52 protein-coding genes (2 of these 52 cut by a window edge) are annotated in these 57,671 nt (G+C 71.2%); 42 read left to right on the top strand and 10 right to left on the bottom strand.

Annotation, left to right across the window (positions count from 1 at the left end; all coding sequences use genetic code 11):
- The 8 genes from LV79_RS18775 to LV79_RS18740 all read left to right on the top strand — a co-directional run.
- A protein-coding gene (locus LV79_RS18775; protein WP_253838464.1) for a biliverdin-producing heme oxygenase crosses the window boundary here: on the top strand, positions 1–45 show its end. 600 nt of this gene lie to the left of the window's left edge; 45 of the gene's 645 nt are visible here — the last part of the coding sequence; its start codon lies off the left edge, out of view; the stop codon is at positions 43–45.
- Between the two features lie 258 nt (positions 46–303).
- Positions 304–1,623 carry an HtaA domain-containing protein gene (locus LV79_RS18770; protein ID WP_253838462.1) on the top strand — a complete coding sequence of 440 codons (1,320 nt, stop codon included), beginning with the start codon at positions 304–306 and terminating at the stop codon, positions 1,621–1,623.
- 84 nt (positions 1,624–1,707) lie between these two features.
- On the top strand, positions 1,708–2,697 hold the full coding sequence (locus LV79_RS18765; RefSeq protein ID WP_253838460.1) for an Fn3-like domain-containing protein: 990 nt from the start codon (positions 1,708–1,710) through the stop codon (positions 2,695–2,697).
- Positions 2,697–3,758: a heme/hemin ABC transporter substrate-binding protein gene (locus LV79_RS18760; protein WP_253838458.1), complete on the top strand. Its 1,062-nt coding sequence runs from the start codon at positions 2,697–2,699 to the stop codon at positions 3,756–3,758. The genes LV79_RS18765 and LV79_RS18760 overlap by 1 nt, the downstream gene beginning before the upstream one ends.
- Before the next feature lie 11 nt (positions 3,759–3,769).
- Positions 3,770–4,789 carry a FecCD family ABC transporter permease gene (locus LV79_RS18755; RefSeq protein ID WP_253838456.1) on the top strand — a complete coding sequence of 340 codons (1,020 nt, stop codon included), beginning with the start codon at positions 3,770–3,772 and terminating at the stop codon, positions 4,787–4,789.
- Positions 4,790–4,850: 61 nt separating this feature from the next.
- On the top strand, positions 4,851–5,639 hold the full coding sequence (locus tag LV79_RS18750; protein WP_285469953.1) for a heme ABC transporter ATP-binding protein: 789 nt from the start codon (positions 4,851–4,853) through the stop codon (positions 5,637–5,639).
- Positions 5,627–6,667, top strand: a complete 1,041-nt coding sequence (locus tag LV79_RS18745) for a hypothetical protein (RefSeq protein ID WP_253838454.1) — start codon at positions 5,627–5,629, stop codon at positions 6,665–6,667. Before LV79_RS18750 ends, LV79_RS18745 begins: the two co-directional genes overlap by 13 nt.
- Positions 6,664–7,620, top strand: coding sequence for an HtaA domain-containing protein (locus LV79_RS18740; protein ID WP_253838453.1), 957 nt, complete (start codon positions 6,664–6,666; stop codon positions 7,618–7,620). Before LV79_RS18745 ends, LV79_RS18740 begins: the two co-directional genes overlap by 4 nt.
- Before the next feature lie 536 nt (positions 7,621–8,156).
- Here LV79_RS18740 and LV79_RS18735 read toward each other — a convergent pair.
- From LV79_RS18735 to LV79_RS18720, 4 genes are all read right to left on the bottom strand, one after another.
- On the bottom strand, positions 8,157–8,900 hold the full coding sequence (locus LV79_RS18735; RefSeq protein ID WP_253838452.1) for a hypothetical protein: 744 nt from the start codon (positions 8,898–8,900) through the stop codon (positions 8,157–8,159).
- Positions 8,901–8,988: 88 nt separating this feature from the next.
- Positions 8,989–9,753: a hypothetical protein gene (locus LV79_RS18730; protein WP_253838451.1), complete on the bottom strand. Its 765-nt coding sequence runs from the start codon at positions 9,751–9,753 to the stop codon at positions 8,989–8,991.
- 188 nt (positions 9,754–9,941) lie between these two features.
- Positions 9,942–12,971 (bottom strand): AfsR/SARP family transcriptional regulator, encoded by a 3,030-nt coding sequence (locus LV79_RS18725; RefSeq protein ID WP_253838448.1) that lies wholly within the window; start codon positions 12,969–12,971, stop codon positions 9,942–9,944.
- A 100-nt stretch (positions 12,972–13,071) separates the two neighbouring features.
- Positions 13,072–13,908 (bottom strand): SDR family NAD(P)-dependent oxidoreductase, encoded by an 837-nt coding sequence (locus tag LV79_RS18720; RefSeq protein WP_253838447.1) that lies wholly within the window; start codon positions 13,906–13,908, stop codon positions 13,072–13,074.
- A gap of 76 nt (positions 13,909–13,984) precedes the next feature.
- Between LV79_RS18720 and LV79_RS18715 the strand changes: the two genes are divergently transcribed.
- A complete protein-coding gene (locus tag LV79_RS18715; protein ID WP_253838446.1) occupies positions 13,985–14,404 on the top strand; it encodes a winged helix-turn-helix transcriptional regulator in 420 nt (139 codons plus the stop codon).
- A 117-nt stretch (positions 14,405–14,521) separates the two neighbouring features.
- Complete coding sequence (locus LV79_RS18710) at positions 14,522–15,052, top strand: hypothetical protein (RefSeq protein ID WP_253838445.1); 531 nt, start codon at positions 14,522–14,524, stop codon at positions 15,050–15,052.
- Between the two features lie 35 nt (positions 15,053–15,087).
- Here the strand turns inward: LV79_RS18710 and LV79_RS34565 are convergent, their stop codons facing one another.
- The 3 genes from LV79_RS34565 to mmuM form a co-directional block, all read right to left on the bottom strand.
- Positions 15,088–15,612 (bottom strand): RICIN domain-containing protein, encoded by a 525-nt coding sequence (locus LV79_RS34565; RefSeq protein WP_253838443.1) that lies wholly within the window; start codon positions 15,610–15,612, stop codon positions 15,088–15,090.
- 7 nt (positions 15,613–15,619) lie between these two features.
- Entirely contained in the window at positions 15,620–16,402 is a 783-nt protein-coding gene (locus LV79_RS18700) for an endonuclease/exonuclease/phosphatase family protein (protein WP_285470238.1), read from the bottom strand.
- Between the two features lie 412 nt (positions 16,403–16,814).
- On the bottom strand, positions 16,815–17,738 hold the full coding sequence (gene mmuM / locus LV79_RS18695; protein WP_285469954.1) for a homocysteine S-methyltransferase: 924 nt from the start codon (positions 17,736–17,738) through the stop codon (positions 16,815–16,817).
- A gap of 155 nt (positions 17,739–17,893) precedes the next feature.
- On the opposite strand from mmuM, the gene LV79_RS18690 reads away from it, so the two are divergent.
- The 19 genes from LV79_RS18690 (at position 17,894) to LV79_RS18600 (ending at position 43,896) form a co-directional block, all read left to right on the top strand.
- On the top strand, positions 17,894–19,348 hold the full coding sequence (locus LV79_RS18690) for an FAD-binding protein (protein WP_253838441.1): 1,455 nt from the start codon (positions 17,894–17,896) through the stop codon (positions 19,346–19,348).
- A 184-nt stretch (positions 19,349–19,532) separates the two neighbouring features.
- Entirely contained in the window at positions 19,533–20,003 is a 471-nt protein-coding gene (locus tag LV79_RS18685) for a VOC family protein (protein WP_253838439.1), read from the top strand.
- Positions 20,000–20,890, top strand: coding sequence for a 3-methyl-L-tyrosine peroxygenase-related protein (locus LV79_RS18680; RefSeq protein WP_253838437.1), 891 nt, complete (start codon positions 20,000–20,002; stop codon positions 20,888–20,890). Before LV79_RS18685 ends, LV79_RS18680 begins: the two co-directional genes overlap by 4 nt.
- On the top strand, positions 20,887–21,801 hold the full coding sequence (locus tag LV79_RS18675; protein WP_253838435.1) for an LLM class flavin-dependent oxidoreductase: 915 nt from the start codon (positions 20,887–20,889) through the stop codon (positions 21,799–21,801). The genes LV79_RS18680 and LV79_RS18675 overlap by 4 nt, the downstream gene beginning before the upstream one ends.
- The gene (locus LV79_RS18670; protein ID WP_253838433.1) at positions 21,788–22,576 is read left to right on the top strand and encodes a phenazine biosynthesis protein PhzF; all 789 of its coding nucleotides are present in this window, start codon (positions 21,788–21,790) and stop codon (positions 22,574–22,576) included. Before LV79_RS18675 ends, LV79_RS18670 begins: the two co-directional genes overlap by 14 nt.
- Positions 22,573–24,390 carry a gamma-glutamyltransferase family protein gene (locus LV79_RS18665; RefSeq protein WP_253838431.1) on the top strand — a complete coding sequence of 606 codons (1,818 nt, stop codon included), beginning with the start codon at positions 22,573–22,575 and terminating at the stop codon, positions 24,388–24,390. Before LV79_RS18670 ends, LV79_RS18665 begins: the two co-directional genes overlap by 4 nt.
- A 99-nt stretch (positions 24,391–24,489) precedes the next feature.
- Positions 24,490–25,647: an aminotransferase class V-fold PLP-dependent enzyme gene (locus LV79_RS18660; RefSeq protein ID WP_253838430.1), complete on the top strand. Its 1,158-nt coding sequence runs from the start codon at positions 24,490–24,492 to the stop codon at positions 25,645–25,647.
- Positions 25,648–25,665: 18 nt separating this feature from the next.
- On the top strand, positions 25,666–26,451 hold the full coding sequence (locus tag LV79_RS18655; RefSeq protein WP_253838429.1) for a tryptophan 2,3-dioxygenase: 786 nt from the start codon (positions 25,666–25,668) through the stop codon (positions 26,449–26,451).
- A gap of 70 nt (positions 26,452–26,521) precedes the next feature.
- A complete protein-coding gene (locus LV79_RS18650) occupies positions 26,522–27,262 on the top strand; it encodes a methyltransferase (protein WP_253838427.1) in 741 nt (246 codons plus the stop codon).
- On the top strand, positions 27,259–28,410 hold the full coding sequence (gene rffA, locus LV79_RS18645) for a dTDP-4-amino-4,6-dideoxygalactose transaminase (RefSeq protein ID WP_253838425.1): 1,152 nt from the start codon (positions 27,259–27,261) through the stop codon (positions 28,408–28,410). Before LV79_RS18650 ends, rffA begins: the two co-directional genes overlap by 4 nt.
- Positions 28,411–28,456: 46 nt before the next feature.
- Positions 28,457–29,758, top strand: a complete 1,302-nt coding sequence (locus tag LV79_RS18640; protein ID WP_253838423.1) for a class I SAM-dependent methyltransferase — start codon at positions 28,457–28,459, stop codon at positions 29,756–29,758.
- Positions 29,755–30,834, top strand: a complete 1,080-nt coding sequence (locus LV79_RS18635) for a methyltransferase (RefSeq protein WP_285469955.1) — start codon at positions 29,755–29,757, stop codon at positions 30,832–30,834. The genes LV79_RS18640 and LV79_RS18635 overlap by 4 nt, the downstream gene beginning before the upstream one ends.
- Positions 30,827–31,681 (top strand): alpha/beta hydrolase, encoded by an 855-nt coding sequence (locus LV79_RS18630; protein ID WP_253838420.1) that lies wholly within the window; start codon positions 30,827–30,829, stop codon positions 31,679–31,681. Before LV79_RS18635 ends, LV79_RS18630 begins: the two co-directional genes overlap by 8 nt.
- Entirely contained in the window at positions 31,678–32,901 is a 1,224-nt protein-coding gene (locus LV79_RS18625) for a glycosyltransferase (protein ID WP_253838419.1), read from the top strand. The genes LV79_RS18630 and LV79_RS18625 overlap by 4 nt, the downstream gene beginning before the upstream one ends.
- Entirely contained in the window at positions 32,898–33,956 is a 1,059-nt protein-coding gene (locus LV79_RS18620; protein ID WP_253838418.1) for an FAD-dependent monooxygenase, read from the top strand. Before LV79_RS18625 ends, LV79_RS18620 begins: the two co-directional genes overlap by 4 nt.
- A 77-nt stretch (positions 33,957–34,033) precedes the next feature.
- Positions 34,034–36,340, top strand: coding sequence for an ATP-binding cassette domain-containing protein (locus tag LV79_RS18615; protein WP_253838417.1), 2,307 nt, complete (start codon positions 34,034–34,036; stop codon positions 36,338–36,340).
- A gap of 6 nt (positions 36,341–36,346) precedes the next feature.
- Positions 36,347–38,143, top strand: a complete 1,797-nt coding sequence (locus LV79_RS18610; protein ID WP_253838416.1) for a non-ribosomal peptide synthetase — start codon at positions 36,347–36,349, stop codon at positions 38,141–38,143.
- Position 38,144: 1 nt separating this feature from the next.
- Positions 38,145–42,533, top strand: coding sequence for a non-ribosomal peptide synthetase family protein (locus LV79_RS18605; protein WP_253838415.1), 4,389 nt, complete (start codon positions 38,145–38,147; stop codon positions 42,531–42,533).
- Positions 42,526–43,896: an FAD-dependent oxidoreductase gene (locus tag LV79_RS18600; protein ID WP_253838414.1), complete on the top strand. Its 1,371-nt coding sequence runs from the start codon at positions 42,526–42,528 to the stop codon at positions 43,894–43,896. The genes LV79_RS18605 and LV79_RS18600 overlap by 8 nt, the downstream gene beginning before the upstream one ends.
- Position 43,897: 1 nt before the next feature.
- Here the strand turns inward: LV79_RS18600 and LV79_RS18595 are convergent, their stop codons facing one another.
- The gene (locus LV79_RS18595) at positions 43,898–44,662 is read right to left on the bottom strand and encodes a response regulator transcription factor (protein ID WP_285469956.1); all 765 of its coding nucleotides are present in this window, start codon (positions 44,660–44,662) and stop codon (positions 43,898–43,900) included.
- A 203-nt stretch (positions 44,663–44,865) separates the two neighbouring features.
- Here LV79_RS18595 and LV79_RS18590 point away from each other — a divergent pair, with 203 nt between their 5' ends.
- Positions 44,866–46,398, top strand: coding sequence for an MFS transporter (locus LV79_RS18590; protein WP_253838410.1), 1,533 nt, complete (start codon positions 44,866–44,868; stop codon positions 46,396–46,398).
- 28 nt (positions 46,399–46,426) lie between these two features.
- On the opposite strand, the gene LV79_RS18585 is transcribed toward LV79_RS18590, so the two are convergent.
- A complete protein-coding gene (locus LV79_RS18585; protein WP_253838408.1) occupies positions 46,427–47,971 on the bottom strand; it encodes a caspase family protein in 1,545 nt (514 codons plus the stop codon).
- Between the two features lie 96 nt (positions 47,972–48,067).
- On the opposite strand from LV79_RS18585, the gene LV79_RS18580 reads away from it, so the two are divergent.
- The 11 genes from LV79_RS18580 (at position 48,068) to LV79_RS18530 (ending at position 56,348) form a co-directional block, all read left to right on the top strand.
- A complete protein-coding gene (locus LV79_RS18580; RefSeq protein WP_253838406.1) occupies positions 48,068–48,775 on the top strand; it encodes a tyrosine-protein phosphatase in 708 nt (235 codons plus the stop codon).
- 118 nt (positions 48,776–48,893) lie between these two features.
- Positions 48,894–50,219 (top strand): nucleic acid/nucleotide deaminase domain-containing protein, encoded by a 1,326-nt coding sequence (locus tag LV79_RS18575; protein WP_253838404.1) that lies wholly within the window; start codon positions 48,894–48,896, stop codon positions 50,217–50,219.
- A gap of 12 nt (positions 50,220–50,231) precedes the next feature.
- On the top strand, positions 50,232–50,726 hold the full coding sequence (locus LV79_RS18570; protein ID WP_253838402.1) for a GNAT family N-acetyltransferase: 495 nt from the start codon (positions 50,232–50,234) through the stop codon (positions 50,724–50,726).
- A 79-nt stretch (positions 50,727–50,805) separates the two neighbouring features.
- Entirely contained in the window at positions 50,806–51,375 is a 570-nt protein-coding gene (locus LV79_RS18565; protein ID WP_253838400.1) for a hypothetical protein, read from the top strand.
- Positions 51,376–51,659: 284 nt separating this feature from the next.
- Positions 51,660–52,142 carry a YbaB/EbfC family nucleoid-associated protein gene (locus tag LV79_RS18560; RefSeq protein WP_253838399.1) on the top strand — a complete coding sequence of 161 codons (483 nt, stop codon included), beginning with the start codon at positions 51,660–51,662 and terminating at the stop codon, positions 52,140–52,142.
- Entirely contained in the window at positions 52,135–52,503 is a 369-nt protein-coding gene (locus tag LV79_RS18555; protein ID WP_253838398.1) for a type VII secretion target, read from the top strand. Before LV79_RS18560 ends, LV79_RS18555 begins: the two co-directional genes overlap by 8 nt.
- Positions 52,500–53,198 (top strand): WXG100 family type VII secretion target, encoded by a 699-nt coding sequence (locus LV79_RS18550; protein ID WP_253838396.1) that lies wholly within the window; start codon positions 52,500–52,502, stop codon positions 53,196–53,198. Before LV79_RS18555 ends, LV79_RS18550 begins: the two co-directional genes overlap by 4 nt.
- A 4-nt stretch (positions 53,199–53,202) precedes the next feature.
- Positions 53,203–53,787, top strand: coding sequence for a hypothetical protein (locus LV79_RS18545; protein WP_253838394.1), 585 nt, complete (start codon positions 53,203–53,205; stop codon positions 53,785–53,787).
- A 6-nt stretch (positions 53,788–53,793) separates the two neighbouring features.
- A complete protein-coding gene (locus tag LV79_RS18540) occupies positions 53,794–54,195 on the top strand; it encodes a hypothetical protein (protein WP_253838393.1) in 402 nt (133 codons plus the stop codon).
- Between the two features lie 709 nt (positions 54,196–54,904).
- Complete coding sequence (locus LV79_RS18535; protein ID WP_253838392.1) at positions 54,905–55,903, top strand: DUF6745 domain-containing protein; 999 nt, start codon at positions 54,905–54,907, stop codon at positions 55,901–55,903.
- A gap of 10 nt (positions 55,904–55,913) precedes the next feature.
- Positions 55,914–56,348 carry a DUF8820 family protein gene (locus LV79_RS18530; protein ID WP_253838391.1) on the top strand — a complete coding sequence of 145 codons (435 nt, stop codon included), beginning with the start codon at positions 55,914–55,916 and terminating at the stop codon, positions 56,346–56,348.
- Here LV79_RS18530 and LV79_RS18525 read toward each other — a convergent pair.
- Positions 56,345–57,247 (bottom strand): cobalamin-binding protein, encoded by a 903-nt coding sequence (locus LV79_RS18525; RefSeq protein WP_253838390.1) that lies wholly within the window; start codon positions 57,245–57,247, stop codon positions 56,345–56,347. The two genes, LV79_RS18530 and LV79_RS18525, sit on opposite strands and share 4 nt — an antisense overlap.
- Before the next feature lie 311 nt (positions 57,248–57,558).
- Between LV79_RS18525 and LV79_RS18520 the strand changes: the two genes are divergently transcribed.
- Positions 57,559–57,671: the start of a hypothetical protein gene (locus LV79_RS18520; RefSeq protein ID WP_253838389.1), read on the top strand. It continues 2,485 nt past the right edge of the window; only the first 113 of its 2,598 coding nucleotides appear in the window; its start codon is at positions 57,559–57,561; its stop codon lies off the right edge, out of view.

Here is a 57,671-nt window from a genome sequence, read left to right as displayed (position 1 = left end):
CTCAACCGGGCCGTTTTCGACGACCTCGCCACCGAGTACTGCTAGCAAACACCGTGTACTGCTAGCAAACCCCGTAGTGCCAAGCAAGTCCGCTGCCGGGCGGAGCAACCCGTCGGCCCTGGTGATAACCGTTGCGCGACAAGGGGTTCCGCGTAGGAACCCCTTGTCGGCGTGCCTTGAAGACCACTGTGGACAGTGTGTCGGCCGTCGCTCTTGTCACGCGGTGAACCATCTAGTTAGGGTAGGTTTACCTAACTACGACCGGGCTCGGGGTCGCGCGGTCCCACGCAGGAGGAAACGCACATGGCAAGACCACACGCGGCCAAGGCGGTCGCCGTGGGCGCGGCGGCACTGCTCGCCGCCACCGTTCTCGGCGCCACGCCCGCGTCCGCCGCCACCGCGACCGTCACCGACGCGACGTTCGTCTGGGGCCTGAGCGGCTACGCGCAGGTCGGCATCTTCGGCCCGTGGAACGTCAAGGACCTCACCGGCAACGCCGCGCTGCTCACCGGTTCGGTCTCCGGCGGGTCGCAGACCCAGTACGTCGTCGCCCCCGCCCCGGCCACCTCGATGCCGGTCTCCTCGCCGCAGAAGACGCCCAACGCGGTCAAGTTCACCGCGGGCACCGGCACCGTCGACCCGGCCACCGGCGCGGGCACGCTGTCGTTCACCGGCAGCTACACCGTCAACGCCTACCCGGCGCAGTTCAACGCCCCCAACGAGATCTACAAGAACCCGGTGGTGACCGTGGCCGCTGACGGCTCCGGGTCGCTGACCGCGGAGTTCAGCCTCGGCGCGGGCACCGACGTGTCCGGCAACCCGACCCCGGCGCAGGACTTCGGCCGCCTCAAGCTGGTCACCTTCGACGCGGGCTCGCTCAGCGGCCTGACCGCCACCGGTTACCGCGTCACCCCGGACTACCAGGGCGTCGAGGTCACCGTGCCGGACGGCTCCGCGCAGAACCGCACCTGCGCCAACAACCAGTGGGGTTCGTGGGCACCGGAGTTCGTCACCACCGTGCCCGTCGCGGTCCGCCCGCACTTCTACTCCACCGGCTGCGGCGGCACCCAGGACTACAAGCCCGCGCTGCCCTTCGACATCGGCTACACCGTGGCCTCCACCCCGGACCCGCAGCCCAGCGCGACCGAGCAGGACGTGCGGGTGACCGTGCCGCAGGCCGAGCAGCCCGGCGAGTTCGTGTGGACGATCGACGGCACCAACGGCCTGGTCGACCTCGGCACCGCCGTGGCCGCCGGTGACCACTACCGGGCCACCGGCTCGATCAACCCGGTCCGGGTGACCGACACCCGCGCGGGTGCGCCTGCCTGGTCGGTCTCCGCGCAGGTCAGCGACTTCGCCGCGAACGGCACCTCGTTCGACGGCAAGTACCTCGGCTGGGCCCCGAAGGCCACCGAGAACACCGGCGGCGCCGTGGCCGGTGCGACCGTGGCCTCGGGCTTCGACGGCGGCAACGGCCTCAAGCGGCCCGCGACCCTCGGCAGCGCGGCGCTCGACCACGCCAAGGGCTCGGTGCTGCTCGGTGCCGACCTCACCCTGAAGGTCCCGGCGAGCGTGGGCGCGGGGACCTACGACGCCACCCTGACCCTCACCGCGTTGAGCTGATCTCCCGATGGCTGCTCCCCAGGTGGTGGGCGTCGTCCGAACGGGCGGCGCCCACGACCGCCCTCCCCGGACTGGATCACCACCATGACCCGCTTCCTCGCCGCGGTCGCCGCCGCGGTCCTGCTCGCCCTGGGACTGCCCGGCGTGGCCGCCGCCGCGCAGAACGTCACCTGGGGTGTGCGTCCCGCCGACTCCGCGCTCGGCGCGAACCGGCCCAACTTCGCCTACACCGTCGCGCCCGGCGCCGTGCTGTCGGACGCGCTGCTGGTGAGCAACCACGAGCAGCGCGCGCTGACCTTCGCCGTCTACGCCGCCGACGCCTTCACGACCTCGTCGGGGCAGCTCGACCTCAAGCCCACCAACGAGACCTCCACCGATGCGGGTTCCTGGGTGCGCTTCGACGCGCCGACCGTGACTGTCCCAGCTGGACAGACGGTCGCCCTCCCGTTCACCGTCACCGTTCCCGCCGACGTCACCCCCGGCGACCACAGCGGCGGCGTCGTCACCTCGTTGCGGGTCGAGTCCGGCTCCGGGATCACCGTCGACCGCCGTCTCGGCGCGCGCATGCACCTGCGCGTCGCGGGGACGTTGACGCCCTCGGTCGAGGTCCGGGGGCTCGAGGTCGAGTACGACGGCACCCCGAACCCGGTCGGCAAGGGCACCGTGACCATCGGCTACACGATCACCAACACCGGCAACACGCGCATCGGTGCGACGCACACCGTGCACGTTGAGGGCCTCTTCGGGTGGTTCGGCACCGATGCGTCCGTCGAGCCGATCCCTGAGTTGCTGCCGGGGGAGAGCGTCACCCGCAAGCTGAACGTCGCAACGTTGCCCGCCGGTCGAGTCTCGGCCACCGTCGCCGTGACGCCCACCGTGCCGGGTGGTGCGGAACTCCCGCAGGTCACGGCCGCCGCTGGGGCGGTGGCCATCCCGTGGGCGGTGGCCGTCGTGCTGCTGCTCGTGGTCTGCCTGCTGCTCGCGTTGCGCGCCAGGGCCAAGGCGCGTGCGGCGGGGGAGCAGAAGCGCATCAAGGCCGCCGTCGCCGCCGCGTTGCAGGAGCGTGAGGCCTGATGCGAGTCTTGCTGCTCGTCGCGCTGCTGGTGCTCACCGGTTGCTCCACCCCGCCCGGTCGCGCGGGGCACGCGCCCGCCCAGGCCGGGGAACGCCCGCCGCTGTCCGCGCTGACCCCGTTGGCTGACCCGCGCTCCTACAGCGGTCCGACCACGGCCCTGGTCGCGCACAACGACATCGTGCCTGTCGACACCCCGACGCCGCGCATGCCGGTGACAGTCAAGGACTTTCAGGACACCGAGGTCACCGTCACCGACGCGAGCCGGATCCTGGCGCTCGACGTGTCCGGCACCCTGGCCGCGACCGTGTTCGGCCTCGGGCTCGGCTCCCGCGTGGTCGGCCGCGACATCTCGACCGGGTTCCCCGCCGCGAAGGACCTGCCGCTGGTCACGGTCAACGGCCACCAGCTCAACGCCGAGGCGATCCTCAAGCTGCGGCCCTCCGTCGTGCTCACCGACACTACGCTCGGGCCGTGGGACGCGGTGCTGCAGCTGCGCGACGCGGGCGTGCCGGTCGTCGTGCTCGACCCCAAGCGCGCCATGGAGACCAACGCGCCGATCGTGCGCGCGGTCGCCGAGGCGCTGGGCGTGCCGGAGGCCGGTGAGCTGCTGGCGCGGCGGATGGAGGCCGAGATCGCCGACACCGTCGCCCAGATCACGCGGCTCGCCCCGACCGACCCGGCGCGCAAGCCCCGCGTGGTGTTCCTCTACTTGCGTGGACAGGCGGGCGTGTACTACCTGTTCGGCAAGGGGTCCGGCGCTGACTCGCTCATCCAGGCGCTGGGCGCGGTCGACGTCGCCACCGAGGCCGGGATCGACGGCATGCGCCCGATCAACCCCGAGGCGCTGGCCAAGGCCAAACCCGACGTGATCCTGATGATGACCAACGGCCTGGCCTCGGTCGGCGGCGTCGACGGCGCGATGACCGTGCCCGGGGTCGCCCAGACACCCGCCGCGCAACGCCGCCGGTTCGTCGACATGGCCGACTCCGTGGTCCTCGGGTTCGGCCCGCAGACCTCCGCCGTGCTCGACGGCTTGGCCAGAGCGCTGTACGCGCCGTGACGGCCTCGGCGGTGCGCGGGCGAACCCGGGTCGTCGTGCTGTTCGCGGTCCTGGCCGTGGCGCTGGTGGTGGTGTCGGTGGTGTCGGCGGGGGCGGGGCAGTACGGGCTGCCGGTGTCGGACGTGCTGCGCGCGTTGACCGGCAAGCCGCTGGCCGACCCGTTCGCCGAGGGCGCGCTGTGGGCGGTCCGCTTCCCGCGCGTGGTGATGTCGCTCCTGGTCGGGGCGGTGTTGGGGGTGTGCGGGGCGTTGATGCAGGGCAGCTTCGGCAACCCGCTGGCCGAGCCGGGCGTCGTGGGCGTGTCGTCGGGGGCGGCGGTCGGGGCGTGCCTGTCGATCGTGTTCGGGTGGACGTTCTTTGGGGCGTTCACGGTGCCGGGTACGGCGTTCGCGGCGGGGCTGGTCACGACTTTCGCGGTGTACGCGCTGTCGCGGTCGAGCGGCCGGACCGGGACGGTGTCGATGATCCTGACCGGGGTGGCGGTGAACGCGGTGGCGGGGGCGGTGGTCGCGCTGCTGATGTTCATCGGCGACCAGGCGGCGCGGGAGCAGATCGTGTTCTGGCAACTGGGTTCCGTGGCGGGCGCGCGGTGGTCGTACGTGTGGGTGGCGTTCCCGCTGGTGGCCGTCACCGCCCTGGCGTCGCTGCTCGTCGCCCGCCGCCTCGACCTGCTGGCCCTGGGCGACCGCCAAGCGCGTCACCTCGGCGTCGACGTGGAACGCCTGCGCCTGCTCGTCATCTGCGCCGTCGCCATCGGAGTCTCCGCCGCCGTCTCCTACGCGGGCATCATCTCCTTCGTCGGCCTCGTCGTCCCCCACCTGATCCGCATGATCGTCGGCCCCGGCCACCAAGTCCTCATCCCCGCCAGCCTCCTCGGCGGCGCCGTCCTCCTCGCCGCAGCCGACCTCCTGGCCCGCACCGCGGTCCAGTACGCGGACCTCCCCATCGGCATGGTCACCGCCCTCATCGGCGGCCCGTTCTTCTTCTGGCTCCTCCGCAAGAACCGGACCAAGGCCGGTGGGTGGGCGTGATGGGTTTCGGTCCTGGGGGAGTGGGTTTGCTTGCCACGGCGACGGTGTTGGGGGGTGCGGTGTGATCGCGGCGGAGGGGGTGAGTGTGCGGTTGGGCGGGGCGTTGTTGGTTGACGGCGTCTCGGTGGAGTTGCGGGTGGGGGAGGTGTTGGTGCTCGTCGGGCCGAATGGCGCCGGGAAGTCGACGTTGTTGGCGGCGTTGGCGGGGGATCTGCCGGTGGCCGGTGGGCGGGCGTTGCTGGATGGCGAGCCGGTGCAGGGGTGGCGGCCGGTGGAGGCGGCGCGGCGGCGGGCGGTGTTGCCGCAGCACAATCCTGTGTCGTTCCCGTTCGACGTGCGGTCCGTGGTCGAGATGGGGCGCGCGCCGTGGCGGGGTACCGAGCAAGAGGACGACGACGACACCGCCGTGGCGGAAGCGTTGCGGGACACCGGGGTCGAGCACCTCGTCGACCGCGCCTACCCCACACTCTCCGGTGGTGAGCAAGCCAGGGTCGCGCTCGCCCGCGTCCTCGCCCAGCGCGCCCCCGCCGTCCTGCTCGACGAACCGACCGCCGCGCTCGACGTCCGGCACCAGGAGTTGGTGCTCTCGCTGGCCCACCGGCACGCCAGGTCCGGTGGCGGCGTGCTGGTCGTCCTGCACGACCTTGGCCTGGCCGCCGCGCACGCCGACCGGGTCGCGGTGCTCGACGCCGGCAAGCTCGTCGCCGTCGGGCCGCCCGCCGAGGTGTGCACCGCCGACCTGCTCAGCGCCGTCTACCGGCATCCCGTTGAGGTCTTCCCGCACCCGCGCACGGGCGTTCCCGTCGTGCTGCCCGTGCGGTCCCGAGAGGAGCAAGAGTGTCTGTCGTAGCCAGGACCCTCGGGGTGGCGGCCGCCGCCCTCGTCGTCTCGACACTGCTGCCGGGGACGGCGACAGCGGCCGCGCGGGTGAGCCTGTCAGTGTCCACAGCGGACCCCGACTACGCCACCGCGGTCGAGGTGCGCGGCACCGGCTTCCAGTCCGTTCCCAAGGCGCACGGCGGGATCTACGTCCTGTTCGGCTGGGTCGACGGCGGTGCGTGGCAACCGAGCAAGGGCGGCGCCGCCGGGTCGACGTACCGGTACGTGCAGGACAGCGAGGCCAAGGACAACAACGGCTACCAGCGGTTCGTGTCCTTCCCCGGCAGCGACACCGCGAGCAGCGCCAACGGTGGCGTCGTCACCGCGGACGGCACGTGGAGCGCGCGGATGGTCATCCCCGGCGCCCGGTTCCGCGCCGTCGACCGCACCGGTAGCACCACCGAGGTCGACTGCACCAAGGTGATCTGCGGCATCATCACCATCGGCGCGCACGGCGTGGTCAACCCGACCAACGAGACGTTCACCCCGGTCCGCTTCGCCGCCCCCGCCGGCGGTCAGACCCAGCCCGCCCCTACTGCCGCGCCGAGCACCAACGCGGTCCCCGGCACTGCCGCACCGTTGCCCGCGCGGGCTGCCACGTTGTCCACTGACGCCGGGGTTGTCGCCGCCGGGGGGACGGTCGCGGTCACCGGGTCCGGGTTCGCGGCCGACGAGCAGGTGACAGTGGTGCTGCGCTCGGACCCGCTGTTCCTGGCCCCCGCCAAGGCAGACGCGGCGGGCGCGCTCTCCTACTCCGCCGCCATACCCGGTGACGTCCCCGCGGGCGCCCACACCCTGGAGTTCACCGGCGCGAAGTCCGGGGCGGTCGGATCGGTCCCCCTGACTGTGTCCCCGGCCACTCCGCCGTCGGCCGCTCCAGCCGTGCGGCCTGCGAGTTCGGAGTCCTCGCTTGGGTGGTGGCCGGTCGGCGCGAGTGTGGTCCTCGTTGTCATCGTGCTGATCGTGTTGCTGCGCAAGCGAAAGAAGGTCGAGGCGTGAGCGTTTCCCTGGTCACCGGCGCGATGCTGCTGGCGGTGCTGACCCCCACGACCACACCGGTCACCACGACCACATCCACTGCGACTACTACGGCTGCCGCGACTGAGCCGACTACTACGGCCGCTGTGCCGTCGGCCAGGGTCGTGCAGGAGGCGGCCCCCGGCTGTGACCTCACCTCCGCGAACGCGCGCAAGGGCGACCTGGTGTGGGGCTTCAAGAAGAGCTTCCGTCAGTACGTCGGCGTCGGCCTGCCGGGCGCTACCGGCAACTCCATCACCGCCACCAACGGCGCCACCATCACCGCCCTGGACGAGGTCCTCCGCGACGGCGTCCCCAACCCCGCGGGCACCCCCACCGGCGCGTACCGCTTCACCTTCGACTCAGCCGACTACACGTCGCCGACCCAGTTCACCGCGCGCTACCGCGGCACCGTGGCCTTCTCCTACCCCACGCACTTCTTCACGCTGGTGCTGTCCGACCCGTGGGTGACCACCGCCAGCGGCACCGCCACCCTGCACGCGGACATCGAACTCAAGGCCACCCCCGGCGCCCCCACCCAGCCCAGCAACCAACCCGACGTAGCCCTGGCCCGACTGACCCCACCCGCCGCGGCCCCCACCAACGGCCTCCTGGCCTGGCCCGACGTCCCCGCCACGCTCACCACCGCCGAAGCCTTCGGCGGCTTCTACCAGGCAGGCGCCACCCTCGACCCCCTCACCATGACCCTCGCCGCCGACTGCGCGACAGTCCCCACAGCCCCACCCACAGCGAACCCGGTGGTACCCCCAGTTGCCGCCACCACCGAAAACCTCATCCCCATCGCCCGCTTCCGCCCAACCCCAGGCCTCGCGTCTACGGGCGTTGACGCGGAACACGGCCTCTGGGCAGGCGTGGTCCTCCTCCTAACAGGCCTAGCGCTCGTCCTCGCCGCCTACCGCCCCCGCCGAACCTGACCGACTCGTCCAGGCCTTCCGCTGCCATTTCCTGCTGCCCGCCCTCCTGCTGGGGGTCACCCCGCTCGCGACCTGCGGATTCCCCGTGGACCTAGCCGCATTTTCCCCTCTTCTGGGTGACAGAAGTTATCCACATGTGGATCTCCGCGGAGGTCGGTTCAAGATCGACTGTCGGGGGGTGCCGGTAGACTGGACCAGGGCCGCCCCCCGGAGAGGGTGGGGGCCGGGCACTCGCTTTTCGCGCGCGCGAGGCCGTGTTCGCAGGGGCTCTCGGGGCCGTTTCACAGGCGTTTGTGAGGTCCTGTCGAGGGGCTCGGGCGGTCGTTCGGTGGGGCCGCGAAGTCGTGGCGCAGGGCTTGCGGGGACTTCGGCGGGGATTGGGCAGCAGTGCGGCGCTGGGAGCTGGTCGGGGGAGTCCCGGGGGATTCGGCCAGTCCTGGGTGGCAGTGCGGGTGCTCGGTCGAGTGGCGTGGATGGTCAAATCGTGGGGATGGCGGCGGGTGCCCTACCGGGGCACCCGCCGCCAAGGGACAGGATCAGCCCAGGAGGGCGGCGTCGGTCCAGCCGCCGCCGATGGGGGTGGCGGCCCAGGAGGTGCCGGAGCGGTTCCACTCGACCAGGACGCCGTCGGTGCGGACGACGAGGAAGCGGTCGTTGTTGGCGCCGGTGATCAGGCGGACGTTGCCCCAGCCGCCGCCGATGGTGGTGGCGGTCCAGCCCGGGCCGGTGTAGCCGTGCTGCTTGGCGGTGCCGCCGGAGTTGATCTCGATGAAGTACACCGTGCTCAAGCCCGCGACCAGGCTGTACTTGTCCCAGCCGGAGGTCTGCGCGCTGTTGTAGTAGTTGTGGTTGCCCGACGGGGAGTACCACTCCTGGCGTTGGCCACCGTCGGTGAGGGCCTGGAACAGGTTGGGGGCGAGGCCGGTGATCTGCCGGACGGTGCCCCAGCCGCCGCCGACCAGGTAGCCCTTCCACACGCCGTCGGCCGGGTCGATCTTCCAGTCCCACAGGGTGCCGTCGGTGCGGACCTGGACCAGTTGCGAGGTGCTCAGGCCCGCGATCAGCCGGGTGTCGCCCCACCCCGGGCCGATCAGGTGCGGTTGGTAGCTGCCGGTGAACTTGTCCCACCGCACCAGTTCGCCGTTCGTGCGGACCACGTAGAAGCTGGTCGCGCTGTTACCGACGGAGTACGTGGGCGCGGGGTGCGCCGACGCCGCCGTTCCCGGGCCGAGCAGGCCCAGCGCGGCGACCAAGGTCAGCAGTGCGGTCAGTAATCTCACAGGTTCTCCTCCAAGGGTTCTCGCGAGCGCCCCGGCAGCACAGGGCTGCCGGGGCACTCCACACAGGACGGTCACCAGTCGCGTGACATCAGCCGATCAGCTTGGCGTCGTCCCAGCCGGGGCCGAACACGACACTGGTCCAGGTGCCCGCCGAGTTGTTCCACTCGACGAGCTTGTTGTCGGTGCTGCGCACCGTCACGAAGCGGGTCGCGTCGATACCCGCGATCTTGGACACGTTGCCCCACCCGGTCCCGACGTAGGTGCCGGTCGCCACACCGCCGCTCCAGGCGTAGTGGTTCGCGATGCCGGTGTCCTTGTCGATCCCGAAGAAGCTCGACGCGCTCAGACCGGTGACCAGGGTCTGGTTGCCGTACGACGCCCCGGTCCACACGGCGAGCGAGTAGACGTGGTCGTCCTGCGCCGAGACGTACTCCCTGAGCACACCGGCCGTGGTCTTGACCAGGAACCGGTTGTAGCCGAGCCCGCCGAGCTGGGCGATGTTGTCCCAGTCGGCGCTGACGTAGTAGCCGTACCACTGGCCCGCGGTGACGTTGTACTTCCAGTCCCACAGCGTGCCGTCGTAGCGGATCTGGATCAACTGCGAGGTGCCCAAGCCTGCGATCAGCCTGCTGTCGCCCCAGCCCGGTCCGATCAGCTGCGAGGTGTAGGTGGTGGCGTTCCTGGTCCACTTGACCAGCTGGTTCGCCCCGTTGATGGCGAAGAAGCTGCCGGTGCCGGTGGTCGCGGGCGAGAACGACTCCGGCCGAGGTGCCGGTGTCGCGGTCGCGGAGCCGACGAAGCTCAGCGTCGCGAGCATGGTGAGCAGGGCGACGAGCGCCATGCGCAATCTCACGGTGTCTCCCTTGTGTTGTCCACCCGACGGCACGACAGGGGCGGTGGACGACAGAGTCGGCTGGGGCAGCCGCCGTCGTGAACCCCGGTACATCCCCCAGAACCGCGCGTGCCTTCCACGCGACTCCGAAGGTAGCCGGGGCCGCCATCGGCTCGACATCGCCGCGCTAGCACGCACCCGGTACCGGCTCAGCCCAGTGCCCGCGCCAACTCGACCGCCTCCGCCACCCCCATGTCCGTGAACAGTTCCAGCGCCTCCCGCCAGTGCTTCTCGGCCGCGCCCGGGTCGTCCACCGCCAGCACGTCGCCGAGCAGCCGCAGCGCGCGGGCCTCGCCGAGGCGGTGGCCGGTGTCGCGGTGGACCTCGAGCGCGCGACGGACGTGGTCGGTGGCCACGGCGTTGTCGCCGAGGTCGCGGAACGTACGGGCCAGGGCGAGCAGGACCCGTCCCTCGCGCCCCCGGAACCCCACCCGGTCGGTGAGCGCCAACGCTTCTCGGCCGTAAGCCAGTGCCCCTTTCAGTTGCCCGGCCACGCGGTGGGCGTCGACCAGCCCGACCAAGGCGCTTACCTGCGCCCGCTGGAACCCCACATCGCGGGCCGTGCGCAACGCGTGGGTGTGGTGCTCGACCGCGCGATCCGGTGACCCTGTCCGCAACGTCGCCGCGCCCAAGGTGTTGTGCGCCTCCGCGATCTGCCTGGGTTGCCCGGTCGACTCTGACAGCCGCAGCGCCTCGGTCGCGCGTTCGATCGCCAGCCCCGTGTCGCCCTGGTCCAGGTAGACCCGCGCCAGGCTGTCGAGGACCTCCACCTCCGCCTGCCGCGACCGGGTGCCGCGCAGTGCTTCCCGCGCCTGCTCGAACAGATCCCGCGCCGCGCTGATCCGACCCAGCTCCCAGTACGCCGACCCGAGGTTGACCATCATCGTCACCACCCGCGCCTCGGTACCCGCCTCCCGCTGCAACGCCAGCGCGCGCTCGTAGCAGTCGACGGCCCGGTCGAGCGCGCCCTGGTCCTGCCAGGTACAGGCGAAGTTGTTGAGCACGGCGGATTCCAGCAGGGCCGACCCGGTGCGCTTGGCGATCAGCAGCGCCTGGTCGTAGTGCTCGATGGCGCCGCGGTAGTCGCCGAAGCTGGAGTACATGGTGCCCAGGCTCAGCCGCATCGCGGCCATCGCCTCGTCGTCACCGGACACCGTCGCCGCGCGCAGCCCGGCCAGGGCCGACGAGCGCCACGCGGTGTTGTCCGACTGGATCCAGAAGTAGCCGCGCAGCGCGTCGGCAAGCAGCCACGCCGGCTGGTACGGGCCGTTGTCGGCCGCGTGGCAGACGACCGAGGCGAGGTTGATCCGCTCACTGTCCAACCAGGACAGCACGGACCCGTTGTCGGCGAACGGCCGCCGCACGCGGGGAGCGGCCAACCGGTTCATCTCGGGGTAGAGCACGTCCGCGGCGTGGTTGGCCACACCGACGTACCAGGCGAGCAGCCGGGACATCACGTCCTCGCGGTCGGCGTCGGAGTCCTCGGTCCCGGCGCGCTGCACGGCGTAGAGGCGCAGCAGGTCGTGGAGCTGGAACCGGCCGGGATGGGTCTGCTCGATGAGGTGGCTGGTCGCCAGGACGCGGAGCAGGGCCATCGCGTCCTGCTCGTCGATCCCGGCGATGACGGCCGCGGTCTCGGCGGTGATCTCCGGTGCCCGCGCCACACCGCAGCGGCGGAATAGCCGCCGCGCGTCGGGGGAGAGCGCGGCGTAGGAGAGGTCGAACGCGGCGCTCACCGCGATGTCCCCTGTGACGGTGAGCGCCCGCAATCGGTCCTGCCGCAACAGTTCCCGCACATAGCGATCGATGCTGTCCTCGACGTTGGCGGCCGCGATCCGCAGGGCGAGCGGGAGAGCGCCGCACGCCTCGATCAGCTCCGTCACCGCGTCCGGTTCGGCTTCCACCGCCGCGCCGAGCATCTCGGTCAGCAACTGCCGGGCCCCGGTGTCGTCGAGCACGCCGACCGACACCTTGCGCGCGCCGTGCGTCACCGCCAGTCCGCGCATCTCGTCGCGACTGGTGATCAGCACCGCGCACCCGGATCCGGACGGCAGCAGCGCCCGGACCTGGTCGGCACCCGAGGCGTTGTCCAGCACGAGCAGGGTTCGCTTGTCCGCCAGCAGGGCTCGCAGCAGGTCCGACTGTGCGTCGACCTCCAGCGGGACCCGTTCCGGTGCCACGCCGAGGGTTCTGAGCAGGTGTGCCAGCGCCTGTTCGGCTGTTGTGGACGGTCGGGTGGAGTAGCCGTGCAGGTTGAGCAGCAGCCGCCCGTCGGGGAACCGGTCGTGCAACCGGTGCGCCACGTGCACCGCCAACGCCGTCTTGCCCACCCCCGGCGGACCGACGACGGTCACGATCGGCATCGCGGTGCCCCGGGGCGTCAGCAACCGCTCGACCCGCTCGACGAGGTCGTCGCGTCCCACGAAGTCGGGCAAATCCGGCGGCAATCGCACCCGTGACACCGGCGCCGGTGCGGGCTCGTCCGGATCGGCCAGCATGCCCTGGAACAGGTGCCGCAGCTCGGCGCCCGGGTCGACCCCCAACTGGTCCGCGAGGACGTCCCGCACCTGGTGGTAGGCCGCCATCGCCTCGCTTTCCCGGCCCGCCGCCAGCAACGCGCGCACCAGCAGCGCCCACAGCCGCTCCCTGAGCGGATGCGCGGCGGTCAACGCCCGGAGCTCCCCGATGACCTCGTGCCGCCCCGCCACCAGGTCCAACTCGACCCGCCGCTCCGCCGCCGCGAGTCGCAACTCCCACAGCCTCGGCACGACGCGGTCCCGCAGGTCCGCGATGTCGACGTCCGCCAGCGGCTCGCCGCGCCACAACGCCTCCGCGTCGCGCAGCAGGTCCGCCTCGTCCTCGGGCCGCGCTGCTCTCGCCTGGTCGAGCACCCGCTCGAAGGTGACTATGTCGACCGCGGCCACCAGCCGGTACCCGTCACCGGTGGTCTGGATCACCGCCTTGCCCAGCAGCCGCCGCAGGCGCATCACGTAGATCTGGACGGTGTGCCGCGGGTTCTCGGGCGCGTCATCACCCCACAGCCACCCGACCAGCTCGTCCGTCGACACCGATTCGTGCGCCCTGACCGCCAACGCCGCCAGCAGTGTCCGCAGCTTCGCCGACCCGACCGCGACCACGGCCCCGTCGACCAGGACCTCGACAGGTCCCAAAACGCGCACTTCGCCGTTCCCGGCCATCCCCGACCCCCAGCGTTGATCACTCTCCCCGCATTCTCGCCGACCAGCCCGGGCGGACAAGTCGTCCCACCAACCGAACCGGTCAAGGCAACAGCGGGCTGCTCCCGACCAGCTCACGGGTGACCGCAGATAGTCTGCTCGCGTTGACCAGGTCGAACGCCGGACGGGACAGGTCGACGAGCCTGCCCCGGTCGTTCGCCGTGAGCGCCGCGGCGGGCGGGTGGTCGATCGCGTCGTTGATGGGCGGGAGCACGTCGACGACCGGTTTCGCGGCGATCGCGCGGAGCACGCTGACGATCCCCCGCAGCGGCTGCCGCATGCTCGCCGTGCCGCCAGGGGTGGCGGTGAACCCCGGGTGGTACAGAACGTACCGCGCGGGGCTGCTGCGCTCCTCGGCGAACGCGACCCCGAGCAGGTCGTTGGCCCGCCCGCCCTGCAGCTGCGCCCGCAGGGGGCCGTAGCGGCGCTCCAGCCGCAGGTCATCGAAGCGCACCGAGCCCGCCGAGATCCCCGGCGCGGCGACGTTGATGATCACCGGCGCTGGCGCGGCCGCCAACCGCGCCCGGAGGCCGTGGCCGAGCAGGTACCGGCTGAGGTAGTACAGGGCGAAGGTCGACTCCAGCCCGTCGGCGGTCAGCACCCGGTCCGGGAACTGCCGGTTGGCGCACAGCACGAGCGCGTCCACCCGGTCGTGGTGCCGCTCGATGTCGGCGACCACGCGTTCGTTCTCGGAGACGGACCGCAGATCGGCGGCGATGAACCGAACCCGATCCGGCGCCCCGACCGCCCTGGCCACCGCCTCGCCCTTCGCCACACTGCTGCCGATCACCACGACGCTGTCACCCGCCCTGACCCTGGCGACGGCGATCGCCCGCCCGATCCCGTCGGTGCCCCCGGAGATCACGATGACCTTGCCCATGGTCCGCTCCCGTGCTCGCTGAGAAAGACCCGGCAAGGTCATCACCGATACCGTGGCGGGGGAAGGAGGCACATTCATGTCCGTTCCGCACACCGCTGTGCCCGCGCCCGCCGCTGTGCCCACCGTGCTCGCCGCCGACCTCGCGCTCCCGGTGACCGGGGCCGACCGCGCCGCCTGCCCGACGACCGACGTGCTCCGCCGCGTCGGCGACAAGTGGAGCGTCTTGGTGCTGGTCCTGCTCGGCCGCGCCCCGCGCCGCTTCTCGGAGCTGCAGCGGGCCGTCGAGGACATCAGCCAGCGCATGCTGACCCGGACGCTGCGCGCGCTCGAACACGACGGCCTGGTCAGCCGCACGGTGTTCCCGACCGTGCCCGCCACCGTGGAGTACGCGCTGACCGAGCTGGGGCAGTCGCTGCTCGTGCCGCTGTCGGCGCTCGCCGACTGGTCCGCCGTGCACGGACCCGCGATCCAGGCGGCGCGTCGCGCTCAGGGGTGATTGCGGCGGTCTCGTTCGGGTGATGGCCGGGCCGGGGAGGCGTGCGCGGTGGTGAAGTGGTGAATGCCGGGTCGAAGCGCGGCCGTTGGGGGCGGCGCCCGATCTGGAGGTCCTGTGATGCGCAAGTGGATGACGGCCGTGCTCGCGGTGGTGCTGGTGACGGGGGTGGCCAGTCCGGCCGCCGCGGAGGCCAGGCCAGGGCGGGACCGGCTCACCGGCACCTGGGTGCTGCTCAGCGGTGACTCGGCGCTGGTGGAGCGGCGCGGCGGTATCGGTCTCGGTTCCCGGCGGGACGCCACCAGATGGCGGCTCGTGTACACCGGCGTCAGCGAGGGCGGGCCCGCGTACCTGATCCAGCGCGGCGACGGCCGTGGCTGGGTGCTGCCCCAGGCCGTGCCGGGTGCCCCGGTCCGGGTCGCCCCGTTCCTCGCGACCATCGGCGACGCCCGCACCCAGCGGTGGACCATCCACACCAACCGCACCAAGAACGACGCCACCGGCACCAAGAACGACGCCATCGACGTCTCGATCAACTCCGCTCTCAACGGCTGGCCGGTCATCGTCACCGGTGACTACGACCCGCGCGTGGTCGTCGTGCCCGAGACCTTCGCCCCGGTGACCTACCGCGCGGTCAAGGTCGGCAACTAGTCCTCAGCCACCGTCGGGACCTGGGCGGCGGGCTGTCAGCCGAGGCTCGTGGCGGCCAGTGTCCAGGCCTGGCGGCTCTGGAGCGCGGGAGTGGTGGCCCGCAGGGCGACCTGCCGGTAACCCTGCGGTGTCACCACGTCCAGCGCGGTCAGGCACCGGCCGTCCGCGGCGCAGAGGCTGGTGGTCTTCCCGGCGTCCCGGGTCGCGACCGTCCAGTACTGGTCCCGCGCCGCGCGGTCGCACCTGGCCTGCACGACGCGTTCGGTGTCGGCTCTGGTCCGCAGGCACTGCTCGGTCCGCACGTTCTGCACGACGAAGCCCCGGCCGTCGTTGTCCTGCGTGAACAGCCACTCCTGCCGGGTCTTGTCGTCGGCGCACACCTCGGTCACGGCCAGCCCTTCGGTCTGGTCCACCGCGAACGTCAGGCACAGCGCGGCGCCGACCTGCGGGGTCCACCGAGTGCTGTATGGGCCGTAGCGGTAGAGGGTGGCGTCGGCGTGCGCTGGGGTGGCCGTCGTTGCCAGGACCAGGGCGAGCAGGGCGGCGATCCGGTGTCGCACAGGTACCTCAGTTCTCGTGGGTGAACTGGACGGGGCGGTGGTCGGACCGGTAGCGGATGGTGGTGCCGCCGACGACCCGGTTCGGGATGATCTTCGCCGTGAACCGGTTCGCCGTGCGCTGGTCCGACCAGACCAGGTAGTCGTAGACAGGGCCCCCGCCCGCCATGGTGCTCGTCGTTGTCGCCGCCACCCGCTCGGTCGCGCCGAGCACCGGCCGCAGGTACTTGGGCTCGACGTTGAAGTCGCCGAGCAGCACCCAGGGTCCGCCCGGGTTCGCCGCCCTGACCTTGGCCACCAGCGCGGCCGCGTTGGCACCGGGCGGGCTCGCATCCGCGTGTCCAGTGTGGATGGTCGTGCCGTCCGCCAACGTCAACTGCAGCAACCCGCGATCACCGTCGTGGAACTCGTCCGACCGCACCGGCGGCAGGTAGTCCCAGCTCACCACGTCCACCGCCGAGTGCTTCACCACTAACGCCAGGTTGTCCTTGCGGTTCTGGTTGCCGGTGTCGACCTGGCGGTCCTCGGACTCCACGAAGTAGACCGTGCGCGGGTAGGTGGCGCCACCATCGTCGATCAACCAGATGCACTTCCTGGCCCGCCGCAACGCTTTCACGTGGTGCTGACACGCCCACCTCGGCGGGAACGCCACCGCCCCCCGGTCGATGTCGGTGACCGACCCGGCCTCCTGCAACGCCACAACGCTGTACGACTTCGCCAACTGCACCACCCCCAACATCAACTCAGGCCGATCGTCCCACTTGCTCACCCCCAAGTTGTTGGCCCCCTGCATATTCCACGACGCGAACGAGTAATCCGTAACCCCCACCGCCCCCGCGGGCCCCACCCCGCCCACCGTCACCACGACAGCCGCCACGACCGCAAGAACCCTGCGTCCCAAAGCGAACCTCCCCGACTCCGCACACACCACCGCCGCCGAACCTCCCACCGTCCCCGCACATCAACCTCCCCGCCTGCCAAACGACATCCGAAAGTCACGCTTTCTCACCCGGTTGGGGTCTAAAAGGTCGACACGCGCCCTTGACGCCATGACCGTTCGATCGAGATGAGGGCGGATGCCCGTGCCGAGTCCGGATGACATGGCGGGGATCCCGCCGTGGGGAACTACCTGGATGTGTCGAGGTCGTGGCGGAGCGCGAGATCGTCAGCGAACCGCGGCTGGGTCGGGAAGGCGTGACGTGGACCTACGTAGCCCGCCGGTGATGGGGGGGACCCTCCGGGGATAGCGCTCGGGCGAGGGCGGCGATGTCGGAGCGCGTTACCCGGCAGCAGCCGCCCACGACCCGTGCGCCCGCTGCCACCCACTCCGCGGCCAGGTCGACCGAGAAGCGGGACGGTCCGCTCCACGTGCCCGTCCACGACTCGCCGCTGTTCGGGTACACCACGATCGGCTTGTCCGTCACCGATCGGGCTGTCGCGATGGCCGGGCCGATGTCGTCGGGGGCGCTGCAGTTGACCCCCACCGCCGTCACCGACGGGCTTGCCGCGGCCACGGCGAAGGCCTCGTCCAGCGGCTGGCCTGCGCGGGTCCGGTCGCCCTCCACGGTGTAGGTGATCCACGCGGGGACGTCCACCTCCGCCAGTGCCACCCCGAGGGCCTCGGCCTCCACCGCGTCCGGGACCGTCTCGCACGCCAGGATGTCCGGGCGCGCGCCCGCCAGCACCCGCAGCCGGGGCAGGTGCCAGTCGACCAGGTCCGCCACGCTGAGCCCGTACCGCCCCCGGTACTCCGAGCCGTCCGCCAACGCCGCGCCGTACGGGCCGACCGACGCCGCCACCCACCGGTCCACGCCGTCGGTGAACCCGGCGCGCGCGGTCACCGCCACCTCGACCCCCAGGCGCAGCAACCGTTCCGCGTCATCGCGGGCGAGACCCCGCGCGGCGAACCCTTCGAACGACGCCTGGTAGGTCGCTGTGGTCACGATCGTCGCCCCGGCCTCGAAGAACGCCGTGTGGGCCGCGGTCAGCGCCGCGGGCTCGTCGAGCAGCAACCGGGCCGACCACAGGTGGTCCGACATGTCGTGGCCCCACGCCCGCAGCTCGCTGGCCAGTCCGCCGTCGAGCACCGTGGGGGAGTCCGGGAAGTCCACCCCGCCGAGGGTAGCCACGTCCGGATGAAGCGGTGGTTGAGGAGTCTTTGAAGAGAACTTCACACAGACCTGAGTTTCGTCCGGGTTCGGTCGCGGCGGGGTCGGGTAGGTCACCAAGGAGAGAGCAGCGGGTCCGAGCGCCACCGGGGATGGTGGCGAGTGAGGGAGGCAGGATGTTAGGCAGGCGCGGGTTCTTGGGGACGGCGGCCTCGGCGGTGGTGGTGGGGTTCGACCCGTCACGTCGCGCGTGGGCCACCGGGGAACCCGCTGGTGTGCTGGACCGCGTCCCGCCGCTGGACGGTGAACTCGTCGTCGACGACGCCGCGCGGGAGGCGGTGGCCACGGATCTGGGGAACATCGTGCGGCACAAGCCGCACGCGGTGTTGCGGCCCGGGTCGGCGAAGGACATCGCGACCATGGTCCGGTTCTGCCGGGAGCGCAAGCTGAGCGTCTCCACCCGGGGACAGGGACACACCACGCACGGACAAGGCCTGTCGGCAGGGTTGCTGATCGAGAACAAGCACCTCAACACGGTGCACTCGCTGACCCCGCGCACGGCGGTCGTCGACTCCGGTCTCAAGTGGATGGACCTCACCAAAGCCGCCTTCGCGCACAAGACCACCCCGCCCACGCTGACCGCCTACACAGGACTGTCCATCGGTGGAACCCTTTCCGTGGGCGGGATCGGTGGCCTCGTGGGTGGCCTCAACTCCGGTCTCCAGGTCGACCACGTGCGCGAGCTGGAGGTCGTCACCGGCACCGGCGACATCGAGCGCTGCTCCCGCACCCACCAGCGCGACCTGTTCGACGCGGTGCTGGGCGGGCTCGGCCAGTGCGGGGTCATCACCAAGGCCACGCTGGACCTCGTCCCCGCCAAGGAGAACGCGCGCACCTACGCCCTCGAGTACGGCGACACCGCCGCGTTCTGCCGGGACCTGCGCACCCTCATCGACCGCCCGGGCGTCGACCACGTCTACGCCGAGCTGTTCCCGCCCGGCACCAACGCCACCTACAAGCTCTACGCCACCGCGTTCTTCGACGGCGCCCAGCCCGACAACGCCGCCATCACCCAGGGCCTGTCCGCCGCCCCGCAGATCACCGACGCGGGCTACCTCGACTACGTCTTCACCATCGACAACGCGATCGACGAGCTGCGCGAGACGATCGGCTGGGACCGGTTCATCAAGCCCTGGTACGACATCTGGTTGCCCGGCTCGACCATCGAGAACTACCTCGCCGAGGTCGTCCCCACACTGACCAAGCGCGACATCGGCCCCTACGGCGCGAGCTTGATCTACCCGCAGCGCCGCGCCCTCACCACCAGGCCGTTCCCGCGCCTGCCCAAGCCGGACGGCACCCGGTGGGCGTTCGTGCTCGACATCAACACCGTCGCCGAGCAGGCGGGCCCGGACCCGGCGTTCGTCGAGGAGATGCTGGCCCGCAACGCGCGCCTGTTCGCCCGCGCCCGCGACGCCCACGGCGCCACGCTGTACCCGATCGGCTCGGTGCCGTTCACCGCCCAGGACTGGCGGACCCAGTACGGCGACCGGTGGCAGGCGTTCCACGCGGCGAAGCGGCGCTACGACCCGAGCGGCATCCTCACCCCCGGGCCCGCCATCTTCGGATAGGGACCGCCCGGCTGTGGATAGGGATTTGCCCGCCTTTTGATGCTCCTGTGATTGCCGCACCCGGCGATTCCGGCCGACCATGGTCCTTCTTGAGAACTGGGCCTTTCTCGAGAGAACAGGGCCTTCCTCGAGAGAGCAGGGCTCTTCTCGGGAGAACGAGGCGTTCGCGACCGAAGGGGAAACGGTGAACCGACCCGACATCGCGCTCACAGTCAACCACATCGCCATCCAGACCGATGACGTCGAGGCCACCACGGCCTGGTACCGGGAATTCCTCGGCACCACCGTGGAATGGGAGCTCGACGCGTTCTCCGGGCTCACCCACGACCGGTTGCCCGGTATCCGGAAACTGGTCGAGCTGCGCGCGGGCGACGTCCGGCTGCACGTGTTCGACCGCGCCGACCACAGCGGGCAGGGCCCCGGGCCGCGCGACTACCAGTTCCAGCACGTCGGCATCGTCGTCGACGACAAGCAGGACCTGGTCGTGCTGCGGGAGCGGTGGCTGCGGGCCAAGGACGTGACCACGCTCAAGTGGCAGCGCGAGGAACCGCCGTCCGACATCGTCGTCGACTCCTCGGGCATGAGCAGCCTCTACGTGCTGGACCCCAACGGCCTGGAGTTCGAGTTCATCCACTTCGCCGAGGCGGACTCGTGACGCACGGCAGGCCGCGTCCCCCGGTCTCCACCGACCCCGCGCTGCAGCCCAGGCTGCTGTTCCTCCCGGCGATCGGCGGGGACTACGCGGAGCACGCGGACACCGGCCCGGGCGCGGACCTGGACGACTTACCCGACTACACGCTGTTCGGCACCCGGCCGGTGGAGGCCCGCAGGCTGTTCTGGTACCGCTGGCTCGCCGGGCACCAGATCTCCTTCGCGCTGTGGCGGGCGATGGCCGACGTCGTGGTCCACCGCGGCGACGACCTGCCCTCCGAGCGCGAACTCGACCTGCTCGCCGCGTGCGTCGACGGCTACAGCGCGATGCTCCTGTACTCCGCGACCGTCCCGCGCGACCACTACCACGCGCACATCCGGACCCGGATGGCATTGCAGCACCCGTCGTTCAGCGGCGCGTGGGCCCCGGACTACAAGCCGATCCGGCTGCTGTTCCGCGGCCGGTTCGCCTGGCAGGACGACCCGTCGTGCCGGGAGCTCGACGCGGCCGTCGCGCGCAACCGGCACACCCACGACCACATCGCCGACCACCTCGTGCCCGACGGCCGGTCGCTGCTGCAGAAGTCCGCCGGGACCGTGAAGCAGGGCGTGTCGCGGGACAAGGAAGACCTGTACGACAACTTCTTCCTGACCATCCGGCGCCCGGTCAGCCACGCCGAGCTGGCCGCCCAGCTCGACGAGCGGGTCGTGGAACTGGCCGCCGACCTCGCCCACCACGGCCTGTACCCGGAGGTCGACGGCCGCCACCACCCGGTGCTGACCGGTCGGCCGGACCCCGGGTTGCGGCCGCTGGTCGCCGAGGTCCCCGCGACGTTGCGCCGGGCCGCCCGTCTCGTGCAGGGGACGCGCTACGCGGGAGCGCGGTCGTGACCGGGCGCGACGGCATGCGCTTCGGGGTGGTGGTGTTGCCGGAGCACGAGTGGACGGTCGCCGAGCACCGCTGGCGCGCCGCCGACCACCTCGGCTTCCACCACGCCTGGACCTACGACCACCTGATGTGGCGCTGGTTCGCCGACCGCCGCTGGTACGGCTCCATCCCGACGCTCACCGCCGCCGCCGCGGCCACCGACACGATCGGCCTCGGCCTGCTCGTGGCCACCCCGAACTTCCGCCACCCGGTGGCCCTCGCCAAGGACCTGGCCACCGTCGACGACATCGCCCGCGGACGGCTGATCTGCGGCCTCGGCGCGGGCGCCCCCGGCCACGACGCGACCTTGCTCGGGCAGCCCGAGTTGGACCCACGCGAACGCGCCGACCGGTTCACCTCGTTCGTCGACCTGCTGGACCGGCTGCTCGTGGTCGGCGACGTGGACGAAGCCTCGCGGTGGTACACGGCCGCCAAGGCCACCCTCCACCCCCGCGCCGGTCAGGGCGAGCGCCTGCCGTTCGCCGTCGCCGCCGCAGGCCCGCGAGGCATGGACCTGGCCGCGCGATTCGGCCGCTACTGGGTCACCTCGGGCCCCCCGAACGACTTCACCCCCAAGCCCCTGCGCGAGGTCCTGCCGGTACTCAAACGCCAGCAGGCCGCCGTCAACGCCGCCTGCGAACGCGCGGGCCGAGACCCAGCGACCCTGCGCCGACTCCTCCTGGCCGACGCGGCAGTGGGCGGCGTGACGACCTCGCTGACCGCCTACGAGGACGCCGTCGCGGAACTGTCAGCCGCCGGGTTCACCGACCTCGTCGTCCACTGGCCACGCCCGGACCAGCCCTACCAAGGCGACGAACAGGTCGTCATCGACTTCGCCGAGAAGCACTTGGGAGGTGGCCATGCGAGCGACTGAGAGTCCGGCTCTGGCGACCGCCGTGGACATGTTCGGGGTCGAGGCGGGCAAGGGCAGCGGGCTGGAGGTGATGTTCTCCACGGACGACCAAGCCGCCGCCGTGCGCGCGAAGGAGTCGAGCGCCGACGAGATCGCGCTGGTCAGTCTGTGCACGCGCGCTGAGCGGACCTTCGCCTCCCGCGTGTTCAACGCCCAAGGCGAGACCCCGTTCGCCACGCACTCCCTGGCCGGAGTTGCCGCGTGCCTGGTCAGCGAGGGGCGACTCGACCCCGGCGCCGTAGGGCGGATCACCGAGTCCGGCTGCCAGTGGCTGTGGACCGACGGCCGCCAAGTCCGCGTCCCCTTCGACGGCCCCGCGCTGTACGAGGAGATCGACGTACCCCACCAGGGCAAGGCAATCGCGGCGGGAGTGGGGCGAGCGTTCACGTTCGTCCAGGCCGACCAAGATCCACGGATGCTGCCCGTCCCCGAGTTGACCGACCTGACCGACCTGACGCTGTTCCACTGGGACCACGAGCGTGGCGAAGTGCTGGCGAGGGTGTTCGCGCCCGGGTTCGGCATCCCCGAGGACGCCGGGTGCCTGCCCGTCGCCGCCGCGCTCGGGGTCGTGGCGATCACCCTGGACCCCGAGAAGCGGGGGCATCCGGTGACGGTCCGCCAGGTGACCAAGAACGGCACCGAGTCCGTGTTCACCTGCGTGTCCGCGGTCGACGACGGCACGGCGAACGTGAACGTGATCGGCAGGGTCTGGGTGGCCGGAGAGGAGCAGGCATGACCGCGCGACCAGGCACTACGACGCGACCGGAGCTGTGGGGGAGTCGGGGCGCGGCCTCGTCGACGCACTGGCTGGCGAGCGCGGCGGGCGCCTCGATGTACGACCACGGCGGCACCGCGTTCGACGCCGCCGTCGCCACCGGGCTGGTGCTGCAGGTCGTCGAGCCGCACCTCAACGGCCTCGGCGGTGACGTGAGCATCGTGTTCCACGACGGCGCGTCCGGTGCCACCAAGGCCATCTGCGGCCAGGGACCCATGCCCGTCACCGCCTCCATCGACGCCTTCCACAAGCTGGGCCTCGAGACGATCCCCGGCAGCGGCCTGCTCGCGGCCACCGTCCCCGGCGCCTTCGGTGCCTGGATGCGCCTGCTGGCCGAGCACGGCACGCTCCCGCTGCGCACGGTCCTCGAACCGGCCATCCACTACGCCGAGACCGGGGTGCCGCTGCTGCCCAAGGCGGCCGAGATGATCGCCGCCGTCCAGCCGGTGTTCGCCGAGCACTGGCCGGAGTCCGGGCGGGTGTTCCTCGCCAACGGCCAAGCCCCACGCGCGGGGCAGCGCTGGCGCAACCCGTACCTCGCGGGCACCTACCGGCGCCTGCTGGCCGAAGGCGAGGCCAAGGGGCAGACCAGGGAAGGCGTCATCCAGGCTGCCTCCGACGCCTTCTACCAGGGGTTCGTCGCCGAGATCATCGACGACTACGTCACCGACAACGCCGTCCTCGACGCCACCGGTGACGCCCACGCGGGCCTGCTGACCGGCAACGACCTCGCCACCTGGACCGCCGAGGAGGAGGCCACGCTCTCGCTGACCTACGGCGACCGCGTGGTGCACAAGGCGGGCCCGTGGACCCAGGGCCCGGTGTTCCTCCAGCAACTCGCGCTGCTGCGCGACATCGGCGGCACCGAGTTCCTCAGCGCGGACTACGTGCACCGGATGACCGAGGTGACCAAGCTGGCCTTCGCCGACCGCGAGGCCTGGTACGGGGACCCCCGCTTCACCGACGACCTCACCCCGTGGCTGCTCGACCCCGACTACAACCGCGCCCGCGCCGCGCTGATCAGCGACAAGGCGTCCCTGGAGCTGCGTCCCGGAACGGTCGCGGGCCGTCAGCCGCGCCTGCCGGACCTGCCGCTGGGGGAGCTGGAGCCGACCGACCCGCCGTGGCTCGTCCAGCTGCGCGAGGGCATCCCGGTGACCGTGCCGGTGGCCCTCCTCGCGACCCAGACCAGCGGCGACACCTGCTGCGCCACAGCGTCCGACGACAAGGGCAACCTGGTCGCCGCCACCCCGAGTGGTGGCTGGCTCAAGAGTTCACCCGTGCTGCCCGGCCTCGGTTTCCCGCTGGGCACGCGCGGTCAGATGGCCTGGTTGGACGCCGGTCACCCGAACGCGCTGGTGGGCGGCAAGCGACCGCGCACCACGTTGAGCCCGACGATCGTCGAGCGCGGCGGCCGGGGCGAACTCGCCTTCGGCACCCCCGGCGGTGACCAGCAGGACCAGTGGACGCTCCAGGCGTTCCTCGCGCACACCACGTTCGGCCTGGGACTGCAGGAAGCCGTGGAGGCGGCCGCGTTCCACAGCGACCACGTGCCGACCTCGTTCGCGCCGAGGCGGGTCGCCCCCGGGGTCGTCACCGTCGAATCCGGCATCGGCCGCGATGTCATCTCGGCGCTGGAGACGCGCGGGCACACGGTCAAGGTCGTGCCGGACCAAACGCTGGGCAAGGTGTGCTTCGCCGCTGTCGGCGCGGATGAGTCGTGCCGCGCGGCCGCCAGTCCGAATGGTGGCCAGGCTTACGCGATCGTACGCTGACCACGCGTTCTTGACGACGATCTGACAGTCGCCTGATGGTGTCGGAGAACGTTTTCCGGATACCGTCGACGTAAGCCGAGATATCGGAAGGAGGTTGCCATGTCCGCGCTCGGGGATCCGATTTCGGAATGGGCCGGTGGATTCGCCACCGGTGGTCTCGTCCACCTCAACGGCAATTCCCTGGGGCCGCCGCGGGTGGACCTCACCGACCGGCTCGCCGCCGTCGTGACCGACCAGTGGACACCGGGCCAGGTGCGGGCGTGGTTCCGCGACGGCTGGCTCGACCTGCCCCGCACCGTCGGCGACAAGCTGGCACCGCTGCTGGGCGCCGCCGAGGGCCAGGTGGTCATCGCGGGCGACACGACCTCCACCACGTTGTTCAACGCCTTGGTGGCCGCGTGCAGGCTGCGTGAGCGCCCGGTGCTGCTCATCGAGGCCGAGGCGTTCCCGACCGACCTCTACATCGCGGCCTCCGTGGCGCGGCTGCTCGGCCGTGAGCTGGTCGTCGAGTCCAGGGACGGTTTCGACACGTACCTGGGCGAGCACGGCGACCGGGTCGGGGTCGCGCTGGCCGCGCCGGTCGACTTCCGCACAGGGCGCCGCCGCGACATCGGCACGACCACCGCGCTGTGCCACGCCGTCGGCGCGCTGGCGGTGTGGGACCTGTGCCACGCCGCGGGTGTCCTGCCCACCAACCTGGACACCAACGACGTCGACCTGGCGATCGGCTGCGGCTACAAGTACCTCGGCGGCGGCCCCGGCGCGCCCGCGTTCCTCTACGTCGCCGCGCGCTGGCAGTCCGAAGTGGACTTCCCGCTCGCCGGGTGGCACGGGCACGCCGACCCGTTCGCCATGACCCCGGACTTCGTCCCCGCCGCCGGGATCGACCGGGGGCGCAACGGCACGCCGCCGCTGCTGAGCCTCGTCGCGCTCGACCACGCCCTGGAACCCCTTGTGGCGGTGGGAATCGACGAGCTGCACCGGCGGACCAAGGAGCTGGGCGAGGCGTTCCTCGCGGGCCTGCGCCCGGACATCGAAGTCGTCTCGCCGCGCGATCCCGACCAGCGCGGTGGCCACTTGGCGCTGCGCGTATCCGACGCCGACGCGGTGGAACACGGCCTGGCGGAACGGGACGTGCTCGTCGACGCCCGGCCCCCCGACCTGATCCGCGTGGCGTTCGCGCCGCTCTACGTCACCCCCGAGCACGTGCGAACCGCCACCGAGGCGATCCACAGCGTGCTCGCCCCGCCGAACTGACGCCGTGGAGGTACCACGATGACCCAGGCGCCGGAATACGTCGCCTACGCCCGCATGGACGAGCTGCACGAGCTGCAGAACCCGCGCAGCGACGCGCGCGGCGAGCTGAACTTCATCCTGATCAGCCACGTCAAGGAACTGCTGTTCCGCGCCGTCACCGACGACCTGGACACCGCCCGCGCCGCCCTCGACCGCGACGACGTCGCCGACACCTGCCTCGCGCTCTCCCGCGCCGTGCGCACCCAGCGGGTCCTGGTCGCGTGCTGGGAGTCGATGAACGGGATGTCGGCCGACGAGTTCGTGGCGTTCCGGCACGTGCTCAACGACGCCTCCGGTGTGCAGTCCTTCGCCTACCGAACCCTGGAGTTCGTGATGGGCAACCGCCCCCGCGACAAGGTGGAGGCGACCTATGAGGACGGTCACCCGCTGCTGCGCGCGGAACTGGCCAAGCCCTCGCTCTACGACGCCGTCCTGGCGCACCTGGCACGGCAGGGCTACGCGATTCCCCAGGATTGCCTCGAGAAAAGTCCGGCGCAGCAGCATGAACTGAGCGCGGGCGTGGAAAGTGTCTGGTTGGAGGTGTACCGCGACACCGGCAAGCACCACGAGGCGCACCGCCTCGCCGAGGCACTGCTGGAGGTCGCCTACCAGTTCTCCCACTGGCGGTCCACGCACCTGCTGGTGGTCGAGCGGATGCTCGGCGGCAAGGGCGGGACCGGGGGCAGTGACGGGGCGCCGTGGCTGCGGGCGATCAACGAGCACCGGTTCTTCCCGGAGCTGTGGACGTTCCGCACCCGGCTCTGAACAGAACACTCGAGCCAGACACCGAGCGGGACGCGGACCCAGTCAGACACCGACCGAACGGGAGGGACGAATGAGGGAACTCGGCAGGGAAATGGCGACAGGAGCCCTCCAGGACGCGCGGCGCCTGTGCGACCAGGACCAGGTGTTCACGTTGCAGGGCAGGGAATGGCACCAGCTGGCGGGCGTGGTGGGCAGTGAGTACAACACCTCGACCGGGCTGTTCGCCGACTGGCTGCCCTACGCGGGCGCGGCCAGCATGCTGGAGATGGGCTGCGGCTGCGGGGTCGCCGCCGTGACCGGTGCCCTGGCGGGCTGCCGGGAAGTGGTGGCCGTCGACATCAACCCGCACGCCGTGGCCAGCACCAAGCTCAACGCCGAGCGCCACGGGGTCGGCGACCGGGTGGAGTGCGTGGAGAGCGACCTGTTCGCCAACCTGGGCCCGGACGCGCGGTTCGACCTCGTCTTCTGGAACTCGCCGTTCATCGACGGCGACACCGAGCGCGCCGACGGCGACTACTTCGCCGACCACTTCTTCGACCCCGGCTACCGGCTGCACGAGCGGTTCCTCACCGAACTGCCCCAGCGCCTGACCGAGGGCGGCCGCGCGTTCCTGGGGTTCAGCTCCGCGATGGGCGACGCGGACGAGGTCGCAGCGATCGCCAAGCGCAACGGTTTGGAGATGCGGCCGTTCCGCTCGGAGAGCTTCTCGGTGCCGCAGCACGAGATGGGCACCGCCGAGGTGTTCCAGCGCGCCGCCGACGAGCGGGGTGAGATCGTCATCGACCTCTCCCTCGTGGAGCTGGTCCGATGAGCGAGCTGCTGACCGAGCGGCCGCCGTTCACCGAGCCGCACGTGGCCCCGCGCCAGTGGGAGTACGTCCGCGACGCCCTGGAGAACGGCAAGCTCGACGGCAACGGCCCGTACACCAAGCAGGCGGCCGCGGTCGTGCGCCGGGTGACCGGGGCGACGGAGGCGCTGCTGACGCCGTCGTGCACGCACGCCCTGGAGATGGCGGCGATCGCGCTGGACATCGAGCCCGGCGACGAGGTGATCGTCCCGGCGTTCTCCTACGCCCCGACCGCGTGCGCGTTCGCCTTGCGGGGCGCCAAGTTGGTGTTCGTCGACAGCCACCCGGACACGCTCAACGTCCGCGCCGACCACATCGCCGCCGCGGTCACCGACCGCACCAAGGCGATCGTGGTGCTGCACTACGCGGGCGTGCCGTGCGAGATGGACCCGATCATGACCGTGGCCCGCGAGCACGGGCTGGCCGTGGTGGAGGACTCGGCGCAGGCCTTCGGCAGCACCTACCGGGGCCGACCGACCGGGAGCTTCGGCCGGTTCGCCGCGCTGAGCTTCCACGCCACCAAGAACGTGCACTGCGCCAAGGGCGGCGCGCTGCTGGTCAACGACCCGGCCGACGTCGACCGGGCGAGGATCATCCAGGACCGCGGCACCGACCGGCACCACTACTTCCAGGGGTTGGTCAAGGAGTACCAGTGGGTCGGCCTCGGGTCGAGCTCCATGCTCAACGAGTTGCTGGCCGCGCTGCTGGCCGCCCAGCTGGAGACCTTCGACGAGGTCCAGGCCCGCCGGGGCCACTGGTGGAACACCTACGACGCAACGCTGCCGGGGTGGGCGCGCGACAACGGCGTGGCGACCCCGTACATCCCGGCGCACACCAACCACTCCGCGCACCTGTACTACCTGGTCCTGCCCACAGAGGACGCGAAGGACGCGCTGCTGGACCACTTGGCGCGACGGGGTTTGACCGCGACCATCCACTACCTCGCCCTGCACGACACGCCTGCCGGTCGCCGTTTCGGCCGCCGGGGGCCGGGTGGGTGCGCTGTCGCGGAAGCGTTGCCGCGCAGGCTGATCCGCCTGCCGATGCACGTGGGCATGGCCGCTGACTACCAGCGGCGGGTGATCGAGGCGATCACCGACTTCCGGCCCTGAGCGCGCCCGCACCACCGAACTGACCGCTGAACGGAATGGAGAGACGATGCAGCACACCCGTGTGACGCCGGTCCGATCCTGCCGGGTCTGCGGTGCCGATGACTGGCACACGTTCCTCGAGCTGGGCCGGGTCCCGCTGGCGAACTCGTTCGTCACCGACGAGTCGGTCCCGGAGGAGATCTTCCCGCTGGCCCTGATGTCCTGCCGCGAGTGCAGGCTGATGTCGCTGACCCACGTGGTCGACGAGCACGACCTCTACGACCACTACTTCTACGTCAGCTCCCCGTCCCGGTTGATCCACCGGCACATGGAGGGCCTGGCCAAGCACTACCGCGGCGCGCTCGACCTCGGCGCCGACTCGCTGGTCGTGGAGATCGGCAGCAACAACGGCGACCAGCTGGCGAAGTTCCAGCCGCACGGCTGCCAGGTGCTGGGCATCGACCCGGCGCAGAACATCACCGCGCAGGCCCGCGACCGGGGCGTCGACACCCGCACCGACTTCTTCACCGAGGAGGTCGCCAAGAGCGTGCGCGCCGACCGCGGCCAGGCCGACCTGATCATGGCCAGGCACGTCATCGCGCACATCGACGACCTGCACGACCTGGTCGCAGGCGTGCGGGAACTGCTGGCGCCGGACGGGTTCTTCGCGCTGGAGGTCCCGTACCTGGTCGAGCTGATCAACCGCCGCGCCTTCGACACCGTCTACCACGAGCACCTGTCGTACTTCCTGGTCGGCACGCTGCAGCGGCTGTTCCAGGAGTTCGGCATGCGGGTGGTCGACGTGGCCGGGTTCGACGTGCACGGCGGGTCCATCGTGGTCACCGTGGCGCACGACGACTCGCGGCACCGCACCAACCCCGACACCGTCGACGCCCGGATCAAGGCCGAGGCCGACGCGGGCCTCTACCGCGACGACGCCTACGACGGCTTCGCCGACATCGTCGACACCCTGCGGGCGTCGCTGCGCGCCAGCCTGCTCGACCTGCGCGGCGAGGGCCTGCGCCTGGCCGGGTACGGCGCCTCCGCCAAGGGGGTCACGCTGCTGACCACCAGCCAGGTCCCGCCGGGCTCGCTGGACTTCTGCAGCGACACCACCCCGGAGAAGCAGGGCACGCTCATCCCCGGCCTCGGCATCCCGGTCGTCTCGCCGGAGGAAGCCGCCGAGCGCGAGCCCGACGTGTACGTGCTGCTCGCCTGGAACTACCGCGACGAGATCCTGGCCAAGGAGGCCGACTTCCTCGAGCGCGGTGGCCGGTTCTTCGTCCCCATCCCGGAACCGCGGCTGGTGGGGGCCGAAGAGCTCGCGGCGGCGGCCGGTCGCACCGTGTCGACGGGGGCGCGCTCGTGACCCAGCAGACCATCCAGCAACCCGGTCAGCGCGACACCCAGCAGACCGACTTAGGCCCGCTCGTGCCGGTGCTGTTCGGCTTCTCCGCCTTCCAGCAGCTGCGCGCGGCCGCCGAGCTGCAGCTGTTCGAGTACCTGACCCTCAACGGGCCCTCGAGCTGCGAGCAGGTCGCCGACGGGCTGCGGCTGCCGGTGAAGTCGGCGCGCAAGCTGCTGCTGGGCACCACCGCGCTCGGGCTCACCGACCGCGGCCCCGACGGGTACGCCCCGGCCGGGCCGCTGCGGGAGGCGCTGGAGGACGGCACCTGGCCGCTGATCCGCAACATCATCGACTTCCAGCAGCGGCTGTCCTACCTGCCTGCCAAGGAGTACGCGGAGTCGTTGCGCACCGGCAAGAACGAGGGCATCCGGCACCTGCCGGGCACCGGCGCGGACATGTACACCCGGCTGGAGCAGACCCCGGAGCTGGAGAACCTGTTCTTCCGCGGCATGAACTCGTGGTCGGAGCTGTCCAACCCGGTGCTGCTGCGCCAGGTCGACTACAGCGGCGTCGGGCGGCTGCTCGACGTGGGCGGCGGTGACGCGGTCAACGCGATCGCGCTGGCCAACGCCCACCCGCACCTGCGGATCACCGTGTTCGACCTGGAGGGCGCCGTGGAGGTGGCCAGGGACAACATCGCCGCCGCCGGGCTCGCCGACCGGGTCGACGTGGTGGTGGGCGACATGTTCGGCGGCCCGATGCCCGACGGGTACGACATGGTGCTCTTCGCCCACCAGTTCGTCATCTGGTCGCCGGAGCAGAACCAGGCGCTGCTCAAGCGGGCGCACGACGCGCTGCCGCCGGGTGGCCGGGTCGCGGTGTTCAACGCCTTCGCCGACGACGACGGGCGCGGCCCGCTCTACACCGCGCTGGACAACGTCTACTTCGCGACGCTGCCGTCGGAGGACTCGACCATCTACGAGTGGCGCGAGCACGAGGAGTGGTTCGCCGGTGCCGGGTTCGTCGACATCACCCGGGTGACCAACAACGGCTGGACGCCGCACGGGGTCCTGGAGGGGCGCAAGCGCGATGCCTGAGCAGAGCCTGCTCGACCGCGAGTACTCCCCGAGCTCGGTGGCCCGTGACGCCGCAGGGACGTTGCGGCGCTACCGGTCCCGGGGGGACGCGGCGCGGGCACGGCTCGCTGTGCACGAGTCGGTGCCTTACGGCGCCGAAGCGGGGGAGAGGTGCCACGTGTTCCCCGCCGCCGGCGCGGGTGCCCCCGTGTTGGCGTTCGTGCACGGCGGGCACTGGCAGGAGTCCGGCATCGACGACGCCTGCTTCGCCGCCGAGGACGCCGTGGCGCAGGGGCTGGCCTACGTCGCGATCGGCTACGGGCTGGCCCCGGCGCGCACGGTGCCCGAGATGGTCGACTCCGTCGCGCGGGCCCTGGCCTGGCTGGTCGAGACCGGTCCGGAGTACGGCATCGACCCGGACGAGGTGCACGTGGCGGGCAGCAGCGCGGGCGCGCACCTGCTCGCCGCCGCGCTCACCCGCCCGGCCACCCCCCGGGTGCGCACGGCGTGCCTGGTCAGCGGCCTCTACGACCTGGCCGAGATCCCGCGCACGTACGTCAACGACGCCGTCGGCCTCACCGCCGAGCAGGCCGAGGCGCACAGCCCGGTGCTGATGCCCGCGCCGCGCTGCGACGCCGTCCTGCTCGCCGTCGGCCAGCACGAGACCGGCAGCTACCTGCGCCAGCACGCGGCCTACGCGGCGCACCTCGGGGCGCTCGGCGTCGCGGTGACCGCGCGGATCGTGCCCGACCGCGACCACTTCGACCTCCCGCTGGACCTGGCCGACCCGGCGACCCCGTTCGGCCGGGTGACCGCCCGCCACCGGGGTACTCAGACACGGGAAGGAACGGTGAGCACCGCACCATGAGGTACCTGATCACGTCCATGCCGGTCCTGTCGCACCTGCTGCCGCTGGTGCCGCTGGCCCAGCAACTGGTGCTCGACGGCCACGACGTGCTGGTCGCGACCAGCGGCGCCGCGGCGGACGCGGCCAGGCGCGCCGGGTTGACCACGGTCGACGCCGGTGGGTCCCGCGACGCGCGGGCGCCGTATGACCGGCTGCTCGACATCATCGAGTCCGGCAACGCGGGTCACGGCCCGGTCGACGAGGACTCGCTGACGCTGCACGGCGAGTACTTCGGCGAGGTCGGCCTGCGCATGCTCGACGACCTGCTCGAGATCGGCCGGGCCTGGGGCGCCGACGCCGTCGTCTACCCCGGCATCCACTCCGCCGCGCTCGTCGCCGCCCACCAGCTCGGCGCCGTCGGGATCCTGCACGGCTACGGCTCGCCGCTGCCGACCTTCGAGCCCGCGCTCGCGCACATCCTGGCCTCGCGCCCGGACCTGCCCGACCGGGTGCCCGAGGCCGGGATCGAGATCGACGTGCTGCCGCCGTCGCTGCCGAACTTCGCCGAGCTGCCGTGGACCAACGGCGTCCCGGCGCACCGGCTGACCATGCGGTACGGGTCGTTCAACGGCGCCGCCGACGTGCCGCGCTGGCTGCTCGGCGAGCGCGAGGTGCCCAGGATCGTGCTGACCTGCGGGTCCGCCGAGGCCCAGTCCCGCCGGGGCGCGACCTACCGGCAGATCCTCGAGGCACTCGACGGCACCCCGTGCGAGGCGGTGATCCTGGCCGGGAGCGCCCAGCTCGACCTGCTGCCCGACCCGCTGCCGTCGTGGGTGCGGCTGGAGAGGTGGCTGCCGCTGAAGTTCACCCTGGACCACTCCGACACGATCGTGCACCACGCGGGCTCCGGGACGGTGCTGACCGCGTTCGACTCCGGCCTGACCCAGGTGGGCATCCCGATGCCCGGCACGGTCAGCGTCGGCAACGCGCGGTGGCTCCCGGCCTCCGGCGCGGGCACCATGCTCGACCTCGGCGCGCTCGACACCGACGAACTCGCCAAGGCCGTGGTCGCCGCGCTCACCTCACCGGAGCAGCGCGCGGCGGCGTTGGCGGTGCGGCGCGAGATCCACGACATGCCGTCGGTGCGGGAGGTCGCGACCCGGGTGAGTGCGATCGTCGCCGAGCACTCGGCAAGCAGGCAGGCAGTGAACGGGGTCGAGCCCGTCGGGGGGCGGCGATGAGAGCCGCGGTCGTCGGTGGCGGTCCCGCCGGGCTGATGACCGCGCTGCTGCTCATCCGGCGCGGTGTGGCGCGGGAGGTGGTGGTGTGGGAACGCGACCGCGAGGAGAACGCCGGGTTCGGCGTGATCCTGCCTCCCGAGGCCGACGCGTTGCTGCGCCGTGCCGCGCCGCACTTGGCCGACGAGTTCGCCGAGCACGTGGTGCGCTGGGAGACCACAACCGTCGAACGTGACGGTGACTCGTGGACCACCTCCGCCACCCCGGACCTCGCCGCCATCGCGCGCGCGACGCTGAACCGGTTGCTGTGGCAGGAATGCGTGTCGGCCGGGGTGATCGTGCGCGAGCGCGTGGCGCCCCGGCTGCACGCCCTGGCCACCTCCTACGACCTGGTGGTGTGCGCGGACGGCGCGGGATCGCTGGCCGACCAGGCCGGGTTCGACGTGTCGCTGAGCCAGGTCGGACCGCGGTACGCGTGGCTCGGACTCGACCGCGCCGTCGACGGGTTGACGTTCCTGACCCGGCCGGTGGCGGGCGGGGTGTTCATGGCCCACGCCTACCCGTTCGCCAGTTCCGCCAGCACGTTCCTGCTGGAGGGGCCGCGCGCGATCGACCCGGAGGACATCCGGGCGCTGTTCGGTCTGCGGGTCAGCACTGGGACCGGGGACGACACCTACCAGTGGCGCACGTTCCGCGAGCGGGTCGTGCGGCCGTGGTCGTTGGGCAACATCGTCCTGGTCGGTGATGCCGCGCACACCACGCACTACTCGATCGGCCACGGCACCTATCTCGCCTTCGCCGACGCGGAGGCGTTGGTGGACGCCTTGGCGGGGGCGAACACAGTTGGGGCGAACACAGCGGGCGCGAACACGCTGGCCGCGGCGCTGCGCGTTTACGAGGACACCCGGCGGCCCGCGGTGGAATCGGCCCAAGACCTCGGCCGGGCCAGCGCCGCGTGGTTCACCCAGGCGGTGGACGAGCTCGACCGACCCCTGAGCCGGTTCGCCGCTAGCCTGCTGACGCGGGGCGGTCGACTGCTGCGTGACCACGAGCCGTAGCCGCCCAGCCGCACGAGGCTCGCGGGTGCCGAACCCCGAGCGCGCCGAATCCCCGACTGGGAAAGGACTTCCGCACCGTGAAGAGCGCCCGGCCGCCACTGGTCGTCCACGACGCCCGCACCAACAACCTGACCGGTGTCAGCGTGCGCATCCCCTCGCCCGCGCTCACCGTGGTGACCGGCGTGTCCGGGTCCGGCAAGTCCTCGCTGGTGTTCGAGACCATCGCCAAGGAGTCGCAGCGCCAGCTCAACGAGGTCTTCCCGCTGTTCATCCGCAACCGGCTGCCCAAGTTCGAGCGCCCGGACTTCGAGCGGATGGAGAACCTGGCGCCCGCGATCGTGGTCGACCAGCGCAACCTGGGGCGCAGCGCCCGCTCCACGGTCGGCACGCTGACCGAGGTGCACGCGATGCTGCGGGTGTTGTTCTCCCGCCACGGCAAGCCGAGCGCGGGGGAGTCCACCGCGTACTCGTTCAACGCCCCCGACGGCATGTGCCCGGAGTGCGAGGGTCTCGGCGAGGTGCTCAGCGTCGAGGTGGACCTGTTGCTGGACAAGACCAAGTCGCTCAACGAGGGCGCCATCGCGCACCCGAACTTCGCCGTGGGCACGAACTACTGGAAGCGCTACGCCACCGCGCACTACCACGTCGACCAGCCCGCGAAGAAGCTCGGCAAGGAACTGTTCGACGCGGACAAGCCGGTCAAGGACTACACCAAGGACGAGCTGGAACTGCTGTTGTACGGCAGCGGGTTCCAGACCGACCGGCTCGACGACCTGGGCAACGTCGCGGTCAACGACTACGAGGGCTTGGTCGACCGGTTCACCCGCCGCTTCGTCAAGCCGGGCCTGGACTCGCTCAAGGCCAACGACCGCAAGCACGTCGAGCCGCTGGTGGACAAGAAGGCCTGCCGCGCCTGCAAGGGCACCAGGCTCGCCGCGGCGGTGCTGAAGTCGAAGATCGACGGCTACAACATCGCGGACGTATCGGCGATGCAGGTCACCGAGCTGATCGACGTCCTGGCGAAGATGGAGAAGACCATCGGCGACGGCTCGGTGCTGCGGCCGCCGCTGGCCGCGCTCACCCGCATGGACGAGGTCGGGCTGGGGTACCTGTCGCTGGACCGGTCGTCGCTGAGCCTGTCCGGCGGTGAGGGCCAGAGGCTCAAGACCGTGCGGCACCTGGGTTCCAGCCTCACCGGCATGACCTACGTGTTCGACGAGCCCAGCGTCGGGCTGCACCCGCGCGACGTGGAGCGGCTCATCGCGCTGCTGCACCAGTTGCGGGACAAGGGGAACATCGTCCTGGTCGTCGAGCACAACCGGGCCGTCATCGAGGCCGCTGACCACGTCATCGACATCGGCCCCGGCGCCGGTGCGCGCGGCGGCTCGGTCACCTTCGAGGGCACGCCCGCCGCGCTCGCCAAGAGCGACACGATCACCGGCCAGGAACTGCGCAAGCCGATCCCCGAACGCGAGCCGCGCGAGTTCACCGAGCACCTCAAGGTGCGCAAGGCCGACCTGCACAACCTGCACAACGTCGACGTGGACTTCCCGCTCGGCGTGCTGACCGTCGTCACCGGCGTCGCGGGGTCGGGCAAGAGCACGCTGGCCACCAAGGTGTTGCCGCAGCAGCACCCGGACGTCGTGGTGATCGACCAGAGCGCCGTCGGCATCAACCCGCGCTCGACCCCGGCGACCTACGCCAAGATCTGGGACCACATCCGGAACCTGTTCGCCCGCGAGCACGACGTGAAGCCCGGCCTGTTCAGCTTCAACGCCGAGGGCGGCTGCCCCACCTGCAAGGGCCGGGGCACCATCACCAGCGACATGGCCTACCTGGACCCGGTGACCGTGGTCTGCGAGACCTGCGGCGGCCGCCGGTTCGACCCGGCCGTGCTGGAGTACAAGGTGGGTGGGCGCTCCATCGCCGACGTGCTGGAGACGACCATCGAGGAGGCCGTCGACCAGTTCGAAGACGAGACGGTCACCGAGCGGCTCAAGGCGTTCCTCGACGTCGGCCTCGGGTACCTCACCCTGGGCCGGTCGCTCTCGGAGCTCTCCGGCGGCGAGCGGCAGCGGGTCAAGCTGGCCAGCAGGCTCACCGCCAAGGGCTCGGTGGTGATCTTCGACGAGCCCACCTCCGGCCTGCACATGGCCGATGTGCGGCACCTGGTCGACCTGTTCGACCGGATCATCGACTCCGGCAACACCGTCATCGTCATCGAGCACGACCTGGACGTGGTCAAGGTCGCCGACTGGGTGATCGACCTCGGACCCGGCGCGGGCACCGAGGGCGGCCGGATCGTCTTCGAGGGCGTCCCCGCCGACCTCGTCAAGCACAAGGACAGCCTCACCGGACGACACCTCGCCAAGGAGAGGAGCTGACTGCCCATGACAGCCACCACCCGGGCCAGGGACACCCAGCCTGGAGCCGTCACCACGGACACCATCCACGGGGCGTTCACGCGCACGGCCCGCGAGCACGCGACGCGTGAGGCCATCTCGGACGGCGCCACCACGCTGACCTACGGCGACCTGGACGCGCTCACCACCCAGATCGCCCACGCGCTGCGCGACCGGGGACTCACCCCGGGGCAGCGGGTCGGCGTGCACCTGGACCGCTCGCTGGCGACCTACCAGCTGTTCCTCGGCGTGCTCAAGGCCGGCTTGGTCGTGGTGCCGTTCAACCCGGGCCACCCGGCTGAGCACAAGGCCCGGATGCACCGGGTCGCCGAGCCTGTCATCACCGTGACCGACGCGGCCGCCGAGGGCATCCCGGCGGACACCTGCGTCCCGGTGACCGACCTGCTCGACGCCGCCCGGCGGTCCGCCACCGAACCCGTGCGGGTCGAGGTCGACCCGGGCGCGCCCGCGTTCGTGCTGTTCACCTCCGGCTCGACCGGCGAGCCCAAGGGCGTCGTGCTCGCGCACCGGGGGATCGCGCGGGTCTCGCGGCACCTCACCGGGTTCACCCCCGGCCCCGGCGACCGGTTCCTCCAGCTCGCCCAGCCGTCGTTCGCCGCGTCCACCACCGACATCTGGACGTGCCTGCTGCGCGGCGGCAGGCTCACCGTGGCGCCGCAGCAGGTCCCGCCGCTCAGCGACCTGGCGCGCCTGATCACCGCCGAGGGCACCACGGTGCTCAACCTGCCCGTCGGCCTGTTCAACCTGCTCGTCGAGCACCACCCGGAGACCATCGCCCAGGCCCGGTCGGTGATCGTCAGCGGCGACTTCCCGTCGGTGTCGCACCTGGAGCGCGCGCTCGGCGTGATCGGCGGCGACCTGTTCAACGCCTTCGGGTGCACCGAGAACTCCGCGCTCACCGCCGTCCACAAGATCACCGCGGCCGACCTGGTCAGCGCGGAGGTCCCGGTCGGCTCGCCCATGCCCGCCGTCGAGCTGACCGTGCGCGACGAGGACCTGGCCGAGTGCGCGCCCGGCCAGATCGGGGAACTCTGCATCTCCGGTGACGGCGTCGCCATCGAGTACCTCGGCGACCCGGAGCTGACCGCCCGCAAGTTCGCCGAGCACGATGGGCGGCGGCTGCTGCGCACCGGCGACCTGGCCAAGCGCACCGACGACGGCGAGATCGTGCTCGCCGGTCGCACCGACCAGATGCTCAAGGTGCGCGGGTTCCGGGTCGAGCCCCGGCAGGTCGAGGTGACGGCGGAGGAGTTACCCGGGGTGCAGCGCGCCGTGGCCCAGGCGGTGCCGTCCGACGGCGCGGCCGACCAGCTCGCCCTGTGGTGCTTACGCGCGCCCGACCAGGAGCTGTCCGAGCGCGACCTGCTCGACCACCTGCGCCAGAACCTGCCCGACTACATGGTCCCCGCCATCGCGGAGTTCCTGGACACCTTCCCGCTCAACGCCAACGGCAAGGTCGACCGCAAGGAACTCGCCTCTCGTCTGAACACCCGCGCTACCAACCCGACCAACCCGACCAGCGAGGACTCCGGTGACCGGCTCGCCGAGACCGTGCGCGCCACCCTCGTCGAGGTCACCGGCGACGACCGCATCGGCCTGGACGACGGCCTGATCGAGGCCGGGGTCACCTCGCTGCACCTGATCGACCTCGGGGCGCGGCTGGAGGAGGTCCTCGGCGTCGTGCTGGGGCCCGACGAGATCGTCGACGCGGGCACCGCCCGGGGCGTGGCCGACCTGGTCCGGACCAAGCGGAGCCAGGCCTGAGATGACCGCCACCGAGCACTATCCCCGAGCCAAGCTGGACCAGCGGACCGAGCGGTTCCCCACGTCCCCGGCCCAGGCGGGCCTGTGGTTCGCCAGCACCTACGGCGACGACCCGACCGCCTACAACCAGCCGCTGGTCCTGCGCCCCCGGGTCCGGCTGCACCACGACCACCTCGTCGCGGCGCTGCGGGTCGTCCACCAGGACCACTCCGCGCTGCGCACGACCTTCGACATGGCGGCCGACGGGGACGTCGAGCAGGTCGTGCACGCGGACCTGGTGCCGATCGTCGACGTGCGCGACCAGCCGCACGGGCACGAGGGCTGGGTGACCGAGCAGGTCGCCGAGGTCGCGGGCACCGTGTTCGACCTGCGGGACGGGCCGCTCGTGCGGGTCCGGCACCTGCGGCTGGCCGATGAGCGCAAGAGCGTGCTGGTGTTCAACGTGCACCACACGGTCTTCGACGGGATGTCGTGGAAGCCGTACCTGAGCCAGGTCGAGGCCGCGTACACCGCTATCGCCAACGGCCGCGAACCCGAGCGTGAGCCCAGGCGGCAAGCGGTGGAGGCGTACGCGCGGTGGTCGCAGCGCCAGGCCAGCCCGGCGACGACGGCGTACTGGCGCGAGAAGCTCGCCGACGCCCCCGTCGCCACGCCCATCGGGTTGCCGGGGGAGGGGTGGGCGCGCAACGTCACCCGGCACCGGGTGCTGGACGAGGAGGTGACCGCTCGGCTGCGCGAGTTCTGCACGGCCGAGGGCGTCACCACGAGCATGGTGTTCGTCGCGCTGTACCTCCTGCTGCTGCACCGGCACACCCGCCAGGACGACGTGCTGGTGGGCATGCCGATCACCGTCCGGGAAGGCGCCGACGCGGGGGTCGTCGGGCACCTCACCAACACCACCGTGCTGCGCCACCGGCTGGCCGACGACGCCTCCGTGCGCGACGTGCTGCGGGCGGTGAAGCGCGAAGTGCTGGAGGTGCTGCGACACCGGCACGCGCCGTTGGAGGCTGTGGTCGGTGACCTGCGCGGGCAGGGTGGGGTGAATGGGCTGAGCGGTTCGGTTGATCTGTTCACCGCCATGGTCACCGTCATGCCCGCTGAGGCGCGGCGGCTCGACCTGCCGGACTGGGGTGTGCGGACCTGGGACTACACGCCCGGCGGCGCGAAGTACGACTTGGCGCTCGTGGTCGACGAGTCGCCCGAGAACTACACGGTGATCGTCGAGCACAACTCCCGCTCAGCCGAGGGCGGTGCCTTCGCGGCGCACCTGGTCGGGCGCCTGGAGACGATGCTGCGCGGTGTGGTCGCCGGGCCGGACACGCTGGTCAGGGACCTGCCGTGGGTCAGTGCCGCGGAGGAGCGGGCGATCGCGGACCTGTGCGAGCGCCAGGCCGACGCGCCGACGCTGGGCACCGAGGTCACATCCGACCTGGTCTCGGCGGCGTTCACACGAGCCGGTTCGGACACCGCGCTGGTCGCGGACGGGGTCTCGCTCACCTATGCCGAACTGGACCGCAGGGTCGACGCGGTCGCCGCTGGTCTCGCGGCCAGGGGCGTCGGCGAGGCGCGGCCGGTGGGCGTGCTGCTGCGTCCTGGACTGGACCTGGTGACGACGATCCTCGGGATCCTGCGCGCGGGCGGCAGTTACGTCACCTTCGACGTCGGGCACCCGAGTGAGCGGTTGAGCTTCGCCCTGGGGGACTGCGGGGCGCAGATCCTGGTCAAGGCGCCGGACATCGACCTGGCCGGTGTCGAACTCCCGAACGGCCTCGCTGTCGTCGAGCCGTCCGATGTGGACAGCGGCGAGAAGTTCGCTGGTGGCGTGTCGAAGTCGCCTACCGATCCCGTCTACACCGTGTACACGTCGGGCTCCACCGGCCGACCCAAGGGCGTTGTGTTGCCGGAGGCCACGCTCACCAACCTGGTGCACAACCAGGACACGATGTCGGCCGGTCGGCGGATGCGGACGCTGCAGTACATGTCGCCCGCTTTCGACGTGATCGCCGAGGAGATGTTCGGCACCCTGTGCACCGGCGGCACCCTGGTGATCCCGCCCGCCGACATCCGCACCGACTTCGTCGCGCTGGCCGAGTTCCTGGCCGAGCAGCGCATCGAGCGGGCCTTCTTCCCCTACGTCGCGCTGCGCGAACTCGCCGCCGTGCTCCGCTCGTCCACAGTGGACCTGAGTGCGCTGCGCGAGGTGTACGTCACCGGCGAGCGGCTGACGATCACCGACGACCTGCGGGCGATGTTCCGCCGCCTCCCGAACGCGCGGCTGAGCAACATCTACGGCCCGTCGGAGGCGCACCTGTGCACGGGGGAGGAGTTGCCCGCCGATCCCGACACCTGGCCGACACTGCCGTCCATCGGGCGCGTGGTCGCCGGGATCGACGCGCGGGTGCTGATCAACGGGGACCAGCAGGTGCCGTTCGGCGTCGAAGGGGAACTGTGCGTCGCCGGGCCGGTCGTGTCGCCCGGATACCTCGGTCTGCCCGAGAAGACCGCCCAGGCCATGGTCGACGACCCGTTCGCGCCCGGGCAGTTGATGTACCGCACCGGTGACGTGGTCGTGCTGACCCCGGATGGCCGTCTGCACTACCGGGGCCGGGCCGACGACCAGGTCAAGATCCGCGGCTACCGCGTAGAGCCCGGCGAGGTCGAAGCGGTCCTGGAACGCGTGCTGGACGTGGACGCCGCGGTCGTCGTGGTCGTGCCCTCCGGTGCCGATCGAGCGCTGCACGCGTTCGTCCAAGGCGCCGAACCGGCCGACTGGCGCACGCGAGTCGGCGCGGAACTGCCCGGGTACATGATCCCGCGCCAGGTCACCCGGCTCGACGCCATCCCGGTCACGCCCAACGGGAAGACCGACTACCGCGCACTGCGCACCTGGCTCGACGACCACGAGGACACCCCGGAGACGCCGGTCGAGGTCGACTGGAGCGACGCCGAGCGGGCCATGGCCGAACTGTGGACCGAGGTGCTCGGCGACGCGCCCACCACACCGGACGTCGACTTCTTCCTCCTGGGCGGCCATTCCCTCCTCGCCGCGCGGCTGCACCGCTTGGTCCGCGAACGCCTCGGCGCCGACGTGGCGCTGTCCGCGCTGCTGAACACGCCGACCGTGCGCGGGATGACCGCGAGCCTGGGCGACCAAGGCGCTCCCGAGGCGCCCGACCTGCGCGCGGAAACCGAACTCGACCTCACCGTGGGCGAGCGGACCGAGCCGGTCGACGGCGTCGTGCTGCTCACCGGCGCCACCGGGTTCCTCGGCAGCCACCTGCTCGACGAACTGCTGCGTCTGGACCGCCGGGTCAGCTGCCTGGTCCGCGCGGACACCGTCGACCAGGCACGGGACCGGCTGCGGGCGGCGTTCGAAACGTTCGCCCTCGACTCGGCGCGGATCGACGACGTGGAGGTTCTCCTCGGCGACCTCAGCCAGCCTGGACTCGGGCTGGGGGAGGGGTTCGAGTCGGTCGCCCTGTCGGTGCGGGAGGTCTACCACTGTGCCGCGCACATCAACTTCGTCGTGCCGTACCACACCGTCAAGCGCACGAACGTCGACGGACTGCGCCACCTGCTCGACCTCTGCGCGCGCAACCGCACCCCGCTGCGGCTGATCTCCACCCTGGGCGTGTTCCCCCCGGACTCCAGTCCGGACACCGTCGCGGAGCCGGAGATCCCGGGTGACCCGGCGTCGCTGGGCATCGGGTACTCGCAGAGCAAGTGGGTCGCCGAGCACCTGGCGCTGCGGGCCCGCGAGGCCGGTCTTCCGGTGACGATCCACCGCGTTGGCCGCATCGGCGGGCACAGCCGTACCGGCGCGTGCAGGCACGACGACTTCTTCTGGTTGCAGCTCAAGGGTTTCGCGCTGCTGGGTCGCTACCCGGACGATATGGTGGAGGCGGCGCCGGTGGACCTGCTGCCGGTGGACACCGTGGCCTCGGCCGTCATCCGGCTGTCGGAGCAGCGGGCGGACAACGAGAACTGGCACGTGCACCACCACGTCGGGCTCGGCTGGCCGGAGATCATCGACAGCCTCCGCGCCATGGGGTACGACATGGTGCCGACCACGCGGTCGGAGTGGTTGACCGCGCTGGAACGGCAAGCGGAGGACGACGACCGGGGCGAGGGCCTCGGCTCGCTGGTGCCGCTGATGCGCGAAGGCGTGATGCGCCTGGGCACCCACACCTTCGACAACGCGCGCACCAGGCGCGCGCTGGTCGAAGTGGGGTACCCGCAACCGCGGCAGGACCCGGCGTGGGTCCACCGGATGTTCGACTACTTCCTGGCCAGGGGCGCCGCGCCCCACCCGGGAGCGGACACGCCAGGAGATGGCACGGCAGGAGAGGACACGGTGGGGGACGTCAACCGGGGAGGTCGCGATGCCTGACCGCACGAGCCGATCAGTGGTGATCATCGGTGCCGGGCCGGTGGGCTGCGCGCTGGCCACCCTGCTGCGCCGCCAGGGTGTGGCGGTGGACGTCTACGAGCGTGGCGTCGAGGACTCCGGTGGCTCGGGGCACTCGTTCAACCTGACCCTCACCTCGCGTGGGCTGGATTGCCTACCGCGTTCGGTCAAACGCCGCCTCTACTTACAAGGCGCTGTCCTGACCAAACGGATCATCCACCACCGCGACGGCGCCATCTCCACCCAGCCGTACGGCACCGACGACGCCCACCACCTGGTGTCCATCCCGCGTGGCGTTCTCCAGGACACCCTGCGCGACCAGGCTTTGCGGGCGGGCGCGCGGATCCACTTCGAACACACCTGCCTCGATGTGGACACCGAGCGCCCGGCTGTCCTGTTGCGAGACCGCAACGGAGCCACCGGGTGGGTCGAGGCCGATCTCGTCGTGGGCTGCGACGGTGCCAACAGCGCGGTCCGCGAGGCCATCGCCGCCGCGCACCCCACGGAGTTCTGGGTCACCCGGGACTGCATCGCGCACGGCCACGCCGAGATCACCATGGACTACGCCGACGCGGACCCCACGGGCATGCACCTGTGGCCGCGCGGCGACCACTTCCTGCAGGCGCAACCCAATCGCGATCGGACGTTCACCACCAGTCTGTTCAAACCGCTGGAGGGACACGAGCGGGACCGGCACTTCGCCGAGCTGCCCTCGCCGGACGCGGTGAGCGACTACTGCGCCACCGAGTTCCCGGACGTCGTGGACCGGATGGCCGAAGTGGAGCACGACCTGATGGACCGGCGACCGGGCCGGTTGCGCATCATCAGCTGTGCGCCGTACCACCACCGGCGGACCGTTCTGGTCGGTGACGCCGCGCACGCCGTGGTGCCGTTCTTCGGCCAGGGCGTCAACTGCAGCTTCGAGGACACCGCCGCGTTGGCCGCGCTGCTGGAGAAGGCCCGCTTCGGCAGCGGTTCCGGTGACCCGGTCGAGTCCATCGTGGCCGAGTACAGCGATGTCCGGGTCCGGGCCGGGCACGCGCTGGCCGACCTGTCGCTGCGCAACCTGGAGGAGCTCTCGGAGCGAGTGGACAGTTCCGCGTTCCTGGCGCGCCGCGCGCTGGAGCGCCGGTTGCACGAACTGCACCCGCACCTGTTCACGCCGCTCTACCAGATGGTCGCGTTCAGCACGATGTCCTACGACACGGCGCAGCGCGTGCACCAGGAGTTCAGCGCGGCGTTGGACGAGGTGTGCCGGGGGCGGGACCTGCGGGTGGAGCGCGACGCGATCATCGCCGAGTTCGTGCGGCGCCACGGCGGTGGCCGGGGGAACTGTGCCTGCTGAGCTAGGCCTGGGTGACCGCGGCGGGCTCGTCGACCGGCTCGGTGTCCTCAGCGTCCTCGTCGGCAGGGGCGTCCGGGTCGGCGCGCGCGTCGTCGGTGAACCGGAAGCCGACCCCGCGCACGGTGACGATCCAGTGCGGCGAGCCCAGCTTCTTGCGCAGGCTGCTCACGTGCGTGTCGATGGTGCGGCTGGCCAGCGACGTGATCTCCGCGTCGACGCTGTCGTACTCCCACACCCGGCGCAGCAGCTCGGCCCGGCTGAACAGCCGCTCGGACTCGCTGGCCAGCAGGTGCAGCAGCTCGAACTCCTTGCGAGTGGTCTCGACCACCCGGTCGCCGACCCGCACCTCGCGCAGGGTGGGGTGGATCCGCAGCTCACCCGCGGTGATCGTGGGCGGCGACAGGACCTTCGCGCGGCGCAGCAGCGCACCGAGCCGGGCGACGAGTTCGCGGCTGCGGTAGGGCTTCTCCACGCAGTCGTCGCAGCCCGCCTCCAGCGCCAGGATCCGCTCCAGCTCGGAGAAGGAGGCGAAGCCGATCATCGGGACGTCGCTGGTGGCGCGCAGTTCCCGGCACAGCGTGAGACCGTCGAAGTCGGCCAGGTCCAAGTCCACGAGCACCACGTCGACCGACTGGTGCGCGGTCATCGCGTCGGCACCGGTGGTCACCGCGACCGGGTCGAACCCGTGTCTGCGCAGATCGGTCACCGTGTCCGCCACGCCGTCACAGTCAGCGACAACTAATACCCGCGGCCCACCACCCAGCACGATCCTTCCCCCTTCGGTCGAATGGGGACAACCCTAAAGCCTTCGGGCAGATGGTGCAGAACGTGCGTGAAGTACCTGTCCGAGTGAAATACCTCTGGTGTGCGCCACCGATAGAGTCGCAAATGGCGGATCCACCGATAGCGCACGCGCACCAAGAATCGCGGGGCCGGGAGAACCGACCCGTGTAGCCGAAAGGACGAGCGATGAGCAGCGCACCAGGCCCCGAGGTCGGCACCGGGGCACCGGCCCGGCCGTGGCGCGGCCTCGCCCTGCTGACCTTCCCGCTGATCGTGCTGGCCCTCGACGTCAGCGTGCTGTTCCTGGCCGCGCCCGCGCTCAGCCGCGATCTCGGCGCGAGCCCCGCGCAACTGCTGTGGATCACCGACATCTACGGCTTCTGCATCGCCGGGTTCCTCATCGTCATGGGCGTGCTCGGCGACCGCGTGGGCCGCAGGCGGTTGCTGGTCATCGGATGTCTGGCCTTCGCGGGTGCGTCCACGTTGGCCGCGTTCGCGCCGACCGCCGGGTGGCTGATCGCCGCCAGGGCGCTGCTCGGTCTCGCGGGTGCGACCCTGATGCCGTCCACGCTCGCCCTGATCCGGGTGTTGTTCCCCGACGAGGGCGAGCGGCAGAAGGCCATCGCGATCTGGATGACCGCGTTCTCCGCCTCCGTCGCCCTCGGCCCGGTCCTCGGCGGCGTCGTCATCGACCAGCTGTGGTGGGGCGCGGTGTTCCTGTTCCCCGTGCCGTTGCTGGTCGTGTTCGCCGTGCTGGCGCACCGGACGCTGCCCGAGGAGCGCGTCGAGGACCCGGCGCCGCTGGACCTGCTCAGCGTGGGGTTGATCGCGGGGACGATGCTGGGCGTGGCCTACGCGATCAAGTCGGCCGCTGTGGGGGATCTGGGCGTGCTGACGATCGCGGTGTTCGCCGCCGCCGTCGTCGCGGGCGTTGTGGCCGTGCGCCGCCAGTTCCACACCCGGCACCCGCTCATCGAACCGGCGCTGTTGACCAACCGCCGACTGCTGGCCGGACTCGCGCTGCTGCTGATGAGCGTCACCGCCATGAACGGTTTCTACTTCCTGGTGCCGCAGTACTTCCAACACGTCCAAGGCCGCTCCGCGACGAGCACCGGCCTGCTGATGCTGCCCCTCGCCGGTGCCGCCGTCGTGGCGTCCCTCGCGACCCCGCCGCTGCTCGGCAAGATCCGGCCGCCGTTCCTCGTCGCTTCCGGTGCGATTCTGGCCGGTGCCGGTTTCCTGGCGTTGTCGCTGCACTCCGGTCCTTTGTCGACTCTCACGCTGACCCTGTTGGGCTGCGCGGTCGTCGCGGGCATCAGCGCCATGGGCGTCGTCATGACCGACCTCGTCGTCGGCCTCGCCCCTCCCCGGCACGCGGGTGCCGCCGCTGGTCTCTCGGAGACCGCGGGAGAACTGGGCGTGGCGTTGGGCGTCGCCATCCTCGGATCCGTCTCGGTCTTCGCCTACCGCGCGACCGTCGAGGGCTCCGCCGCGCCCCTGGACGACACCACCCGCACGACCGTCGCGGATTCCATCGCTTCCGCTCGTACTCTCGCCGAGAATTCCCCGCCGCAACGCGACACCATCCTCGACGTGGCCGCCGACGCCTTTGTTTCCGGCTTGTCCTGGGCCGCTGTCACCGCCACCGCCGCAATGGCATTGTGCGTGCTATTGGCTTTGACGATCCTCCGCACCACGAGCACGCCTGCCGAGGAATGAGAAATGGTCATTTCCGGAGTGGCGCGAGTCAGATTCGGCCCGCGGCGATGAGTGCGCGCAGAATCGTCTCGATCTCGTCGGTGATGGGGACCAGCGCCTCCAGTTCGCGGTCGAGGTTGTCGGCGAACTGCTGGTAGACCGTGCGGTTGCTGGCGATGGACGCGGCCAAGCCCACGGCGCCGGTCCACCGGATGGCCTTGGTGAACCACGGCGGCACTCGGTCCTGGTCGGGCGGCACGCTGGAGGTGGTGCTCCGGTACAGCTCGGTGGCCCGGTGCAGCGGGTCGGCGAGGTCGGGTAGCCGCTGGACGAGGTCGGCTGAGAGGTCGCCGCCGACCGGGAGCGGCGGCTCGCAGAACCGGGCGATACCCGCCAGGTACTCGGCCGAGAACCCCGCCCACCGCTGGGCGAGCCGGTTGCGCAGCAACACCAAGGAGAAGCCGCCGCCGACCGGCGCGAAGCCGGTGAACCGGGGGAGGGCGCGGTAGGCGCGGTCGAGCAGGTGGTCGATCTCCGCGACACCCCCGCCGGTCCGGGCGCGGTCCAACAGCCCGGCCCACTCGGGGTGCTGCCCGGGCAACCTGGTCGGATCGGCGACCCCGAGGCAGTACTCGGCCACGCGGTCCAGGTAGTCGGCGAGCTGCTCGGCCGGGTCGGTCGTCTCCTCGGCCTTGAACAGCCTCGGTGCGAAGTCGGCGGCGGTGACCGCTCGCGCCCGGAACGGTTGGTCCACTGTGGCCAGCTCCGGGACCGACGGCTTGCGCCACGCATCGGGATTCGTGCCCAGGGAGCCCAGCGCGAGGACGCGACCCGTGGGTTCCTCGGACTCGGCGGGGGTGTTGGGGGCCAGGTAGGCGCGGTTGGGGGCCAGCGCGAGGTCCTCGGCGGTGCCGGTGTTGAGCAGTTGCGGTTCCGGCAGGTTGCGGATCAGCATGACCTGCCGCAGGCGCCGGTAGATCGCCTCCACGGTGAGCAGCCGCTGGGTGCCGGGGATGCCGTCGCGCAGGATCGCCAGCAGTTCCCCGGTGAACTCGCTGTAGGCGGCGCCGCTGATGGCCACCTGGTTGGCGGGCGAGGCGGTGAGCACGAACGTCCCGTTGATCTCCAACTCGGCCACCAGGTCCCGCGCCGCGCTCATGTACGGCCCGACCGCGCGCCCGGAGAAGCAGCAGTCCATGATCAGCACCCGGACCCGGGCGCCGCTGCGCACCACCTGGCCGCGCACCGCGTCGTACGGGAGGCTGGAGTACTCGGGCAGGTCCGGGTCGGTTCCCTTGAGCGCCAACAACAACTGGCCCGCCTGCGCGCCCGGCATCCCGTGGCCGCTGAAGTACACCAGCAGCATGTCCCGCGCCTGCTCGGCCGCCGCGATGGCCCGCCCGATCGCCACCGGGTCCGCGTCGGCGGGCAGCACCGCGCAGTCCGCCGGGTCCATGCCGCCCAGGGTCGGATCGGTGAGCACCTCGCGGAGGCCGACGAGGTTGTTGGCCACCGCGGGCAGGTCCGGGAGGTGGTCGTACGCGCTGATACCCACGAGCACGGCTTTCGAACGCGTGGGATCGAACTGGGCCATGGGGATCATGTAGCAGAGTGCCGTTGGGCCCGCCACCGGGACGGCGGGTTTGGGTACGGTTGTCGGGCGGACGACGAACTGAGGGGGCGGGTCGGTGTGGAGTTGGTCGGCGAGCGGCACCTGGACTGGGACGGCAGCTGCAACGCCCGTGACCTGGGCGGACTGGGCAAGGTCAAGCGCGGGGCCGTGGTGCGGATGGAGGCGCCGAACGGGTTGACCGCCGCCGGGTGGGCCGCGGCGTGGGACTACGGGGTGCGCACTGTCGTCGACCTGCGCAACAGCGACGAGTACGGCACCGACGGCGCCGAGCGGCCCGCCGGGATCACCACCGTCCGGGCGCCGCTCGACCCGGTCGGCACCCCGTTCTACGAGCACTGGCACAAGATCGACTACCTGGCCTCGCCGCTGTACTACGCGCCGCTGCTGGCCGAGCACCCGGAGGTCGTCATCGGCGCCGTCCGCGCGGTCGCCAACGCCGCCCCGGGTGGCGTGGTCTTCCACTGCGCGGCGGGCAAGGACCGCACCGGCCTGCTCGCCCTCGTCCTGCTCACCCTCGCCGCCGCCACCCCCGACGAGATCATCACGGACTACCACCTCACCTTCACACGCCGCCGCCACCTCTACACCGCCCCCGACTCCTACGACGAACTCGCCTACCTCACCGAGGTCCTCACTCGCCACAACACCACCGCCGAAACCCTGCTCACCGCCACCATCACCGCCCTCCCCATGCCCACCTACCTCCTCGACAACGGCCTCACCGAAGCCGAACTCGCCGCTCTCCACACCCGCCTCACCGGCTGACCTGGGCGGCCACGAGGGCAGGTGGTCTTGCCCGAACGGTCCCTGTGGCGGGTGGGGCTTGGCGTGGGGGAGGGGTGCGCCGATACTCGGCTGTATGGCCCATCGGTGTGGCGGGGAAATGGAGCAGGTCCAGCGTCCCTCGCACCGGTCACCTGGGGTGGTGCGCGGCGGTGGGTTGATCGCCTTGCAGCGGCTGGTGGGGAACCGGGCGGCCGCGCGGGCTGTGGCGGGGGTGGTCCCGGCGCCTGTGCAGCGGTATGTCCTGCGGCCGGTTTCGCACAACGATGACGCGCACAGGGTCCGCGCGGGCCAGTTGGGTTCCGAGGCGAACGTGGCGGTGGCGTACCCGACGAAGCCTGACGGGGCGGAGAAGGAGCCCGTCACCTCCTGGAGCTTCCACGGCGGCGACCACGCCGAGGTAGCCGCCATCAAGAAGACGGGGATCGCCAAGGCGCGGGGGCGCCGGGTCGGTGACTGGGTGGGGCGGGTCTACACCGAGTTGGAGCCGTGCCCGAGGTGCAAGGTCGACCTGGGGAACCTGCTGGAGGACGACGCGGTGGTGGAGTACACCGCGTGGTTCGAGAGCCAGTGGAGCAACGCCCAGAACTCGCTGAAGTCCCGGGCCACGAGCATCGCGGAGATCGACTTCCTGCTCGAGCACGCCACCACCGTCGGTCTGTCCACACCGGACCTCCAGGCCGAATCGCTGCGGCTCAAGTCGACCGCACTCGACAAGAAGGACACCCCCTACTCCCGCGAGTCCGCCACCGCCGCCCGCCAAGCGTTCGCCGTGGGTGCCGCCGCGCTGTACCAACAGTTGCTCACCGCCGAGATCAACCGGCACCCGGAACTCCCCGCCAGCCAGGCCAGGACCCTGTTGGCGCACGCGAGAGACACCAGACACTTCGACAAGTACCGCGCGACCCTCACCAAGATCCGCGAACAGGCGAGCCGCGCGAGACCCACCCCGGTCCACGCCCCGCCCACCATCCCCTATCCACGGCCCTCAAACACGCCACCTATCCGCCTCGACCCCACAACCACCTTCGCCGCGCCGCGCCTGACCATGCCCGCGCAATCCCCTGTCACTCCACCATTCCCAGGCGCCACGATCACCACCCCATCGCTGGTCCCTGCCGCGGTGTCGTTCCCAAGAGCCACAACCACGCAGACCCCCGCCCCGAGTCTCAAGCGCAAACCGTCCACCCCCTTGATCGGCCAGCCGCCGCTCAAGCAGGCCAGGTCTGACGCCATCACCGCCAACCAGGCCGATTTCCTCCGGATCCTCGCCCGCAAGCGCGGCCCCGACCGGTTCAACGCCGTCTTCGACCAGGTCAGCGCCGGCATCGCGCCGCGACAACCCGATGACACCACCAACTCCCTGATCGCCCGCCTCACCAAGTCCGCGGCCTCGACCATGATCGACCGCCTCAAGGCAGGCTAGGGTCACGGCACCATGGTGGAGATCAGCCCGCTGACCGGAGCCGACCGCGCCCGCTGGGAAGTCCTGGCCCGCGCCGGTGACACCCACTTCGGCACCACGCGCCCAGACGACGACTACGAGCGAACCTGGCACCGCCTGCTCGACGACGGGCAACCGCGCGGGGTCGCCGCTCGGTTGGACGGCACCATCGTCGGCGTCGCCCACTACGTGTTCCACGCGGGCATCTGGGGCTCCGACCGCTGCTACCTCGCGGACCTGTTCGTCGACCCCGCGGCCCGACGACAAGGCGTCGCCACGGCGATAATCGACTGGCTAGCCCAAGACGCCGACCGCCACGGTTTCCCCCGCCTCTATTGGAACACGCTTGTCGACGCTCCCGCCCGCGCCCTCTACGACAAGGTCGGCACCTTCAACGAAGGTCTCATCCTCTACACCCACCGCCCCGTGAGCGAGTCCACAGAGGACCAGCGTTCAGCCTCCGACGAGCCAAGTGGGCCATTGGTGTGATCTTCGCGGAACCGGCGTGCTTCCGGTGTGCGATTTGCAAGACTCCCGCCTGTCGTGATGGAACCGCGAAGGGGAGAGCATGCGGAAGTTGTTGAGCTTGGTGGCCAGTGTCGCCTGCGGGGTGGTGTTGGTCGTGGCCGCGCCTGCCGCGAGCGCGGAGCAGCAAGATGACGTCATCCAGTCGTGCAACGTGCCCGAGGGGTACGTCGTCGTGGGGGTCAGGGAGCAGTTCAACGTGTGCGTCCCGTGGCGGACGGGGACGACGCTGTTCATCGCGCGGCCGGTCACCGGGCTGCTGGCCTGCAGCGTGCCCACCCGGCCCATCGAGTTCAGCACCCTGGGTTCGGTCAACCAGTTCGGTGTGTGCGCCAGGGGAACCGCGCCGTCCTTCTACCTGGTGGAGCCCACCGACGGTGCGGCCGCCTGTTCCATCCCCACCTACCCGGTCGAGTTCACCTTCACCGGCGTCCGCAGCGAGTGGGGCGTGTGCGACTCCACTGGCACCGCGCCCACCTACAGCCTGGCCCGCCCGCGCGCGGGTCTCCTGGCCTGCACCATCCCCAAGGGCTACTACGCCTCCTCCGTCGTGAGCGGCTGGGGTGTCTGCACGACCCGCGGACAGGGCTCCGCCTACGTGCTGGCCGTCTGAGCACGCGCCTTCCGGCCCGTCAAGGGCCGGAAGGCGCGTACCCGGTACTACCCCATGACCCGCGCACCGGTTCCGGGTTCGTCTACGGATCACCCGAACGGCCTAGGTCCGATCGGAAGGTCCACTGTGGACAACAGGCGAGTCTGTTGCCGGGCAACCCGTTTGGCCCAAACTCCCGGGTTCGGGACCGCGATCGGGTGGCGGATACCCGGTTCTCGCCACCGTGGCGTTCCGGTGTGGCTATAGTCCCGGCTTGCCTGCGACCGCCGAGCACGAGGAACAGCATGGATGAGCGCGTCACAGAACCCGATGACGTGGGCCAGGACTCGGTCCGGCAGCGCCTCGCCGCGTGGCAGGCGAGGGCGGACCAGCTCGCCGCCGACACCGAGGCGATGAGCAGCCAGTTCGAGCAGCTGCGGGTCACCAAGACCGACCCGGCCGGGATGGCGGAGGTCGTCGTCGACTCCGGTGGTGCCCTGGTCGGGTTGACCCTGACCAGGGAGATCGAGCGCGCGGCGCCGTCGGTGGTGGCCTCGACGATCATGAGCACCATCCAGGCCGCGAAGGCCGAGCTGGCGGAGCGGGCGCAGGGGATCCTGGCCGAGACCCTGGGCACCGAGTCGCCGGTGGCCAGGGCGGTCGCCGCGCAGGTCAGCGAGCGCATGGGGGTCGTGCGGTCGGCCGACGAGCAGCAGGACCGGCCCCGCCGCCGCACCGACGAGGACGAGGACAACGAGATGCGCGTGTTCGGGCGGGTCGATGACTGACGGGTACGCGGTCGACGTGGAGCAGATCCGTCGGCACGCCGCGCGGCTGGACGCGATCCGGGGCCGCTTCGCCGCCGTCCGCTCCGCCAGCGCGCACATCTCCGGTGACGCCAGGGCCTACGGCAAGCTGTGCGGGTGGATCTCGCAGGTCCTCGCGGGCAGGCACCAGAAGCAGAACGACCTCGTCGGCGAGGTGGCCGAGAACCTGTCGATGGCCGCGTCGTCGCTGCGGGAGAGCGCCGACGCCTACGCCACCAACGACACCGCTGCCGCCGACACGCTGGCCAAGATCGGCGAGGAGCTCGGCAAGATCAACCGGGCGCTGGAGGACATCGGCAGGCGGAGCGGGGTCGCGCGATGACCAACGACCTGATCGCGCCGGTCGTCTCCAGCCGCAAACCGTGGACCGGCATCAGCCTCGCCGAGAGCGTCGAGGGCCTCGTCGACGCGATCCGCACCGAGGGGTGGGTCGACGACCTGCTCGCGGGCGCCGTGCTGGGCGGGGACCTGCTCTCCAGCGCGCTCGACCCCTTCGGCGCCCTGCTGTCCAACGGCATCGGCTGGGCGATGGAGTACTTCCGGCCGCTGCGCGAGATGCTCGACGCGCTGACCGGCATGCCCGACGTCGTCGCCGCGCACGCCGCCACCTGGAACCGGATGGCCGGTGAGCTGAGGTCGATCGCGTCAGACCTGCGTTCGGCGTTGGCCGAGGACCTGCCCGGCTGGTCGGGATCGGCCGCGGACGGCTACCAGGACATGATGGCGCACAACGTGAACGCGATCGGTGGGCTCGGCGCCACCGCGGCGGCGATGGCGGAGGCGACCACCGGGGCGGGCGGTCTGGTGCAGATGACCCGCGACCTGGTCCGCACCGTGATCTCCGACCTGGTCACCCAGGTGGTCGAGTTCGTCATCTCCGCCGCCCTCGGCCTGGCGTTCTTCCAGATCGCCCGTGGCGTCGCGACGATGGTGGCCAAGTGGACCGCGCGCGTCGTGGACTTCGGGACCGCCCTCTACACCAGCCTGCGCAACCTCCAGCTCCTCCTCGAGGGATAGGTCGATGACGCCCAAACCCAAGGCGCCGCACGGCGGTGGGCCTGGCAACCGCAGACCGCACCACGGATCCGGTGGGCTCGACGCGGGCACCAGCGTGGCGAAGGCGCACACGGCCATCGAGACCGAGATCCAGGCCGGTCGCCCCAGCGCGTCGAGCACGCCGAACCCGAACCCGATCCCCGGTCCGGCGGGCAACCGGCCGATCAAGGCCCCGGTGGACCGCCACCACCTCGACAAGATCACGCCGAACGGGCCGCCCAAGGACCGCAACACCGTCATCCTGCCGGAGGCGCGGGACGGGGTCCGGGCGGACATCGCCGACATCCGCGCCGGGAAGGCCCGCTGGGTCGGCGGCGAGTACATCACCGACAGCGGGCGCCACTACCGGGTCGAGGGCAACGGCACCGTGTACCCGGTCGACGGCCCCGGGCTCGTCCACCTGGATCGGCAGGAGTACAAGGCGCTGCAGGCCATCATCAAGCACAATGGCGACGTCGACGCCGCCAAGCGCAGCGTCGAACGGGACCCGGCCATGTCCGCGGGGGCGTTCGAGAAGGCCACCGAGGTCTTCAAGCACAGAGGGAAGTAGACCGCCATGCTCAGCTACAGCTTCCTGCTGGACCGCCTCCCCCCGGCGGCCGACCTGCACCGCGCCATCGCGGACCTGTACGGGGTCGACCCCGCCCGCGTCCACGTCGGCCGCCTCTACGAGGACGACGGCGGCCCCCCGGCCACGGTCAGCTGCACCTACGCCCCGCTCCCCGGTGGCGACTTCCCCTGGCGCCTCGACATCGGCGCCGACGACACCGTCACCGGCCCCTCGGAGCCCGCCACCGCCTCGGCTCTGGCCCACCGCTTCGGCCTGCGCGCCCTGCTCTCCCTCAACGCCCCCTCCGACGAGTACTGGCGCCTCATCACCCCCACCGAGGACCACCAGGTCCCCCTCAACCTCGACGAGCTGGACCACGACCGCTACGTCCTCGCCGTCACCGGCTAGCCCTCAGAGCATCGTCACCACACCACGGCGATGCCGAGTCGGCAGGACATCCACCTCGTCAGGCACCCACCGTGCTGCCCGCAACGCACGCCGAGTCACCTGCCTGGCCTGGCGCTCCCTGTGCCGGACCCACACGCGCACCATCGGATCGTCCCCCAACGCCCGCACGGCCGTGCGCAGGACCGTCTCCCGCCGGACAACCGCGGGCCGAGGCCGATGCCCACCCCGCTCAGCCACCCGCACACACGCGGCGCTGTACCGCAACCCCCGCGCCGTCTCGCTTCCCCACGGACGCCGCCGATACGGCTCCACGGGGCGATACAGGACCTTCCTCGCAGAGCGAGACACACTCCTCCTCGGTGGCCCACCAGGTACCTCCTGGCGCACCTACCCGAACCCCCACGCCCCCCGGCGCCTCCTGTCCAGTCTCATACCCACGAAGCTATCACCGCGGACGGGCGTCTTGGACCGTCACACGCGACGGGTAGCCGGTGTGCGGCTCTAAGGGATGTCTCATGACCCGGTGAGCGGGTCTGGAATGTTGGTGGTCGAAAATGTGCTTGCGCGGCGGTCGTGGGGGCTGACACGATGGCCGCATGTCTACGCGAAAGGGCTGTGACGCCCTCGCCCGATGAGCCTGCGCGCGCGGCGTCGACCGCGCGAGGTTCGACCGTTCCCTGCTGACCCTGATGGCATCCGTCGGGAGTGGATGGCGCACGCGCTGTCGTGCGAACCGGCCGATCGGGACAGTGCCGAGAAGGCCATCAGCGCTCTGTACTCACTGATCGGTAGCGCACGCCCGGAATTCCGCTGGGTCGGGTCACCGGCGGCCGTGGCGGAGCGGAGTGCTGAGTCCACAGTGGCCAACCGACTCCTGGCGCGCGTCAGCAAGGTCCGGGAACCGCTCTACCACTGGCGCCGGTACCGGGCCCCCGGCGACGAGCCCATATTCCGGCACGAGCACATGTCCGAAGTGGACAAACTGGTTGGTGTCCCGCTGGAACGCGATATCCGCGACACCCTGCTCCCCGCTCTCCGGGACGCCGCAGGGCACAAGGGTTTCACCTGGTACGGCCAGCACGACGCGTTCTGGGTGGCGAGGCTCGACGCGCACCGGCGGGTGTTCGCCCCCGGTCGCGCGGACCCCGCACTCGATGCTTGGACCGCCCTGGCCCGCTCGTGCGGATGGTGGTGGCCAGGAGACGACGAGTGCGTCATCGCCGATCGCCCCACCGTGTTCGCGCTCGACGACGTCCCCGACGCCCAACGCCTCCACCGGGACGACGGGCCCGCCGCGGTCTACCCCGACGGCTGGGCGGTCCACTTCTGGCACGGCACCGCCGTTCCCGCCTGGGTGCTGGACGACCCGACCCCGGCCAGGATCGACGCCGAGCGCAACATCGAGGTCCGCCGCTGCGCCCTCGAACGCCTCGGCTGGCCCGACTACCTCGCCCGAGCGGGCACCCGCCTGGTCGCGACCGCGCCCGACCCCGGCAACCCGGGATTCGAACTGCGCCTCTACGACCTGCCCGCGTGGGACGCGCCGTCCCGGCTGCTCCTGGCGGTCAACGGTTCCGTCGAACGCGACGGCACCCGCCGCCAGTACGGGCTGCGCGTGCCCAAGTGGTTCACCGACCCGGTGGACGCCGCCGCGTGGACCTACGGCCTGGCGGGCGCCCAGTACGCCACCCTCCTGCGACGCACATAGGTGATGCCACTTGCGACTCGACCAACTCCTCGACCACACCGGACTGTCTGTTCTGGACCACCTGGAACGCGAGGTCACCATCCCGGTCCTCGACGGCATCCAAGCCCAGGGTGACCTCATCGTCATCCCGGCCGCGATCGTCGGCGCCGCCATCGACAGCGCTCCTGCGCGCTGGGTGCCCGTTTCCCCGCAGGGAGTGGACCTGTTGCGTGCCACCAACGGTGCCAATCCCCACACCCTGGTCGGTGCGGCGTGCCACTGGACCACCGGCGTACGCGACACCCTGGCCCTCGCGGTCGCCCTCGTGCGCAACACCGAACCGGCCTACCTCATCCACCCCGAACACGGTGGTACCGGAATCGCCCCGGGCTACTGGATCATCCGCAGACAGCGGGAACTAGGCATCCACGGCCGTCGCGCAAGACCGCTCTACGTCCACGACTAGCCATGCACCCGTCGCGCCTCGGCAAGGGAAACCGGGGCGCCGACGGTGACATCGTGCAGGACGTGGGCCAAGACCTCGGCCCCGCGCACCACGCGCGGGCCGGGGCGGTTGTAGTACGCGGGCCCGTCCAGGACCCACACGTTGCCCGACTGGACAGCGGGCAGCGACGACCAGCCGGGACGGGCGGTCAGCGTGTCGAGTTCCGCGAAGGTCCGCTCAGGGGTGAGCCCGCAGGGGAGCAGGAGCACCACCTCTGGGCTGGCATCGACAACGGCCTCCCAGTCGATCGCGGAGGTGTGTTCGCCCGCCGCGGCTAGCAAGGGAGTGCCGCCTGCGGTCGCGATCTGCTCTGGAACCCAGTGACCAGCGGGCCACACCGGGTCCAGCCACTCGATCGCGGCGACCCGGGGGCGCGACAAACCTGAAACAGCGTCGGATACCGTGTCCAGTCGGGCTTCCAACGCGGCGATCCGGGACTCCACGTCGTCGACGCCCAACATCCCGCCCACCCGGTGCAGGCAGTCGAAGATGCCCGCGATCGTGTGCGGCTCCAGGCTCACCACCCGCGGGCCGACGTCCATCACCCGCACCGCCTCCGCGACCCGCTCGTAGGACACCGCGCACACGTCACACAGGTCCTGCGTCAGCACGAGGTCCGGCGCTAAACGCGCCAGCAGTTCGGCGTCCAGTGAGTACAGCGACGACCCCTGGTGACCGCCCACCGCGCTGGAGATCTCGCGGCTGGTGAGCGAGGCGTCGATACCGGTGGCGGTGACGACTGGGACCGACTCCACCTCGGTGGGCCAATCGCACTCGTGAGTCCGGCCGACCAGGGCGTCTACCCGGCCCAGCGCCGCGACGATGTCGGTGGCGGCGGGCAACAGCGAGACGATGCGCACCCACCCAGGGTAGGCGCTGTGAGCAGGATCGCCGGGGGTGGACTCCGTTTGGCGGAGCCAGGGGTGTGGCGCGCGCTGTTAGCCTGGAGCGGTTCCGCTGTGTGATCCACACAACTGAACAAGTGCCGCCCGTGACGGGGAAGCTGGTCGGAATCCAGCACTGTCGCGCAACCGTGGGCCACACCAGTGGCGAGTCGGATCACCGTCCGGGCGGAGGTAGGTGTCGTACCGCTGTCGCGAGAGCAGAGGTGTCGGTCTGGCGTCGTGCGCCGGTCTTGCCCCTCCGCGTTCGCGGGGATGAGGATGTGGCCGTGAGTCAGGCGCTTCGCAGGGTCGTCCAACCCTCGATCGTCATGTCGACCGTGGTGGCCGTGGTCGCCCTGTCCATGGCATCCACCGGGACCACCGCGGCCGCCGAGCCCGA

The sequence above is a fragment of the Actinokineospora globicatena genome (assembly GCF_024171945.1).
In the GTDB taxonomy this organism is placed as follows: Bacteria; Actinomycetota; Actinomycetes; order Mycobacteriales; family Pseudonocardiaceae; genus Actinokineospora; species Actinokineospora globicatena.
This window is presented reverse-complemented; position numbering and strand designations above follow the sequence as displayed.

What these genes read in the sequence shown, in the direction of transcription:
- LV79_RS18585 (WP_253838408.1), bottom strand. Translation starts at nt 47,971, where the DNA reads ATGGCCCAGTTCGATCCCACGCGTTCGAAAGCCGTGCTCGTGGGTATC.
- LV79_RS18550 (WP_253838396.1), top strand. Translation starts at nt 52,500, where the DNA reads ATGACCAACGACCTGATCGCGCCGGTCGTCTCCAGCCGCAAACCGTGG.
- LV79_RS18620 (WP_253838418.1), top strand. Translation starts at nt 32,898, where the DNA reads ATGAGAGCCGCGGTCGTCGGTGGCGGTCCCGCCGGGCTGATGACCGCG.
- LV79_RS18600 (WP_253838414.1), top strand. Translation starts at nt 42,526, where the DNA reads ATGCCTGACCGCACGAGCCGATCAGTGGTGATCATCGGTGCCGGGCCG.
- LV79_RS18710 (WP_253838445.1), top strand. Translation starts at nt 14,522, where the DNA reads ATGCGCAAGTGGATGACGGCCGTGCTCGCGGTGGTGCTGGTGACGGGG.
- LV79_RS18610 (WP_253838416.1), top strand. Translation starts at nt 36,347, where the DNA reads ATGACAGCCACCACCCGGGCCAGGGACACCCAGCCTGGAGCCGTCACC.
- LV79_RS18535 (WP_253838392.1), top strand. Translation starts at nt 54,905, where the DNA reads ATGGCGCACGCGCTGTCGTGCGAACCGGCCGATCGGGACAGTGCCGAG.
- LV79_RS18575 (WP_253838404.1), top strand. Translation starts at nt 48,894, where the DNA reads ATGGAGCAGGTCCAGCGTCCCTCGCACCGGTCACCTGGGGTGGTGCGC.
- LV79_RS18640 (WP_253838423.1), top strand. Translation starts at nt 28,457, where the DNA reads ATGCAGCACACCCGTGTGACGCCGGTCCGATCCTGCCGGGTCTGCGGT.
- rffA (WP_253838425.1), top strand. Translation starts at nt 27,259, where the DNA reads ATGAGCGAGCTGCTGACCGAGCGGCCGCCGTTCACCGAGCCGCACGTG.
- LV79_RS18690 (WP_253838441.1), top strand. Translation starts at nt 17,894, where the DNA reads ATGTTAGGCAGGCGCGGGTTCTTGGGGACGGCGGCCTCGGCGGTGGTG.
- LV79_RS18605 (WP_253838415.1), top strand. Translation starts at nt 38,145, where the DNA reads ATGACCGCCACCGAGCACTATCCCCGAGCCAAGCTGGACCAGCGGACC.
- LV79_RS18545 (WP_253838394.1), top strand. Translation starts at nt 53,203, where the DNA reads ATGACGCCCAAACCCAAGGCGCCGCACGGCGGTGGGCCTGGCAACCGC.
- LV79_RS18660 (WP_253838430.1), top strand. Translation starts at nt 24,490, where the DNA reads ATGTCCGCGCTCGGGGATCCGATTTCGGAATGGGCCGGTGGATTCGCC.
- LV79_RS18570 (WP_253838402.1), top strand. Translation starts at nt 50,232, where the DNA reads ATGGTGGAGATCAGCCCGCTGACCGGAGCCGACCGCGCCCGCTGGGAA.
- LV79_RS18665 (WP_253838431.1), top strand. Translation starts at nt 22,573, where the DNA reads ATGACCGCGCGACCAGGCACTACGACGCGACCGGAGCTGTGGGGGAGT.
- LV79_RS18555 (WP_253838398.1), top strand. Translation starts at nt 52,135, where the DNA reads ATGACTGACGGGTACGCGGTCGACGTGGAGCAGATCCGTCGGCACGCC.
- LV79_RS18655 (WP_253838429.1), top strand. Translation starts at nt 25,666, where the DNA reads ATGACCCAGGCGCCGGAATACGTCGCCTACGCCCGCATGGACGAGCTG.
- LV79_RS18770 (WP_253838462.1), top strand. Translation starts at nt 304, where the DNA reads ATGGCAAGACCACACGCGGCCAAGGCGGTCGCCGTGGGCGCGGCGGCA.
- LV79_RS18590 (WP_253838410.1), top strand. Translation starts at nt 44,866, where the DNA reads ATGAGCAGCGCACCAGGCCCCGAGGTCGGCACCGGGGCACCGGCCCGG.
- LV79_RS18670 (WP_253838433.1), top strand. Translation starts at nt 21,788, where the DNA reads ATGCGAGCGACTGAGAGTCCGGCTCTGGCGACCGCCGTGGACATGTTC.
- LV79_RS18715 (WP_253838446.1), top strand. Translation starts at nt 13,985, where the DNA reads ATGTCCGTTCCGCACACCGCTGTGCCCGCGCCCGCCGCTGTGCCCACC.
- LV79_RS18630 (WP_253838420.1), top strand. Translation starts at nt 30,827, where the DNA reads ATGCCTGAGCAGAGCCTGCTCGACCGCGAGTACTCCCCGAGCTCGGTG.
- LV79_RS18560 (WP_253838399.1), top strand. Translation starts at nt 51,660, where the DNA reads ATGGATGAGCGCGTCACAGAACCCGATGACGTGGGCCAGGACTCGGTC.
- LV79_RS18765 (WP_253838460.1), top strand. Translation starts at nt 1,708, where the DNA reads ATGACCCGCTTCCTCGCCGCGGTCGCCGCCGCGGTCCTGCTCGCCCTG.
- LV79_RS18565 (WP_253838400.1), top strand. Translation starts at nt 50,806, where the DNA reads ATGCGGAAGTTGTTGAGCTTGGTGGCCAGTGTCGCCTGCGGGGTGGTG.
- LV79_RS18700 (WP_285470238.1), bottom strand. Translation starts at nt 16,402, where the DNA reads ATGCAGGGGGCCAACAACTTGGGGGTGAGCAAGTGGGACGATCGGCCT.
- LV79_RS18625 (WP_253838419.1), top strand. Translation starts at nt 31,678, where the DNA reads ATGAGGTACCTGATCACGTCCATGCCGGTCCTGTCGCACCTGCTGCCG.
- LV79_RS18650 (WP_253838427.1), top strand. Translation starts at nt 26,522, where the DNA reads ATGAGGGAACTCGGCAGGGAAATGGCGACAGGAGCCCTCCAGGACGCG.
- LV79_RS18540 (WP_253838393.1), top strand. Translation starts at nt 53,794, where the DNA reads ATGCTCAGCTACAGCTTCCTGCTGGACCGCCTCCCCCCGGCGGCCGAC.
- LV79_RS18760 (WP_253838458.1), top strand. Translation starts at nt 2,697, where the DNA reads ATGCGAGTCTTGCTGCTCGTCGCGCTGCTGGTGCTCACCGGTTGCTCC.
- LV79_RS18720 (WP_253838447.1), bottom strand. Translation starts at nt 13,908, where the DNA reads ATGGGCAAGGTCATCGTGATCTCCGGGGGCACCGACGGGATCGGGCGG.